Annotated in this window: 52 protein-coding genes (1 of these 52 running past the window's edge); 17 read left to right on the plus strand and 35 right to left on the minus strand. The window is 68.3% G+C overall.

Annotation, left to right across the window (positions count from 1 at the left end; all coding sequences use genetic code 11):
- The 4 genes from A5648_RS16830 to A5648_RS16845 form a co-directional block, all read right to left on the minus strand.
- A partial coding sequence (locus A5648_RS16830; protein ID WP_131810589.1) for a sensor domain-containing protein occupies positions 1-503 on the minus strand: 503 nt, incomplete at its 3' end.
- Positions 503-2,359 carry a translation elongation factor 4 gene (gene lepA, locus A5648_RS16835; RefSeq protein WP_082966548.1) on the minus strand — a complete coding sequence of 619 codons (1,857 nt, stop codon included), beginning with the start codon at positions 2,357-2,359 and terminating at the stop codon, positions 503-505. The genes A5648_RS16830 and lepA, both read right to left, overlap by 1 nt.
- Before the next feature lie 124 nt (positions 2,360-2,483).
- Positions 2,484-3,053 (minus strand): hypothetical protein, encoded by a 570-nt coding sequence (locus A5648_RS16840; RefSeq protein WP_065025644.1) that lies wholly within the window; start codon positions 3,051-3,053, stop codon positions 2,484-2,486.
- 332 nt (positions 3,054-3,385) lie between these two features.
- Positions 3,386-3,940, minus strand: a complete 555-nt coding sequence (locus tag A5648_RS16845; RefSeq protein ID WP_065025645.1) for a hypothetical protein — start codon at positions 3,938-3,940, stop codon at positions 3,386-3,388.
- A 495-nt stretch (positions 3,941-4,435) separates the two neighbouring features.
- Between A5648_RS16845 and A5648_RS16850 the strand changes: the two genes are divergently transcribed.
- Positions 4,436-5,050, plus strand: a complete 615-nt coding sequence (locus A5648_RS16850; protein ID WP_065025646.1) for a type II toxin-antitoxin system PemK/MazF family toxin — start codon at positions 4,436-4,438, stop codon at positions 5,048-5,050.
- Between the two features lie 18 nt (positions 5,051-5,068).
- Here the strand turns inward: A5648_RS16850 and A5648_RS16855 are convergent, their stop codons facing one another.
- Positions 5,069-5,497 (minus strand): CBS domain-containing protein, encoded by a 429-nt coding sequence (locus tag A5648_RS16855; protein ID WP_065025647.1) that lies wholly within the window; start codon positions 5,495-5,497, stop codon positions 5,069-5,071.
- Positions 5,498-5,613: 116 nt separating this feature from the next.
- Between A5648_RS16855 and A5648_RS16860 the strand changes: the two genes are divergently transcribed.
- Both A5648_RS16860 and rpsT read left to right on the plus strand, forming a co-directional pair.
- Complete coding sequence (locus A5648_RS16860; protein ID WP_109470828.1) at positions 5,614-6,471, plus strand: ribonuclease Z; 858 nt, start codon at positions 5,614-5,616, stop codon at positions 6,469-6,471.
- Between the two features lie 120 nt (positions 6,472-6,591).
- Positions 6,592-6,852, plus strand: a complete 261-nt coding sequence (gene rpsT, locus A5648_RS16865; protein ID WP_065025649.1) for a 30S ribosomal protein S20 — start codon at positions 6,592-6,594, stop codon at positions 6,850-6,852.
- A 97-nt stretch (positions 6,853-6,949) separates the two neighbouring features.
- Here the strand turns inward: rpsT and holA are convergent, their stop codons facing one another.
- Genes holA through A5648_RS16880 form a run of 3 tightly spaced genes read right to left on the minus strand, consistent with a single transcriptional unit; the run spans position 6,950 to position 10,329 of the window.
- Entirely contained in the window at positions 6,950-7,912 is a 963-nt protein-coding gene (gene holA, locus A5648_RS16870) for a DNA polymerase III subunit delta (protein WP_065025650.1), read from the minus strand.
- Between the two features lie 12 nt (positions 7,913-7,924).
- Positions 7,925-9,481 carry a ComEC/Rec2 family competence protein gene (locus A5648_RS16875; RefSeq protein ID WP_234787454.1) on the minus strand — a complete coding sequence of 519 codons (1,557 nt, stop codon included), beginning with the start codon at positions 9,479-9,481 and terminating at the stop codon, positions 7,925-7,927.
- A gap of 2 nt (positions 9,482-9,483) precedes the next feature.
- On the minus strand, positions 9,484-10,329 hold the full coding sequence (locus A5648_RS16880; RefSeq protein WP_065025651.1) for a ComEA family DNA-binding protein: 846 nt from the start codon (positions 10,327-10,329) through the stop codon (positions 9,484-9,486).
- 289 nt (positions 10,330-10,618) lie between these two features.
- Here A5648_RS16880 and A5648_RS16885 point away from each other — a divergent pair, with 289 nt between their 5' ends.
- Positions 10,619-11,014 carry a hypothetical protein gene (locus tag A5648_RS16885; protein ID WP_234787455.1) on the plus strand — a complete coding sequence of 132 codons (396 nt, stop codon included), beginning with the start codon at positions 10,619-10,621 and terminating at the stop codon, positions 11,012-11,014.
- Between the two features lie 151 nt (positions 11,015-11,165).
- Here A5648_RS16885 and A5648_RS16890 read toward each other — a convergent pair whose 3' ends face one another.
- Positions 11,166-11,702 carry a DUF4352 domain-containing protein gene (locus A5648_RS16890; protein ID WP_065025653.1) on the minus strand — a complete coding sequence of 179 codons (537 nt, stop codon included), beginning with the start codon at positions 11,700-11,702 and terminating at the stop codon, positions 11,166-11,168.
- 154 nt (positions 11,703-11,856) lie between these two features.
- On the opposite strand from A5648_RS16890, the gene A5648_RS16895 reads away from it, so the two are divergent.
- Entirely contained in the window at positions 11,857-13,017 is a 1,161-nt protein-coding gene (locus A5648_RS16895) for an acyl-CoA dehydrogenase family protein (RefSeq protein WP_065025654.1), read from the plus strand.
- Between the two features lie 14 nt (positions 13,018-13,031).
- The gene (locus tag A5648_RS16900; RefSeq protein WP_065025655.1) at positions 13,032-14,141 is read left to right on the plus strand and encodes an acyl-CoA dehydrogenase family protein; all 1,110 of its coding nucleotides are present in this window, start codon (positions 13,032-13,034) and stop codon (positions 14,139-14,141) included.
- Between the two features lie 5 nt (positions 14,142-14,146).
- Here the strand turns inward: A5648_RS16900 and A5648_RS16905 are convergent, their stop codons facing one another.
- Complete coding sequence (locus tag A5648_RS16905; protein WP_082966549.1) at positions 14,147-15,337, minus strand: enhanced intracellular survival protein Eis; 1,191 nt, start codon at positions 15,335-15,337, stop codon at positions 14,147-14,149.
- Between the two features lie 56 nt (positions 15,338-15,393).
- On the opposite strand from A5648_RS16905, the gene A5648_RS16910 reads away from it, so the two are divergent.
- Positions 15,394-16,437 (plus strand): NAD(P)H-dependent amine dehydrogenase family protein, encoded by a 1,044-nt coding sequence (locus A5648_RS16910; RefSeq protein ID WP_065025657.1) that lies wholly within the window; start codon positions 15,394-15,396, stop codon positions 16,435-16,437.
- Here the strand turns inward: A5648_RS16910 and A5648_RS16915 are convergent, their stop codons facing one another.
- The gene (locus A5648_RS16915) at positions 16,438-17,025 is read right to left on the minus strand and encodes a PepSY domain-containing protein (RefSeq protein WP_065025658.1); all 588 of its coding nucleotides are present in this window, start codon (positions 17,023-17,025) and stop codon (positions 16,438-16,440) included.
- Between the two features lie 223 nt (positions 17,026-17,248).
- On the opposite strand from A5648_RS16915, the gene A5648_RS16920 reads away from it, so the two are divergent.
- Entirely contained in the window at positions 17,249-17,692 is a 444-nt protein-coding gene (locus A5648_RS16920) for an MmpS family transport accessory protein (protein WP_065025659.1), read from the plus strand.
- The gene (locus A5648_RS16925) at positions 17,689-20,604 is read left to right on the plus strand and encodes an RND family transporter (RefSeq protein WP_065025660.1); all 2,916 of its coding nucleotides are present in this window, start codon (positions 17,689-17,691) and stop codon (positions 20,602-20,604) included. The genes A5648_RS16920 and A5648_RS16925 overlap by 4 nt, the downstream gene beginning before the upstream one ends.
- 8 nt (positions 20,605-20,612) lie before the next feature.
- On the opposite strand, the gene A5648_RS16930 is transcribed toward A5648_RS16925, so the two are convergent.
- Genes A5648_RS16930 through nadD form a run of 5 tightly spaced genes read right to left on the minus strand, consistent with a single transcriptional unit; the run spans position 20,613 to position 23,943 of the window.
- Positions 20,613-21,476, minus strand: a complete 864-nt coding sequence (locus tag A5648_RS16930) for a DegV family protein (RefSeq protein ID WP_065025661.1) — start codon at positions 21,474-21,476, stop codon at positions 20,613-20,615.
- On the minus strand, positions 21,473-22,222 hold the full coding sequence (octT, locus tag A5648_RS16935; protein WP_065025662.1) for a diglucosylglycerate octanoyltransferase: 750 nt from the start codon (positions 22,220-22,222) through the stop codon (positions 21,473-21,475). Before octT ends, A5648_RS16930 begins: the two co-directional genes overlap by 4 nt.
- Entirely contained in the window at positions 22,212-22,883 is a 672-nt protein-coding gene (gene gpgP, locus A5648_RS16940) for a glucosyl-3-phosphoglycerate phosphatase (protein WP_065025663.1), read from the minus strand. The genes octT and gpgP overlap by 11 nt, the downstream gene beginning before the upstream one ends.
- The gene (gene rsfS / locus A5648_RS16945) at positions 22,880-23,275 is read right to left on the minus strand and encodes a ribosome silencing factor (protein WP_065025664.1); all 396 of its coding nucleotides are present in this window, start codon (positions 23,273-23,275) and stop codon (positions 22,880-22,882) included. The genes gpgP and rsfS overlap by 4 nt, the downstream gene beginning before the upstream one ends.
- Positions 23,272-23,943 carry a nicotinate-nucleotide adenylyltransferase gene (gene nadD / locus A5648_RS16950; protein ID WP_082966550.1) on the minus strand — a complete coding sequence of 224 codons (672 nt, stop codon included), beginning with the start codon at positions 23,941-23,943 and terminating at the stop codon, positions 23,272-23,274. Before nadD ends, rsfS begins: the two co-directional genes overlap by 4 nt.
- Before the next feature lie 161 nt (positions 23,944-24,104).
- On the opposite strand from nadD, the gene A5648_RS16955 reads away from it, so the two are divergent.
- Both A5648_RS16955 and A5648_RS16960 read left to right on the plus strand, forming a co-directional pair.
- Positions 24,105-25,097, plus strand: a complete 993-nt coding sequence (locus A5648_RS16955; RefSeq protein WP_109470829.1) for a class I SAM-dependent methyltransferase — start codon at positions 24,105-24,107, stop codon at positions 25,095-25,097.
- 148 nt (positions 25,098-25,245) lie between these two features.
- Positions 25,246-27,897 (plus strand): helix-turn-helix transcriptional regulator, encoded by a 2,652-nt coding sequence (locus A5648_RS16960; protein ID WP_234787456.1) that lies wholly within the window; start codon positions 25,246-25,248, stop codon positions 27,895-27,897.
- A gap of 119 nt (positions 27,898-28,016) precedes the next feature.
- Here the strand turns inward: A5648_RS16960 and A5648_RS24940 are convergent, their stop codons facing one another.
- The 6 genes from A5648_RS24940 to A5648_RS16990 all read right to left on the minus strand — a co-directional run bounded on the left by A5648_RS24940 (position 28,017) and on the right by A5648_RS16990 (position 39,824).
- Complete coding sequence (locus tag A5648_RS24940; RefSeq protein ID WP_165607362.1) at positions 28,017-32,483, minus strand: PE family protein; 4,467 nt, start codon at positions 32,481-32,483, stop codon at positions 28,017-28,019.
- Positions 32,484-32,713: 230 nt separating this feature from the next.
- A complete protein-coding gene (locus A5648_RS16970) occupies positions 32,714-34,153 on the minus strand; it encodes a vWA domain-containing protein (RefSeq protein ID WP_065025667.1) in 1,440 nt (479 codons plus the stop codon).
- A gap of 16 nt (positions 34,154-34,169) precedes the next feature.
- Positions 34,170-35,078 carry an AAA family ATPase gene (locus tag A5648_RS16975; RefSeq protein ID WP_065025668.1) on the minus strand — a complete coding sequence of 303 codons (909 nt, stop codon included), beginning with the start codon at positions 35,076-35,078 and terminating at the stop codon, positions 34,170-34,172.
- A gap of 17 nt (positions 35,079-35,095) precedes the next feature.
- Complete coding sequence (locus tag A5648_RS16980) at positions 35,096-36,349, minus strand: glutamate-5-semialdehyde dehydrogenase (RefSeq protein ID WP_065025669.1); 1,254 nt, start codon at positions 36,347-36,349, stop codon at positions 35,096-35,098.
- Entirely contained in the window at positions 36,346-37,758 is a 1,413-nt protein-coding gene (locus A5648_RS16985; protein ID WP_065025670.1) for a mechanosensitive ion channel family protein, read from the minus strand. The genes A5648_RS16980 and A5648_RS16985 overlap by 4 nt, the downstream gene beginning before the upstream one ends.
- Positions 37,755-39,824, minus strand: a complete 2,070-nt coding sequence (locus tag A5648_RS16990; protein WP_234787459.1) for an adenylate/guanylate cyclase domain-containing protein — start codon at positions 39,822-39,824, stop codon at positions 37,755-37,757. Before A5648_RS16990 ends, A5648_RS16985 begins: the two co-directional genes overlap by 4 nt.
- A 175-nt stretch (positions 39,825-39,999) precedes the next feature.
- Here A5648_RS16990 and A5648_RS16995 point away from each other — a divergent pair, with 175 nt between their 5' ends.
- Positions 40,000-40,851, plus strand: coding sequence for a ribokinase (locus A5648_RS16995; protein ID WP_082966552.1), 852 nt, complete (start codon positions 40,000-40,002; stop codon positions 40,849-40,851).
- A gap of 36 nt (positions 40,852-40,887) precedes the next feature.
- Here A5648_RS16995 and A5648_RS17000 read toward each other — a convergent pair whose 3' ends face one another.
- The 3 genes from A5648_RS17000 to A5648_RS17010 are packed head-to-tail and all read right to left on the minus strand — an operon-like array spanning position 40,888 to position 44,118.
- A complete protein-coding gene (locus tag A5648_RS17000; RefSeq protein ID WP_065025672.1) occupies positions 40,888-41,283 on the minus strand; it encodes a tautomerase family protein in 396 nt (131 codons plus the stop codon).
- 21 nt (positions 41,284-41,304) lie between these two features.
- Positions 41,305-42,048 carry a class I SAM-dependent methyltransferase gene (locus A5648_RS17005; RefSeq protein WP_065025673.1) on the minus strand — a complete coding sequence of 248 codons (744 nt, stop codon included), beginning with the start codon at positions 42,046-42,048 and terminating at the stop codon, positions 41,305-41,307.
- 15 nt (positions 42,049-42,063) lie between these two features.
- On the minus strand, positions 42,064-44,118 hold the full coding sequence (locus A5648_RS17010) for an NAD(+) synthase (protein WP_065025674.1): 2,055 nt from the start codon (positions 44,116-44,118) through the stop codon (positions 42,064-42,066).
- Positions 44,119-44,176: 58 nt separating this feature from the next.
- Between A5648_RS17010 and A5648_RS17015 the strand changes: the two genes are divergently transcribed.
- The 4 genes from A5648_RS17015 to A5648_RS17030 all read left to right on the plus strand — a co-directional run bounded on the left by A5648_RS17015 (position 44,177) and on the right by A5648_RS17030 (position 47,607).
- A complete protein-coding gene (locus A5648_RS17015) occupies positions 44,177-44,716 on the plus strand; it encodes a cysteine hydrolase family protein (RefSeq protein ID WP_065025675.1) in 540 nt (179 codons plus the stop codon).
- A 4-nt stretch (positions 44,717-44,720) separates the two neighbouring features.
- Entirely contained in the window at positions 44,721-45,629 is a 909-nt protein-coding gene (locus A5648_RS17020; protein WP_082966553.1) for an NAD-dependent protein deacetylase, read from the plus strand.
- A 41-nt stretch (positions 45,630-45,670) separates the two neighbouring features.
- Positions 45,671-46,927: an MFS transporter gene (locus tag A5648_RS17025; protein ID WP_065025676.1), complete on the plus strand. Its 1,257-nt coding sequence runs from the start codon at positions 45,671-45,673 to the stop codon at positions 46,925-46,927.
- A 68-nt stretch (positions 46,928-46,995) separates the two neighbouring features.
- On the plus strand, positions 46,996-47,607 hold the full coding sequence (locus tag A5648_RS17030) for a hypothetical protein (protein WP_065025677.1): 612 nt from the start codon (positions 46,996-46,998) through the stop codon (positions 47,605-47,607).
- 25 nt (positions 47,608-47,632) lie between these two features.
- On the opposite strand, the gene A5648_RS17035 is transcribed toward A5648_RS17030, so the two are convergent.
- The gene (locus A5648_RS17035) at positions 47,633-48,892 is read right to left on the minus strand and encodes a cytochrome P450 (protein ID WP_065025718.1); all 1,260 of its coding nucleotides are present in this window, start codon (positions 48,890-48,892) and stop codon (positions 47,633-47,635) included.
- A gap of 93 nt (positions 48,893-48,985) precedes the next feature.
- Here A5648_RS17035 and A5648_RS17040 point away from each other — a divergent pair, with 93 nt between their 5' ends.
- Positions 48,986-49,621, plus strand: a complete 636-nt coding sequence (locus A5648_RS17040; protein ID WP_065025678.1) for a TetR/AcrR family transcriptional regulator — start codon at positions 48,986-48,988, stop codon at positions 49,619-49,621.
- On the opposite strand, the gene A5648_RS17045 is transcribed toward A5648_RS17040, so the two are convergent.
- From A5648_RS17045 to folC, 9 genes are all read right to left on the minus strand, one after another.
- Positions 49,615-50,319: a PE-PPE domain-containing protein gene (locus A5648_RS17045; protein ID WP_065025679.1), complete on the minus strand. Its 705-nt coding sequence runs from the start codon at positions 50,317-50,319 to the stop codon at positions 49,615-49,617. The genes A5648_RS17040 and A5648_RS17045 overlap by 7 nt on opposite strands.
- A gap of 11 nt (positions 50,320-50,330) precedes the next feature.
- A complete protein-coding gene (proB, locus tag A5648_RS17050; protein ID WP_065025680.1) occupies positions 50,331-51,437 on the minus strand; it encodes a glutamate 5-kinase in 1,107 nt (368 codons plus the stop codon).
- Entirely contained in the window at positions 51,434-52,879 is a 1,446-nt protein-coding gene (gene obgE / locus A5648_RS17055) for a GTPase ObgE (RefSeq protein ID WP_065025681.1), read from the minus strand. The genes proB and obgE overlap by 4 nt, the downstream gene beginning before the upstream one ends.
- Positions 52,880-52,981: 102 nt before the next feature.
- Entirely contained in the window at positions 52,982-53,248 is a 267-nt protein-coding gene (gene rpmA, locus A5648_RS17060; protein WP_065025682.1) for a 50S ribosomal protein L27, read from the minus strand.
- 14 nt (positions 53,249-53,262) lie between these two features.
- Entirely contained in the window at positions 53,263-53,574 is a 312-nt protein-coding gene (rplU, locus tag A5648_RS17065; protein WP_064856633.1) for a 50S ribosomal protein L21, read from the minus strand.
- 139 nt (positions 53,575-53,713) lie between these two features.
- Complete coding sequence (locus A5648_RS17070; protein WP_428844350.1) at positions 53,714-56,521, minus strand: Rne/Rng family ribonuclease; 2,808 nt, start codon at positions 56,519-56,521, stop codon at positions 53,714-53,716.
- A gap of 296 nt (positions 56,522-56,817) precedes the next feature.
- Positions 56,818-57,264 carry a nucleoside-diphosphate kinase gene (gene ndk / locus A5648_RS17075; RefSeq protein ID WP_065025684.1) on the minus strand — a complete coding sequence of 149 codons (447 nt, stop codon included), beginning with the start codon at positions 57,262-57,264 and terminating at the stop codon, positions 56,818-56,820.
- 28 nt (positions 57,265-57,292) lie between these two features.
- Positions 57,293-57,643: a DUF4233 domain-containing protein gene (locus tag A5648_RS17080; protein ID WP_064856630.1), complete on the minus strand. Its 351-nt coding sequence runs from the start codon at positions 57,641-57,643 to the stop codon at positions 57,293-57,295.
- Positions 57,640-57,671, minus strand: the final stretch of a protein-coding gene (gene folC, locus A5648_RS17085) for a bifunctional tetrahydrofolate synthase/dihydrofolate synthase (protein ID WP_065025685.1). 1,396 nt of this gene lie beyond the right edge of the window; the window shows 32 of its 1,428 coding nt (coding positions 1,397-1,428); its start codon lies beyond the right edge, outside the window; its stop codon occupies positions 57,640-57,642. The genes A5648_RS17080 and folC overlap by 4 nt, the downstream gene beginning before the upstream one ends.

Below are 57,671 nucleotides of genomic sequence, written 5' to 3' on the forward strand. Positions count from 1 at the left end.
TCGCCGTGCCGGATCACCGTGACCCCGTCGCACTGGCCCCACTGCTGGGAGAACTTCTCGAACAGCGCGTCGGCGTCGGCGGCACTGGCCAGTGCGATCACGGCCTCGCCCACCCCGGTCAGCGACGAGTCGCCGGCGGCCGAAGTGCTGTCCCAGAACTCGTGGGCGACGTCTTGGACGCCGGCCGCGCCGTAGACACTTTTCTGGCCGCCCACCGCGGCGCCGACGCAGTCCTCCGGTTCGGCTTCATCCCAGGCGTCGGGCAGCTCGTCGACGCCGCCGAACCGCGGCGGCAGGGAGGGGTCGCTGCGGAAGGGCTGACCGACCAGCTTCGACAGCTCGGCGTCGTCGAGTAACACCTGCCGGACCGCCATTCCGGTGACCGGTGTCGGCGCCAATCCCGGTGCGGGCCTGACCGTTCCGGACACCACCGTGGTGCAACCGCCGGCCAGCAGCACGACCGCCGCCGCGCCGGCTGCGATTGCGCCTGCCCGGGCGGCCACTACTTCTTGGCCTTCTCCCCGGCAGCACCGCCGCTATCGGTGGACAGTGCCGCGACGAACGCCTCCTGCGGCACGTCGACGCGGCCGATGGTCTTCATCCGCTTCTTGCCTTCCTTCTGCTTCTCGAGCAGCTTGCGCTTCCGGCTGATGTCACCGCCGTAGCACTTGGACAGCACGTCCTTGCGGATGGCCCGAATATTTTCGCGGGCAATAATTTTCGACCCGATCGCGGCCTGTACCGGCACCTCGAACTGCTGGCGCGGGATCAGCTCCTTGAGTTTGGTGGTCATCTTGTTGCCGTAGGCCGAGGCCGAATCCTTGTGCACGATCGCACTGAAGGCGTCGACGGCCTCGCCCTGCAGCAGGATGTCGACCTTGACCAGGTCGGCCTCCTGCTCGCCGGCCTCCTCGTAGTCCAGGCTGGCGTAGCCGCGGGTGCGCGATTTCAGCGAGTCGAAGAAGTCGAAGATGATCTCGCCCAGCGGCATCGTGTAGCGCAGCTCGACGCGTTCGGGCGAGAGGTAGTCCATGCCGCCCAGCTCGCCGCGCCGGGACTGGCACAGTTCCATGATGGTTCCGACGAACTCGCTCGGGGCGATGATGGTGGTCTTGACGACGGGCTCGAAGACGTTGCGGATCTTGCCTTCCGGCCAGTCCGAGGGGTTGGTGACGATGATTTCGGTGTTGTCCTCGCGGATCACGCGGTAGACGACGTTGGGCGAGGTGGAGATCAGGTCCAGGTTGAATTCGCGCTCGAGGCGTTCCCGGGTGATCTCCATGTGCAGCAGGCCCAGGAAGCCGCAGCGGAATCCGAAGCCCAGTGCCACCGAGGTTTCCGGCTCGTAGGTCAGGGCGGCGTCGTTGAGCTGCAGCTTGTCCAGGGCGTCGCGCAGGTTCGGGTAGTCCGAGCCGTCCACCGGGTAGAGCCCGGAGTAGACCATCGGCTTGGGTTCGCGGTAGCCGGTGAGCGCCTCGGTGGCGCCGTGTCGGGAGGTGGTGACGGTGTCGCCGACCTTGGATTGACGCACATCCTTCACGCCGGTGATCAGGTAGCCGACCTCGCCGACGCCGAGCCCTTTGGTGGCTTTGGGTTCCGGGGAGACGATGCCGACTTCCAGCAGCTCGTGGGTGGCGCCGGTGGACATCATCGCGATCTTCTCGCGCGGGGTGATCTTGCCGTCGACGACACGGACGTAGGTGACCACGCCGCGGTAGATGTCGTAGACGGAGTCGAAGATCATCGCCCGGGTGGGCGCGTCGGCATCGCCGGTGGGCGGCGGCACCTGCTTGACGACTTCGTCGAGCAGCTCGGCCACGCCTTCGCCGGTCTTGCCGGACACCTTCAGCACATCCTCGGGTTCGCAGCCGATGATGTGGGCCAGTTCGGCGGCGTAGCGCTCCGGATCGGCGGCGGGCAGGTCGATCTTGTTGAGCACCGGGATGATGGTCAGATCGCGATCCAGCGCCAAATACAGGTTGGCCAGGGTCTGGGCTTCGATGCCCTGGGCGGCGTCGACCAGCAGGATGGCGCCCTCACAGGCCTCCAGCGCGCGGGACACCTCGTAGGTGAAGTCGACGTGGCCGGGGGTGTCGATCAGGTGCAGGACGTACTGCTCGTCGTTGGCCGTCCACGGCAGCCGCACATTCTGGGCCTTGATGGTGATGCCGCGTTCGCGCTCGATGTCCATCCGGTCCAGGTACTGGGCCCGCATCGACCGGTCGTCGACGACGCCGGTGAGCTGCAGCATCCGGTCGGCCAGCGTGGATTTGCCGTGGTCGATGTGGGCGATGATGCAGAAGTTCCGTATCTGCGCCGGCGCGGTGAAGGTCTGGTCGGCGAAACTGCTGATGGGAATCTCCTGGTGAGCGGGTGGTGCGGCGGTGCTGCCTACTGTCTACTCAGGGTAGCGAGGCAGCGGCTGCAAAACGAAACCCCCGGAGGCGCCGGGGGCCTCCGGGGGTTTGCGTACTTACGGCGATCTAGACCTCGATCGCGCCCATGCCGAAGTAGCCCAGGAGGTCGTTGAACCCGAGCTCGAAGTAGTCACCGGCCTGAGCCCAGCCGTCGCCGGATGCGACGGCAGCGGTGGCGATGGCCTCCGCGGCATTCCCACCGAACAGCGCACCGCTGTCCCAGTCGAGGTTGTCGCCGTCGTTCATCAGCGCCCACAAGGCGGTGTTGCTGCCGTTGTTGAACTCCATCAGCGCGCCGTTGAGCAGGCTGAAGGAACCCGAGTCGCTTGACGACATCTCGTCTGCCCAGTTCGGGCCGTAGAGCAGCGCGGCGAATGCCTTCTGCTCCAGCAAATCGTCGTGCGAGATGGTCGCGAACGGGTAGGTTTCGGTGGGCGCGACGATGTCGGCCGCCGGGACACCAGTGAGGGTAGCCCCGGTGTTGAAGAGCCAGTTCATCGACGCGTGCTGGCTGTCGACGATGCTGCTCCAGTCAAAGGGGTCGGTGTCCTCGGGCGCGGCGGCCGCCAGCGGCGCGAATGCGAATGCCGCTCCCGCGGCGAAGCTGCCGATGATGCCGATCTTGCGAATGTTCATGGTTTCTATGCCTTTCAGATGTCCCACCGGCGAGCGGGTGGCCCCACCGGATGCTCCCCCAGCACCGTCCGCTGCAAAGCTCCCCAAAGCTAACAGATACCTGTGATCAAGCGCAAGCGAACATTCACTTCACCATCGAGAATGAGATGGTTTGGCGAAGTTTTCCCAGGTGATTGCGGTCCAGAGCAGCATTCCGTCGGTTCTTAGGGGGCCTAAGCCAGCGCGTCACAAACCCTGCGTTGCGTGGCGCCTTCCCGGCCGGAGCACGAAAGGACAGTGCCAAGACGAATCCCCCGGAAGGGACCTCCCAGGGATTCGATTCTCAGCTGTGACTACGAGCCGAAGATACCGAAGTATCCCAACAGGTCACCCCAACCGAAGTTGAAGTAGTTCGCGGCCTCTTCCCATCCACTGGTGGCGTTGTTGGCAATGTCCATCGCGCTGCTCCCACCGAACAGGTCACCGCTATCCCAGTCGAGCACACCGCCGTTGTTCGCCAGCGCGAACAGCAGCGAGTTGATGCCGTCGTCGAATTGGACCATCGAGCCGTTGAACACGTTGTACGCACCGGGGTCGGAGGCGAGCCCGGCCGTTATCGGGTTCAACCCGTAGACCAGGAAATCGAAGGGGGTAGGAGTTACACCGTCACCCTGCACCGTCGCTACGTCCTCCGGCTTGATGAAGTCGAAGCCCTGCGTATTGGTATCGACGTCGCTGGAGGGGACCCCAGCGAGAAAGGTATCGGTCCCGAAGAGGAAGTTCATCGACCCGATCTCACTAGCCACGATGGGGTCCAGCGGGTCGGTTACGGCAGATGCCAAGGGCGCCAATGCGAATGCGGCGCCGGCCGCGAGGCCGCCGACCACGGCGATTTTGCGGATGCTCATAATCAATGCCTTTCAGATGTCTACTGCGACCGGAAACCTACCGCGGATTCCCCTCAGCGCTGCGGCTGAAATCCCAAGGGGCCATGCCGGTTTCACTAGTGCCGTTGCCGGCCGAACTCTGCGTCAAGATGCGTAACCCCATATACCTCTTGATAGCCGTGGCTGGACGGCGGAGGGCGACAGATCGGACGCAGGATGAATAACTAATCCCCTCCCCAAATCACTCCTCGGGGACCGACAACCAGCATCAAATCAACCCGGACGGTGGAAACCCCTCGTCACCACAACATCCCACCGTCCAGAAGCCCCCGTGTTAACGAATATTCTCGAACCGTACGCCGCTACGCTTCACGGGACAACACAAGTGGCACATCAGTTTTCGTACAGGTTCCTGTGCGCTTTGTTTACCCCCGCGTCAAGAAAATTCAGGCCTGGCCGGGCCGCCAACCGTCCGGCACACGGCTGTTCCAACCCTGATTCGCCTATGCTGCGATCATGGCTTCCCCGCGGAAGAGCCCCTGGCAGACGGTGCAGCGTTTCGCGGAAAACCTGGTGTTCAACGAAGCTCCACGGTTCATCCGCCAACTCGAGCAGGCTCCGCTGGTGCAACAGCGCATCCAGCGGGGCATCGAGCAGGGCATCAAGATCGGCCTCGAGGTGCTCAGCGGCGCGGCGTCGGAGCCGTCGCCGGCGATCCCGGCGGGCCGGCCGGTCACCAACAGCAGCGTTCCCAGCGCGCACCGCGCGCGGCGCCTGGTCTACGCGCCTGACCTCAACGGCCGGGCCGACCCGGGCGAAATCGTCTGGACCTGGGTGGCCTACGAGGATGACCCGGACCAAGGCAAGGACCGGCCGGTGCTGGTTGTCGGACGCGACCGCAGCATGTTGCTGGGGCTGATGTTGTCCAGCCAGCCGCGCCACGCCGACGACACCAACTGGCTGGGCATCGGCGCGGGCAGCTGGGATGAGGCCCACCGGCTCAGCTGGGTGCGGCTGGACCGGGTGCTCGACGTGCCTGAGGAGTCGATCCGGCGTGAGGGCGCCATCCTGGAACGCACGGTGTTCGAGGTCGTGGCCGCCCGGCTGCGCAGCGACTACTCCTGGAGCTGACCGGCCTGACGATCGCCGCTAGCCCTGGCTGATGTAGGAGCGCAGCTGCGCGTGCTCGGCCTGCAGCTCCTCCATCCGCGACTTCACCACGTCACCGATGCTGACGATCCCGGCCAGCCGGCCGTCTTCGAGCACCGGTATGTGCCGCGCCCGGTGCTCGGTCATCAGCATGCTGACTTCGTCGGCGGTGTCGGATTTGGTGCAGGTCGCCACCAACTGGGTCATGATCGCCGACACCGGCCGCGCCAGCATGCTCGCGCCGTGGACGTGCAATTGGCGGACCACATCCCGCTCGGAGGCCACCCCCTCCAGGCCGTTGGGTCCGATCACCACCATGGCGCCGATGTTGTGCTCGGCCAGACCCGCCAGCAACTCCATGACGGTGGCATCCGGATGGATGGTCACCACCGCCGCGCCCTTGTTCCGCAATACATCCGCGATCCGCATAAAAGCCTCCCGCCGCAGTGATCTGCTTCACACCAGGCTAGGCCATTTGCCGCGGATGCGGGGCGGTGATGTTGAAACTCCACCGCGGCGTGCGCATCTGTGGCATATGTGGCCTCATGACCATCGAGATCACCCTGCTGGGCACCGGAAGCCCGATCCCCGACCCGAACCGCGCCGGACCGTCGACCCTGATCCGGGCCGGAGGCCAGGCACTGCTGGTGGACTGCGGACGCGGGGTGCTGCAGCGGTTGGCCGCTGCCGGTGCGTCGGCCAACACGCTGTCGGCGTTGCTACTCACCCATCTGCACAGTGACCACATCGCCGACCTCGGCGACCTGCTGATCACCCGGTGGGTCACCACGTTCACCCCCGACCCCGCGCCGTTGCCGATCATCGGCCCGCCGGGAACAGCGGAGGTGGTGGAGGCCACGCTGCACGCCTTCGGACACGACATCGGCTACCGGATCGCCCACCACGACGACCTGACGGGCCCGCCCCCGGTCGAGGTGCACGAACACACCACCGGCCCGGTGTGGGATCGCGACGGGGTGCAGATCACCGTGGCGCCCACCGATCATCGGCCGGTGGCGCCCACGATCGGATTCCGGATCGAATACGCCGACGAATCCGGGACCGCCTCGGTGGTGCTGGCCGGCGACACCGTGCCTTGTGACAGCCTCGATGAGCTGGCCGCCGGAGCCGGCGCGCTGGTCCACACCGTGATCCGCAAGGACCTCATCGACGCGCTCCCCCAGCAGCGGATCCGCGACATCTGCGACTACCACTCGTCGGTGGCCGAAGCCGCCGCGACCGCCCGGCGCGCCGGAGTCGGCACACTGGTGCTGACCCATTACGTGCCTGCCATCGCGCCCGGGCAGGAGGAGCAGTGGCGGAAGCTGGCGGCCGCGGAGTTCGACGGGCCGATCGAGCTCGGCGACGACCTGCACCGGGTCGACGTGCACCCGGGAGGCTGAGCGCAGAGCGCCGTGGTTGAGCCAAGTTGGGGAGTTGACCGGGCAGCTGGTAATCTGAACAGCCGTTGCCCCCACGTCGGGAGGCGAACCCAACGCAAGCTTTTAAGAAGGAACTACTTCGTGGCCAACATCAAGTCGCAGGTGAAGCGCAACCGGACCAACGAGCGCGCCCGGCTGCGCAACCAGTCGGTGAAGTCGGCGGTGCGCACCGCGATCCGCGCCTTCCGTGAGGCCGCCGAGGCCGGCGACAAGGACAAGGCCGGCGAACTGCTGGTGTCGACCAGCCGCAAGCTGGACAAGGCCGCGAGCAAGGGCGTGATCCACAAGAACCAGGCCGCCAACAAGAAGTCGGCGCTGGCGCAAACGCTCAACAAGCTCTGATCCACCCGGGAGCAGTCGCCCGCAAGCGGGAGATGCCCCCAGCCAAGGCCCCCATTCCGGTTGGAATTTGGGGGCTTTTGCGTCTGCTCGGGACCAGTTAGCGCGCGGCCAGCTCGGCGACTTTGCGGACCGCGGCTTCCAGTGCGTAGTCGGCGTCGGCGGCAGCGCCCTTGACGTCGGCGTTGAGGCCGGCCACCAGCCGCACCGCGACAGCCACCGAGTCGCGCGACCAATAGCGGGACTGTTTCTGCGCCTTCTGCACCCGCCACGGCGGCATGCCCAATTCGCCGGCCAGCCGGTAGGGGTCACCGGACTTGGGGCCGACCCTGGCGATGGTGTGGATCGCCTCGGCCAGCGCGTCGGCCAGCACCACGTGCGGTTCACCACGGATCATCGCCCAGCGCAGCGCCTCGGTGGCGCCCTCGACATCGCCGACGACGGCCCGATCGGCGACGTCGAAGCCTTTCACCTCGGCTTTTCCGCTGTGGTAGCGGCGCACCGCGAGGGCGTCGACCTGGCCGCCGGTATCGGCGACGAGCTGCGAGCAGGCCGAGGCCAGCTCACGGATATCGGAGCCCACCGCATCCAGCAGCGCCGTGACGCAGGCGTCGTCGACCCGGACCTTGAGCCGGCGAAACTCGGAGCGAATGAAGTCGGCGCGTTCGGCGGCCTTGGTGATCTTGGCGCACGGGTGCACCTGGGCGCCGAGTTCCCGCAGCTGGCCGGCCAGCGCCTTGGCTCGCCCGGCGCCGGAGTGCACCACCACCAGCACGGTGCCCGCCGGCACATCGGCGGCCGTCGACCCGATCAGGGTCACGGCATCTTTGCCGGCCTCGCCGGCGGCGTCGAGCACCACCACCCGTTCGTCGGCGAACAACGACGGGCTCAGCAGCTCGGCAAGCTCACCCGCCTCGACTTCGCCGGCCCGCAACCGGTCCACCGGGACGTCGGTGCTGCCGGCCTGGGCCCGTACCGCCGCCAGTACCTGCGCGACCGCCCGCTCGACCAGCAGTTCCTCATCACCGAGGAGCAGATGCAGCGGCGAAACCGGTTGGCTCACCCGCCAATCGTGTCACGCAGTCCCGACGCCCGCCCAGCCGGTCAACACCTCCGAGACCGACCAGGCCAGTAGGCCCAGCGCCAGGGCGGCCAGCACCCACCGGCCACCTCGCCAACGCCAGCAGACCACGCCCAGCACCGCGGCGGCGCCCACACCGACCACCCCGGCCATCCCCGCGGGCACCGGCACGGTGGCGGCAGGAACCCCGCCGGCCCAGTGCGCGACGTGGCAGACCCACCACAGTTCGGGCCCGGTGAAGCGGATCAACAGCTCGGCGGCCGCCGGCCACCACCCGCACAGCACCGCCGCCGCGCTGCCCAGCACGGTGATCGGCGCGACCAGCACCGCCACCGCGAGGTTGGCGAGCGGGCTGACCAGGCTGAGCCGCCCGGAGATCCCGGCGATCAGCGGCGCGGTGACCAAGTTGGCGGCCCACGCCACGGCGACCGCAACTGCCACCGGTTTCGGCCAGCCGCGAGCCACCAGCCGCGCCGACCAGACCGGTGCGATCAGCACCAGCGCCGCGGTGGCGACCACCGACAGCGCGAAGCCGACATCGACGGCCAGATGCGGGGCCAGCGCCAGCAGCACCAACACGCTGGCGGCCAGGCTCGGAATCGCCTGGCGCCGGCGCGCTGAGAGCACCCCCAGCAAAGCGATCGCCCCCATCACCGCCGCCCGCAACACACTGGCCGTCGGCTGCACGACGATCACGAACGCCACCAAGGCGAAACCGGCCAATACCGCCGCCGCGCGCGGCCCGACCAGACGCGCCGAAAACAACATCGCGCCGCAGACGATGGTCACATTGGCACCCGAGACCGCCATCAGGTGCGTCAGGCCTGCGGCCCGAAACTCGCGCCCGGTCGCCGCAGTGATCCCCGAGGTGTCGCCGAGGACCAGCGCGGGCAGCATCCGGGCCTGCTCGCCGGGCAGCACCCGCCCGGCGGCCGCCGCAAACCGGGCACGCACCTGATGGGCTGATCGCGCGATGAGTCCGGGCCGGCCCCGGGTGGGTTCGCCCGCGGCGGTCAGCGTCGCGACCGTCAGGTCACGCCGGGCCGGGCGGGCGACTTTGGCGGGGAACGCCATCGACTGGCCGACCATCACCTCGTCGAATTCCATGCCTGAGGCGAAAACCATTACGCGGCCGGAGGATCCGGCGCCGTCAAGTTGCTGCAGCGTGGCCCGGAACATCACCCGGCGGGCACCGGCGGCCATCGGGCTCTCACTCGGGGTGACCGTCACCGCCGCGGTGCGGCCGAACGCCGCGGTGATCGGATGATGGACGACCGAGTCGGTGCGCAGCGCAACGGCGCAGCCGAACCCGGCCCCCACGGTTGCCGCCGCTGCCAGTGCCGCACCGGCCAGCCGCCACCCGGGCCGCCGCGTCTCCGTGCCGTACCAGCACGCTGCCCCGCACAATGCACCGAGCAGGGCGCACAGCAGCGCCAGCGCGGCGCCGATCTGCCACTGGATGCCCGCAGCGGTGACCAGCCAGCCGGTGAGCGCCGCCGGCACCAGCCGAACATCCAGCCGGGCCGCCGGCGCAGCCTCAGGCGGGGTCACGGTCAGACGCGGACCAGGGCACGCAGCTTCTCCAGGCGCGCCGGACCGATGCCGTCGACCTCGCCGAGCTGGTCCACCTGGGCGAATTTGCCGTGGCTTTCGCGCCACGCGACGATGGCGGCGGCAGTCACCGGGCCGACCCCGGGCAGCGCGTCGAGCTGCTCGACGGTCGCGGTGTTGAGGTTGACCGGTTCACCGGATTTGGACTCCGGTTTAGCCGGCGCGGTGCTGGTCCGCGGCGCCTCCGGTGCCCGCGAGGGGGCGCCGACCGAGCTGCCGAGCACCGGCGGACCCGACGGCGGCGCCAGCCCGACCACGATCTGTTCGCCGTCGACCAGGGGCCGCGCCAGGTTCAGCCCGATGGTGTCGGCGCCATCGAGGGCCCCGCCGGCGGCGGTGAGCGCGTCGGCGATCCGCGAGCCGGGCGCCAGCGTCGCCAGCCCCGGCTTGTGCACCAACCCGACCACGCTGACCACCACCTGATCGGCGTCGGATGCCGCCGGCGCCGCAGCGGGTTCGTCGGCACGCGGGCTGGCGGTCGAAACCATCTCTACCGGAGGCAGTTTGGCGCTGCGCACCGGCGCAGGCTGGTCGCGGAGCACGGTGAACACGGTGATGAGCACCGCGACCGCGGCGATCACCGCCAGGGCGACCGTGCCGGCCCGTCCCGGGTCGGCCCGCACCTTGGCGAGCCAACCGGCGTCAGCCGTCCCGTCGGGTAGCCAGCGCGGCAGCAATGAGTTCGGGCCGGCCTCGTCATCGGGCTCGGCTGTGTCGTCGCTGCGGTCGGGTTCGGGCAGCAGGCCGAGGCGACGCTGCAGCCGCTCGCCGGGAAGTTCTGGTGCCATGCGCCGACGGTAGGCCGCGGTTCTGGCAGTGACACTCGCTCGCAACACGATTCGAGCCAGTTCTGTGGATCAATGCCCGGTTGGGGAGAACGCCGGTGGTCGCGGCCGACGATAGGCGGGCCGAACGACCGCGTCCCTAGAATCGACCGTCATCACCGATCACATCTACGTCGACGAGACCAAGCAACGCGACTACCTACTTGTCGCCACTCTGCATACCACCAGCGACCTCGCTGATTTGCGAGCGGTCGTCCGCGGACTGTTGCTGCCAGGTCAGCGTTACCTGCATATGAAGGATGAGAAGAACGGACGCAAACGAACCATCGCGGACACTCTCGTCGCCGCAGGAGTTCAAGCCACCGTCTACCGCGCCGCATCCCCCGCGCACCGCAACGACCGGGAACGTCGGGCCGCATGCCTGTGGTCACTTGTGCGCGATCATGCTGCCAGCAATGACACCCGCGTCATCTTTGACCAAGACGACAGCATGCTCAGTTGGGACAACCAACGGCTTATCGAGTACACGCGCGCGGCTGACTGTCGCCATACCCTCCACTATGAACACAAGCGCTCGCATGCCGACGCATTGCTGGCGGTCCCCGATGCCGTCGCATGGTGCTGGGCTAAGGGTGGGCGCTGGCGACAGCTGATCACGCCGGCCGTCTCGGCTGTTCGCGACGTATGAACCCGTGGAAAACGCGAAGCCCGAGCGCCGCGGTCGTCCGGCCGGGTCTCGGGCTCACTTCCAGAGGCTCAACGCCCCAGGCGACACCCATCCTAAACCACGTCAGGCGTATGACGACAAACCATCAACGCGCGGTTGTGCAGAAACCCAACTACGGGTTCACCCATTCCCCGATGTCACGGGAGATGCCCGAGGACGGTGAGTAGCGGACTTTCGTCGCGGTGACCCCCGCGGGCAGCGCGAACACGACGCAGCCGGTGCTCGAGGAGCCGGCGGCGAGCAGGAACCAGCCGTAGGCGAAGTCCTGGCACTCGGTCACGGTGGCGAAATCGGCCTGGTAGTTCTGGTCGTCGGAGCCGACCACCGAGACGTCGCTGTTGCTGTTGCCGACGACGGTCGTCGTTCCGGCGTTCTCGATACGCAGTTTGGTCGCGATGTAGGTCTTGCCGGCCTCGCCCCAGCCGTTGGGCACGGTGGCGGGGTCGATGACCTCCGTCAACGTCACCGCGATCTTCTGCCCGCCGATCCGCATCAGGTCCAGTGTCTGGCCGAGGTGGGCGGCCGGCCGGGCGGGCGGGGGCTGCTGCGCCGAAGCCGACGACGCGGGCCGCGCCTCCCCGGCCGGCTCCGCCGAACACGACACCGCACAAAAGAGCAGGACACATAGTGCGACGAGCGACCGTCTCATAAATTCATAGCCTACAAAAACGCATACCAGCGCCTGCGTTAACCGGTTCCGATCGGTTTCCAGGTCCGGGACCGCACCTTTGCCGCGCCGCGCGGCGGGTTCCGATTAGGGTGCATACCAACCGTGAGTTCACCCAACCAACCGGGAGGTCGACGTGAGACTGGCACTGACCGCCGAGGAGGCCGCATTCCGCGACGAGATGCGCACCTTCTTCACCACCGAGATCCCCGCGGATATCCGGGAGCGCGGCCGGCTGGGCCAGTCGATATTTCCCGACGACATCGTGGCCACGCAGAAGATCCTCAATGCGAACGGTCTCGCGGTGCCCAACTGGCCGGTCGAGTGGGGCGGCAAGGACTGGACGCTGACCCAGCACCAGATCTGGCTCGACGAAATGCAACTGGCGTCGGTGCCCGAGCCGCTGACCTTCAACGCCAAGATGGTGGGCCCGGTGATCGCCGAATTCGGTTCCCAGGCCATCAAGGAACGCTTCCTGCCGGCCACCGCCAACCTGGATATCTGGTGGTGCCAAGGGTTTTCCGAGCCGGACGCCGGCTCCGACCTGGCGTCGCTGCGCACCACCGCGATACGCGACGGCGACAGCTACATCGTCAACGGGCAGAAGACCTGGACCACACTCGGGCAGTACGCGGACTGGATTTTCTGCCTGGTGCGCACCGACCCGCAGGCCCCCAAAAAGCAGGCCGGCATCTCGTTCCTGCTGTTCGAGGTGAACACGCCGGGCGTCACCATGCGGCCGATCAAGCTGATCGACGGCGGCTACGAGGTCAACGAGGTCTTCTTCTCCGACGTGCGGGTGCCCGCCGATCAGCTGGTCGGCGAGGAGAACCACGGCTGGACCTACGCGAAGTTCCTGCTGGGCAACGAGCGCACCGGGATCGCCGGGGTAACCCGCACCAAGGTGCGGCTCGCCGAGGTCAAGGAGCGCGCCAAGGAGCTCGGCGCACTCGATGACCCGCTGTTCGCGGCACGGCTGGCCGAGGCCGAAAACGACTTGCTGGCACTGGAACTCACCCAGATGCGGGTGTCGAGTGACTCCGCCGACGGCAAGCCCAACCCGGCGTCGTCGGTGCTCAAGCTGCGCGGCAGCCAACTGCAGCAGGCCGTCACCGAACTGTTCGTCGAACTCGCCGGTCCCGACGTGCTGCCGTTCGAGGCGGGCGAGGGCATCGCCACTCCGGAGTGGGCGCAGCACGCCGCCCCGACCTACCTGAACTACCGCAAAACATCGATCTACGGCGGCAGCAACGAGGTGCAACGCACCATCATCGCGTCCACCATTCTGGGCCTGTAGGAGGTACGACGGTCATGGACTTTCAACTCAGCGACGAGCAGGTTCTGCTCCGCGACACCACCCGTTCGATGTTGTCGGGCTACGACACCGAGACCCGCAACACGGTCGTCGACGCCGACCCCGGCTACAACACTCAGGTGTGGAAACAGCTGGCCGACACCGGAATTCTCGGTCTCGGTTTCGAACCGGAGGAGTCCGGACCGCTAGAGATCATGGTGGTGCTCACCGAGATCGGCCGGCGGGTTGCCCCCGAGCCCGTCGTGCACGGAGCACTCGGGCCGGGTGCGCTGATCGCCGAACACGGCGATGCCGAGCAGCGCAAACTGCTCGACGCCGTCGCCGAGGGCGAGCAGATCCTGGCGTTCGCCCACACCGAGCCGAGTATGCGCGGTGGGAACGCCAAAGTGACCACTGCGGCTGCGCAGCATGGTGATTCGTGGCGCCTCAGTGGACGCAAGAACCCGGTGTTGACCGGCGACCGCGCCGACACCCTGGTGGTCAGCGCCGCCCTGCCCGATGGGGGAACCGGACTATTTCTGGTCGACGGAGACGCCGACGGCCTGACCCGGTCGCCCTACCGAACCTTTGACGGCCGGCGCGGCGCCCAGATCGACTTGGACAACACCCCGGGTGCTCCGCTCGGTGAGGCCGCTGACGCCACCGGTGCCATCGAGCACGCGCTCATCCGCATCTCCTCGGCGCTGTGCGCCGAGGCGGTCGGGGCGATGGAAGAGGCACTACGGCTGACCACCGACTACCTCAAGACCCGCAAGCAGTTCGGCGTCACGCTCAACACCTTCCAGACCCTGACTCAGCGCGCCGCCGACATGTACGTCTCGCTGGAGTTGGCCCGCAGCATGAGCATGTACGCGGCCATGTCGATCGCCGACGGCAACCTCGACCCGGTGATCGCGGCACGCGCCAAGCTGCAGATCGGCCGCTCCGGGCGGCACATCGCTCAGGAGGCCATCCAGCTGCACGGCGGGATCGGGATGACCTGGGAGTATCCGGTCGGTCACCTCGCGGCCCGGCTCACCGCGATCGAGCACACCCTGGGCTCTGCGCAGGATCAGGTGCACGTGCTGATGGACAACCTGGACCGCTACGGCCTGGCCAAGCTGTAGCCGCTTTAGAAGAAGAAGCCGAGCTGAGCCGGCACCGCGCTGGCGAACGCCGCATCGAGCCGCTGCGCGAGCCCGCCCTGACAACGCAACCGGTTCGCCGCGGCCAGCGCCGACACCCGGTGAGTTCCCAGGTAAAGGCTGCCTAGCACGTCGAGATCCAGTTCGGCGTCCGCGGGTGCGTCGCAGCGGGTGCACTGCGCCCGGCCGTCGCGGATTTCCAGCGCGAATCGGCCACCGTCGCCGCGGAACCGGTCGGACACCTCCAGGACCACACTCAGGTCTGCGGCGTAGTCGCGGGCCGCCAATGCGGTCGGGATGTCCATCAACCGCAGCCAGCCCTCGTCGGTGCGTGCGGTGGTGCGGGCCAACCGGGTGTCGGTCAACAGATAGGGCAGCGGATCGTCCGGGTAGGTGCCGATGACGACGGTCTGCATCAGATCCATGCCCAGCAGCGCCCGCCACAACGCGGCGTGCGCCTCCGGCGTGACGGCCCGCAGCTCCGCCACCCGCACCGTCTTGGGCTTCGCCCCGTGCACCCGGTACAGGGCGTAACCGTCCGGGTGCAGCAGCGCCATCCAAGCGGTGCCGCCGTCGCGGTCGCCTTCCCGGTCGGCGAGCAGGTCGTCCCAGAGCGGGATCGGGCGTACCAACCCACCGGGGGTGCGCTCGCGGCAACGGTCGTAGATCGCGGCGAACTCGTCGCGGTGGTCACCGGCCCGGACCAGCCGGACCCCGCCGGGGTCGGGTGCGTCGGGGTGGAACACCGCGAACCGCCGGTCGATGGTCAGCTCCTGGTCGACGGTGGCCGGGCCGTAACCGAATCGCCCGTAGATGCCGCCTTCGCTGGCGGTCAGCGCCGCCACCGGATATCCGGAATCGGCGATGCGCCGGTGCAATTCGACGTACATGGCGCGCAGCACGCCGCGCCGGCGGTGGGTGGGCGCAACGACCACGCCGCTGATGCCTGCGGCCGGCAGCACCGCCCCGCCGGGAACCGTGAGCCGCAGGTCGAGGTAGAACGCCACGCCGATCACCTCGCCGCCTTCGCAGGCCACCACCGCGCCGCCGGGCGGGACCAGGGTCCGAATGGCCTCGACCTGGTCCGGGTGGGTGAACGACCCGAAGCCGGCGGCCTCCAACAGCGAGATCGCCGCCCAGTCGTCGTCCTGCGCGGTCCGCACGGTCACATCGGTCACGGACTTCGACGGTGCCACAACCGGCGGCGCGCCGCATCCCAATAAGGTGTGGAGCCATGAGCACACCGCTGCGCGTCATCCAATGGACCACCGGCAACATCGGACAGCGCTCGCTGCACGCCATCATCGGCCGTCCCGACATGGAGTTGGTCGGCGTCTACGCCCACGGCAAGAACAAGGTCGGAGTGGACGCTGCCGAGTTGGCCGGCTGGCCGGAACCGACCGGGATCACCGCCACCGACGACATCGACGCCTTGATCGCGCTGAAGCCCGACGCCTGTTGCTACAACCCGCTGTGGCCGAGCATCGACGAATTGGTCCGGCTGCTGGAAGCCGGCATCAACGTGTGCTCCACGGCCGCCTGGATCACCGGCGGCAAGCAGACCCCGGAAGACCGCACCCGCATCGAGGATGCCTGCCGGGCCGGGAACTCGACGATGTTCGGCAGTGGTGCGCACCCCGGGCTGACCAACATGGTCGGCATGGTGCTGTCGGGGGCGTGTGAGCGGGTCGACGAGATCCGGATCACCGAATCGGTGGACTGCTCGACGTACGAGTCCGCGGCCACCATGGCGGCGATGGGCTTCGGCCAGGACCCCGAGACCCCGGGGCTAGCCGAGAGTGTCCGCCGCGAATGCGAGGTGTTCGCCGAGTCCGCGGCGATGATGGCCGACGCGATCGGCGCGCAGCTGGACAGGATGACTTTCGACGTGCAGTTCACCGCCGCGACCGGTGACAGCGATCTGGGCTTCATGAAGATCCCCGCCGGAACCGTGGGCAGTGTCTTCGGCTACCACCGCGGTTGGGTCGGTGAGCGCAACGTGGTCAGCGTGGGATTCAACTGGATCATGGGCAGCCACGTCACGCCGCCCAAGCCGGTGGCGCACGGCCACGTGATCCAGGTGTTCGGAGTGCCGAACATGCGCACCGTCATCAACTGCCTGCCGCCCAAGGACTGGAGCGAGCCGAACTTCAACGGATTGGGTTCGATCTACACCGCCATGCCGGTGACCAATGCGGTGCCCGCGGTGGTCGCGGCCGCGCCGGGCATCGTCACCCTGGCCGACCTGCCGCCGATCACCGGCCGCGCCGCGAGCTGATCAAACCGGGCGGTTGGTGGTGATCGCCCCCGACGCGGCATCGATGGTGACGTCGTGTTCGACCAGCTCGGTGTCCCACACGTCGGCGTCCCACACCACGGTGCCGTTCATGTCGAGCAGGCTCAACTCGGTCACCGAGCCGTCGGGCACCGCGCTCAGCACCTTCTTCACCGCGGCCCGGTAGTCCAGGTGGGCGCCGTCCAGATTGGCGCGTCGTTTGGCCTTGTCGGCGTCGCTGTCCTCGGTGACGGTCGGGCCGACCAGCACCGACTCACCGTCGGATTCGATCTTGAGCTGCCGTTCGGCGCCGTCGGGGGTGACCACCCGCGCCTTCCAGCTGCCGGAATCGTTGGTTTCGCTCTCGATGAAGATCAGCACGCTGGCCGGCACCTGCGAAACGGCCAGGTCCCCCGCGCGCAGCAGGGTGTGCGGATCAGGCGGCGCATCCGGGCGCGACCAGGACGCCCCGGGCGTGGTCGACTCCGACGATTTCGCGCCTGACCTGCCGTTGCCGCTGCAACCGGCCAGCGCCAGCGCTACCACGATGACCACTGCGCCGACTCGGACGCCATTCACCAGACCGTGCATCAGCGGCCATGCTACTGAAAGGCCGGCGACACTGCCGACCTACCGGGGACTTCTGCAGTCGGCACACCCAGCGTGCGCACCCGTTGCGATCGTTAGCCAAGCGAAGGTTTATGCTGCCCGAGGACGATATTCGTGGCAGCCTTCGACGATTCCGGCGAGGCCGGAACACACCCTGTCCGCTGCCGGCGTTCGACCGCACTATCGACCAGCGGAAGGCGGTGATATGAGGAAGATTCCGATCGCCGCAATAGTCAAAAGGCATTGGATTCCGCTGGTCTTCATCGTGGTCGTCTTCATATCCGCCGTGATCGTCACCCGGCTGCACAAGGTGTTCGCCTCCCAGGACCTCAACCCCCACGCCGGCGCCGGCATCGAGATCGTGCAGTTCAACCCCAAGTACGTCGCCTACGAGGCATTCGGTCCTCCGGGCACCACCGCCGACATCAACTACTGGGACGCCGAGGCCAACGTCCATCAACTCAACAATGTGCCGCTGCCCTGGTCCTACACCGTCGTCACCGTGCTTCCCGCAGTGCAGGCCAACATGATCGTGCAGGGCAACACCGGTGAGATCGGCTGCCGGATCAAGATCGACGACCGGCTGCTCGACGAACGACGCGCCACCGGGCTGAACGCCCAGACCTTCTGCCTGGTGAAGTCCGGATGATCAAACGGATCCGAGCGCGGCTCGACGAGCACCAGGACCCGCACGTCAAACGGCCGTTCTTCGCACACATGCTGCGCATCTTCGCGGTGCCGATCATCATCGTCTGGATCGTGTTCACCGTCCTGGTCAATATCCTTGTGCCCCAGCTGGAAGTGATCTCCGAGGAACACTCGGCCCCGCTGGCGCCGATGGACGCGCCGTCGATGGTCGCCAGTCAGCTGGTCGGCGAGAACTTCCAGGAATACAAATCCAACAGCACCGTGATGATGGTGGTGGTCGGCGAGGACGAACTCGGCGAGGACGCCCACCGCTACTACGACGAAATCGTCAAGAAGTTGGTCGCCGACAAGGACCACGTCGAGCACGCGCAGGACTTCTGGCGTGACCGGTTGACCGCGGCCGGTGTGCAGAGCTCCGACGCCAAAGCGGCCTACATCATGCTCAACCTGGTCGGCAACCAGGGCATGACCGAAGCCAACGACTCGGTGCAAGCGGTCCGCAAGCACATCGACGACACTCCCGCCCCACCCGGCGTGCAGGCCTATGTCGCCGGTCCGGCAGCGCTGACCGCGGATCTGCGCGAGATCGGCGACGCCAGCCTGGTGAAGATCACCCTGTTCACCATCGCCGCGATCGCAATCATGCTGCTGATCGTCTTCCGGTCCATCTCGGCGATGCTGACGCAGCTGTTCCTGACGCTGCTGGAACTGATCTGCGCGCGCGGCGTCGTCGCGGTGCTCGGGTTCAACAACGTGATGGGTCTGACGACGTTCGCGGTCAACATCATGGTGATGCTGGCGATCGCCGCCGGTACCGATTACGGCATCTTCCTGATCGGCCGCTACCGCGAGGCCCGGCTGGCCGGCGAAGAGCGGGTCGACGCCTACTACACCACCGTGCGCAGCGTCACCCCCGTCGTGCTGGGGTCGGGCCTAACCATCGCGGGGGCGTCGGCGGTGTTGTACTTCACCCGGCTGCCCTACTTCCACACCATGGGCATCCCGGTCTCGGTGGGCATGATCGTCGTGGTCGCCGCCGCACTCACCCTGGGACCGGCGTTGCTGGTGGTGGTCACCAGCTTCGGGCTGCTGGAGCCCAAACCAGCCAAGCCGGGTGGGTTCTGGCGCCGCGCCGGGGTCTCGGTCGTGCGCTGGCCGGGTCCGATCGCGGTGGCCAGCCTGGCGGTCATCATGGTCGGACTGGTCGCCCTGCCGGGGTTCAAACCCGGATACGACGACCGGAAGTACCTGCCGAAGGAAACCCCGGTCAACGTCAGTTATGCCGCCGCCGAGAAGCACTTCTCGGCCGCCCGGATGGCCCCCGACATCACCATGGTGACCTCCGACCACGACATGCGGAACCCGGCCGACATGCTGGTGCTGGACCGGGTCGCCAAGAACATCATGCGGGTGCACGGCATCGCCATGATCCAGGACATCACCCGGCCGTTGGGAATCCCGTTGCAGCACAGCTCGGTTCCCTTCCAGCTCAGTGCGTCCAATCAGTTGATGATCCAGAACATGAAGACGCTCAAGGACCGGATCAAAGACATCGACACGATCTCCCAGCAGCTCGACAAGGACATCGAGTTGCTGATCCAGATGTACGGCTACCTGCAGGAGGTCGACCGGACCTTCGATGACACCGCCGAGGTCACCGAGCGCACCGTGGAGGTCTCCGACCGGATCCGCGACCATCTGGCCGACTTCGACGACCAGTTCCGGCCGCTGCGCAGCTACTTCTACTGGGAGCCGCACTGCTTCGACATCCCGATGTGCTGGGCGCTGCGGAGCACCTTCGACACCACCGACGGTGTCGACCAGCTCACCGAGCAATTGCACCACCTGTCAGCCGACATCACCAAGACGGCCCGCTTGCTGCCACAGGCGGTGGAGTTGCTGCCCGCCGTCGTCGACACCATGAGGATCATGCGCGGCCTGGTGCTGACCGTGCATTCCACCTTCTCGGCGTTCGTCAACCAGATGGAGGATCTGAGCAACACCCAGATCATGATGGGGCAGAGTTTCGACGACTCGAAGAACGACGACTTCTTCTACCTACCCGCGGAAGCATTCGATAACAAGGACTTCCAGACGGGGCTGCGCCTGTTCATGTCGCCGGACGGCAAGTCGGCGCGCTTCTTCGTCACCCACCAGACCTACCCGGCCACCGCGGAGGGCATTGCCCGCGTGGAGCCGGAGCGCATCGCCGCGCAGGAGGCACTCAAGCAGTCCTCGCTGTCGGACGCCAAGGTCTACGTCGGCGGGATGGCCGCCCTCTACGAAGACATGAGCAACGGCGCCAAGTACGACCTGATGATCGCGGTGGTCGCGTCGCTGACCCTGATCTTCTTGATCATGATGATGATCACCCGCAGCATGGTGGCCGCGCTGGTGATCCTGGGTACCGCTTCCAGTTCGATCGCGGCGTCCTTCGGCATCTCGGTGCTGATCTGGCAACACATCTTCGGCCAGCACATCTACTGGGTGACCCTGGTTTTGGCGGTGATCGTGCTACTGGCGGTGGGTTCGGACTACAACCTGCTGCTGGTCTCGCGGTTCGAAGAGGAGATCCACGCCGGGCTGAAGACCGGCTATATCCGGGCGATGGCCGGCAGCGGTGGCGTGGTGACCTCGGCGGGCATGGTGTTCGCCGCGACCATGGGCATCATGTTCTTCAGCGATCTCAAGGCGATCGGCATGTACGGCACAACCGTGGCCATCGGGTTGCTGCTGGACACCTTCGTGGTCCGGGCGTTCTTCATGCCGTCGATCGCGACGATGCTGGGCAAGTGGTTCTGGTGGCCTCAGGTGGTCCGCCCGTGGGGCCCCAACAAGAACATCCGTGGGATCGCGGCCCACACGCCCCACACCGATCCGGCCGCAGACACCGACAGGTTCGCCACGCAGTAGACGGCGGGTCAGACGCCGGCCGGAGCCTCTCCCGGATTCAGGTCCACGCACACCGCGACCGCGCCGGCCCCGACATGCAGGGCCAACGTCGGTCCCAGGTCGGTGATGATGGCCGGCTCGCAGGACGGCAACCGCTCCGCCAGCGCACCGGCCACCTCTTGTGCCCCGTGCGGATTGGCGACATGTTGCACGGCCAGCCCGGCGGGACGATCACCGACCGCATCGCAGACCCGATCGATCATCGATGCGACGGCCTTGTTGACGGTGCGGATCCGCTGGGCCAGTACGAGTTTCCCATCGTCCACCGCCAACAGCGGCTTGAGCGACAGTGCGGTTCCCAGCCAGGCCGCCGCACTGCCGATCCGGCCGCTGCGCCGCAGATTGTCCAGCCGCTGTACCACCAGGTAGGCGCGGCTGCGCTGCACGGCTGCCTCGGCGGCGGCCGCCACCCCGTCCAGATCGGCGCCGCCGGCGGCAGCGCGGGCGGCGGCGAGCGCCACGAATCCGGTGCCCATCGCCGCAGACCTCGAGTCGATAACCCGGACACCGGGGCCGATTTCGGCGGCGACGTGCTCGGCGGTGCCGAACGTGCCGGACAGTGCCGAGGAGATGTGGATCGCCACCACGCCGGCGCCGCCGCTGTCGGCCAACCCGTTCCGATAGGCCTCGGTCAGCTCCTCGGGGTTGCTTCCGGCCGTGCTTACGCCGTCCCGGGCGTAGATCTCCTCGGGCACATCATCGATGCCGTCGCGCAGGTCGGCGCCGTCGAGCAGAATGTGCAGCGGCACCACGCGGATGTCCCACCGATCACGCAGTTCCGTGGGTAGGCACGCCGACGAGTCGGTGACCACGACGACGGAGGGGCCGGTCATTCCGCCTGTCCGGGCACGCCGGCCTCGGCCAGCGCTTTGAGCATCAGTTCGGCGACACCCCGGTGCGCTTCGAAGTTCCAGTGGATGCCGTCCGGGTTGGCCCGCCCGCTCATGACCTCGTCGGCCACGCCCAACTTCAGATCGACCAGCCCGACGTCGTGCCGCTGCGCCCATTGCGTGATCGCCCGCACCGTCGGCTCTCGCCCATGGTGGGCGCGGCCATAGGTATCGGCGATGTGAACCGACGGCAGGCAGGCCACGATCGGGATCCCCGGCCGGTTGAAATCGATTGCACCACGGGTCATTTCAAGGTAATCGGCGGTCAGCCGCGGCGGCAGTGCCGCCCGGGCCAGCGGCGAGAGCCGGGGCTGCAGCCAACCGTAACCGTCGCGCACCCAGCGTCGCAGCCAGGGCGGCCGCACATACCGGATCAACTCGCGCAGCGCGGTCGGCCACACCGAGGGCAGCGAATCCATCCCGCTGGTGGCGATGATGACGGCCCCGGCCCGGGGCAGGGCGGCCCAGGCGCGCGGATCCTGGGTGGCCGCCCACCAAACGTCCCGACTGGTCCAGCCGATCCGTCCGATCAACTCGACATCCCAGCCCAGCTGCGCCCCAACGATGTTCGGCCAGATCCGCGGGTCGTCGGCCGGCAGCCCGCCGGTGGGCCCGTAGTACGACAGCGAATCGGCGAAGATCAACAGCGTCGGACGGGATGGCGAGGACATCGTCGGTTCAGAGGACATCGCCGGCTACCTGTGCTGACGCGTTCCAGACATCCAGGCGCCATCGGACGTCGGCCGGATCGGTCACTCCGGCCTCCGAGTACCCGCTGAGCTGGGTCCAGCTGGCGTTGGCCATTCCACCCAGCACCGGCCAGTTCTCGACCGGAAGACGCAGCAACGCCGCGGTCAGGGCGGCGATCAGGCCACCGTGGGCCACCAGCACCACCGGCCGGTCAGCGTCACCGCTCCCCCAGTCCGGCTCGCCGGCCACCAACTCGGCGACCAGCGGTTCACTGCGCGCGGCCACATCCACTCTGCTCTCGCCGCCGTGCGGAGCCCATCGGGCGTCGTCACGCCAGGCCAGCCGGGCACCCGGCGCCACGGCGTCAACCTCCTCATGGGTCAGGCCCTGCCAGTCGCCCAGGTGTGTTTCGCGCAGGCGGGTATCCACCCGGACCTGCAACCCGTTGTGCTCGGCCAGCACCGTGGCGGTGTCGTAGGCGCGCCACAGATCCGACGACACGATCAGCAGCGGATGGCGCTTGCGCAGCACCTCGGCGGCCGCCTCCGCTTGCGCGCGACCCAGATCGCTCAGGACGGTGTCCAATTGACCCTGCATCCTGCTGCCGGCATTGAACTCGGTCTGGCCGTGCCGCAACAGGATCAGTCGGCGGACCCTCACGTCGCATCCCCCGGCGCCGACTCGGCGGCCGAGCCCGCTAAGTCCACCGGTACCAGTGGGCAGTCCTTCCACAGCCGGTCCAGCGCGTAGAAGTCCCGCTCGTCCTGGTGCTGGATGTGCACCACGATGTCGACGTAGTCCAGCAGCGTCCAGCGCCCCTCCCGGGTGCCTTCGCGGCGCGCCGGCTTGTACCCGGCCAGCCGCATCTTCTCCTCCACCTCGTCGACGATGGCGTTGACCTGACGTTCGTTGGACGCCGAGGCGATCACGAAGCAGTCGGTGATGACCAAGTGGGCGGATACGTCGATGACGACGACGTCGGTGGCGAGCTTGGACGCGGCGGCCACCGCGGCCACCGTCGCCATATCGATCGCTTCGCTGGTCGCCGTCATGCGTTATTCCCGGCGGCCAGGCTGGTGGATCGGCCGACGGCCTTGCTGGCGTCCGGATCACTGCGGTAGAGCCGGCGCTTGGACACGTACTGCACGACGCCGTCGGGCATCAGGTACCACAGCGGCCGGCGCTGCTCGGCGCGTTGGCGGCAATCGGTCGACGAGATTGCCAACGCCGGGATCTCCACCAAGGTCAACGCGCTCTCCTCCAGTTCGCCCAGCACACCGGTGATGTGGTCATGCCGCAGCTCGAATCCGGGCCGGCTGACCCCGACGAAACGCGCCAAGTCGAACAGCTCCTCCCACCCCTGCCAGGACAATATCGACGCCAACGCGTCGGCGCCGGTGATGAAATAGAGCTCGGATTGCGGGTTCAGCGCGTGCAGGTCCCGCAACGTGTCGCGGGTGTAGGTGGGACCGGTGCGGTCGATGTCCACCCGGCTCACCGAAAAGCGCGGATTGGACGCCGTGGCGATCACCGTCATCAGGTACCGGTCCTCGGCCGCCGAGACGTGCCGTTCCTTTTGCCAGGGCTGACCGCTGGGTACGAACACGACCTCGTCCAGCGCGAACTTGTGGGCTACCTCGCTGGCTGCGACCAGGTGGCCGTAGTGGATGGGATCAAACGTCCCGCCCATCACCCCCAGCCTGCGCAGCCCGTCATGCATGGTTCGCCAGCTTACTGGACCAGCGGAAACGGCTGTCGCCAGACGGCCGCGGACAGCTCAGCGCGATTGCCGAGGCAAAGCGATCCACGATCGTGTAGAAGAGGGCTGTGGAGAATTCGCCGTCGTCATCGGTTGATCGAGCGCAGGCCGCCAAGGACGCCATGTTGCGGCGTTTCTATACGCGCGCGCGGATCAGTGGCCAGGTCGTACTGCCGGCCGTCCCGAGCATGCTCGACGAATACGTGTCGATGTGCGACACGGTGTTCGCCGGCCTGGGCAAGCGTTTCAACGACGCCGAACTCGCCCATCTGCGCGAGGTGTTGGAGGGCCAACTAACCGCCGCCTACACGGCATCGCCGCGCTCGAACATCGTCATCTCCTACGAGGCCCCGATCGGTCTCACCCTGAACTACACGGTCCGCGCCGAATGGACCTCGATCGCCGAGGCGTACGAGCGCTGGCTGGCGACGCGGGAGCCGCCGCTGTTCGGCACCGAGCCCGATGCCCGGGTCTGGCAACTCGCTTCCGAAGCCGATGATCCTGCCGCGCATCGCGTGCTCGAGATCGGCGCCGGCACCGGGCGCAATGCCCTGGCGCTGGCACGACGCGGGCATCCGGTCGACGTCGTGGAGATGACCCCGAAGTTCGCCGAGATACTCACGCATGAGGCGAACCGGGAATTGTTGGACGTGCGCGTCATCGTGCGTGACGTATTCGTCGACGCCGACGACCTGCGCGACGACTACCAGCTGATCGTGCTCTCGGAGGTGTTGACCGATTTCCGGTCGACGCAACAGGTGCGCAGCCTCTTCGAACTCGCCGCTCGCTGTCTGGCGCCCGGCGGCCGGCTGGTATTCAACGCGTTCCTGGCCGGTGCGGGCTACGAGCCCGACGATGCCGCCCGCGAATTCTGCCAGCAGGTGTACTCGAGCCTGTTCACTCGCGATGAAATCTCAGCCGCGGCAGCCGGCTTGCCGCTGGGGCTGGTTGCCGACGACTCCGTCTACGAGTACGAGAAGGCTCATTTGCCCGATGGCGCCTGGCCGCCCACCAGCTGGTACGTCGACTGGGTAAGCGGGCTGGATGCGTTCCGCACGTCGAGGGAGAACAGCCCGATCGAGTTGCGCTGGCTGGTTTTCGAGCGCACCCACTGAGCGATCGGCGAGGTAGCCGCGCTGGTGAGCGGCACTTTTTGACGCGTTCGTCAACGTTTGTTTTTCGGCTGCGGAAATATGTACACCCCCGATACCCGCGGCGTAGTTTTGCGCCAAACGCAGTTGGCCCCGGGGGAGGTCGGATCCTTTGCGCAGCAAGGCTGAAGCTGTTTCGGCGTGGCCGATCGTCGGCCGCGACGATGAGCTGCGCGAGGCCTTGGCGACTCTCGAACCGGATTCGGAGTTTCAGGGCGTCGCTCTGGTCGGCGACAGCGGTGTCGGCAAGTCGACGCTGGCTCGTGCGCTCGGAGCCCGTCTCAATGCGGCCGGGCGCACAGTCCGGTTTGTGCTGGGCACCCAGACCGGCCGCGATGTGCCGTTGGGGGCGTTCTCCCGGTCGGTGACCGTCGATGCATCGTGCGAGCCGGCAGCGATGTTGGCGATCGCGCACAAGAACCTCGAGGCCGCCGAGAACCCGGTGATCGTGGTCGATGACGCTCAACTGCTCGATCCGTTGTCGGCCACCCTGGTCTACCAGCTGGCCGCCGAAGGCACGGCGCAGGTGATCGTGGTGATCCGGGCCGGCGAAACGCTTCTCGATGCGGTCACCGCACTGCTCAAAGAACAGTTGCTGTTGAACATGCGCATCAATCCGTTCACCCGCGAACAGACCGGCGAACTCGCCCGCCGGGTACTCGGTGGTGTCGTGAGCCCCCAGGCAATCAACCGGTTGCACGACCGAAGCGGCGGAAGTCCGCTGTATCTGCGCGGACTGCTGCGGGCCGGCCGCGATGACGGCGTCCTGGTGCAAGACGAGTACGGCTGGCAGCTCAAAGGTTCCCTGCACGCCGACCAGGAACTGTCTGTCCTACTCGGCTTCCGGCTCCAGGCGCTCACCCCTGAAGAGCTCGAGGCACTTGAGATCCTGGCGACCGCCGAGTTGCTGGACTGGGAGGTCTTCCGCGAGCTCTGTTCTCCCGAAGCCGTTTCCGGGCTGGAGCGTCACCGGTTGATTCATCTGACTTCCGATGCCGGGGGAACCCTGGTCCAGGTGACTCACCCCATCATCTGTGAAGCGGTGCTTGAGCGTGTCGGGGTGGTGCGCGCCCGCCGACTCAACGGTGTGCTGTTCAACGCCTTCGACAAGTACCTTCTTGGTGGCGGGCGGCGCTTGCGGTTGCCCGACGTGCGCGGCAAGATCCGGATGGCCCAATTCATGATCTGCAGCGACTTGGATCCCGACTTCAAGCTGATCATCGGCGCGGCGGTGCGGGCGGCGGCGATGTCCAACCTCGGCCATGCAGAAGAGTTGGCCCGCTTCGCCTTTGACCGCGACGGTGGCCTACCGGCGGCCCTCGTTCTCGGAGACGCACTGTTGTGGCAAGGCCGAGGCGACGACGCCGAGTCGGTGTTGACCGATGTCAGCCTCGACGGCGCCGACGACGCGTTAATAGTTCAATGGGGTTGTCTTCGCGCGTCGAACCTATTCTGGAACTGCGGTGAGATCGATTCCGCATGGGCGGTTCTCGCCGAGGTGCAAGGTCGCGCCCACTCGGAGGTGAGCGCCGCTCTGTGCCGCGCCCTCGAGGTTGCTTTCACGTTCTTCACCGGCAACCTCGCAAAAACGGTTCGTTCCGGACCGCCGTTCTGCGCGGCGGACGTCTGGCCGGCCGCGACCGCCTTGGCTGCGTTGCCCACTGCGCACGCATTGACCGCAGCGGGGCGCTTCGGCGAGGTCTACGGAATCGCTGACCTGGGACTGCGGGCGGCTGCGCACAGTCGCTCCGGGATGATCCGATTCGGGCTCGGTATCGCCGAGGTCATGGCACTGGTCACCGCCGGGGATTTGGCCGCGACCGAAATGGTCGCCGAACGCTATGCCACCATGGCTGCCGGCGTCCCGGAACCCGATTCGATGGTCGGGGTGCTGTTCGGCCTGGTACAACTGGCACGCGGTCAACTGACCTTGGCATGTTCGTCGTTTCAGGACTCGATGCCGGTGTTGTCGGGCGCTTCCCTATCGCTGTGGCCGATGCTGGCCAACGCGTGGGCCACCCAAGCCGAAGCGGCGCGAGGCAACGCTGCGTCGGCCTCCGCCGCATTGCGGCATTGCGAAGAAGCCTATGGAGCGCAAATCGCCGCGTTCTCACCGGAACTCGAGATGGCCCGGGCCTGGGAGCGGGCAGCGCACGGTCAGATCTCCGATGCGCGCGCCCACGCACTGCGGGCGGCGCAGAGCGCCCGCCGATCCGGGATGCACGCGGTCGAGATGCGGGCGCTGCACACCGCGGTCAGATTCGGCGACCGCTCGCATGCCGACCGGCTGGCAGAGCTCGCCGAGACACTGGACGCCCCGTTGCCCAATGCGGTTGCGGCGCATGCTCGCGGTCTGGCTGACCACAACGCCGACCTGTTGAGCATCGCGTCGGACAAGTTCGCGACCCTGGGCGCGTTCGCACTCGCCGCGGATGCGGCGGCCCAGGCATCCGCCGAATACGCGCGCAGCGGTCAACGCGGCAAGCAATTGGAGTCGTCGACGCGGACACAGTGGTTGGCCCGTCAAGGTGACATCCACACTCCGGCAGTCGCGGCGGTGACTCAGCCGCTGCCGATCACCGACCGGGAGCGCGAGATCGCGATGCTCGTCGCCGCCGGTCTGCCCAACCGTCAGATCGCCGACCGGCTCTCGGTGTCGGTACGCACCGTCGACGGGCATCTCTACCGGATGTTCGCCAAACTCGGCATCGAGCGGCGCGACCAGTTGGTCCGGTTGTTTGCCGAGGGCCGGCCCCGCGCCTGAGGCCCGAGCGTCAGAAAGGCCCGCGGTAGCGGGCCTTTCGTGGTTCTCCCGGCGACAACCGCACAACAACGAAGAGACCCGCCGAAGCGGGCCTCTCCGTTGTCGGGCTTGGCGACTCCCTACGTTCCGGGTGCTCCGATGCCCGGGGCGCCGCCGCTGCCACCCGAGCCGCCGGCCCCGCCGGCACCCGGGCCGGCGTGGCCGGGCTGACCGGGCTGACCAGGCGTCGGGCCGCCGGTGACGCCGAGCCCGGGAGCCACCCCGCCGGGGGTCCCGGCGCCGTTGGCGCCGCCGTTGCCGCCGATACCGCCGTCTTGGCCGTCGCCCCCGCCGCCGGTGGTGCCACCGGGAAGGCCAGCACTGCCGCCGCTGCCACCGGTGCCGCCGGACTGGCCGGCCGTGCCGTCGCCGCCCTTGCCGGCGCCGCCCGCCGTTCCGGCGCCGTTACCGCCGACCGCCGGTTGACCAGCCCCACCGGCCCCGCCGTTGCCACCGGCGCCACCGACGCCGGCGGTTCCGCCGTCGCCGCCCTGACCGCCGGTTCCGGTGGTGACAGAACCGCCGAGGCCGCCCTGTCCGCCGGCCACGGTCGTGCCGCCATTACCGCCGGGCCCGCCGGTGCCGCCGTCGCCGCCGCCGACCGCAGTGCTAGCCGCGCCGCCCGCGCCGCCGGTGCCCCCGTGACCGCCCGCGCTGGCGTTACCGCCGGCCCCGCCGGCCCCGCCGGTGCCGCCGGTGGCGTTGCCGCCGTCGCCGCCGCTGGCGGCCGCGCCCGGGGTGCTGGCATTGACGTTCCCGCCGGCGCCACCCTGACCGCCCTGGCCGCCGTTGGCTCCCGCGGCGTCGGCCTGGCCGCCGGCCCCGCCGGTGCCGCCGTTGCCGGCCGTACCTGTGTTTCCGGCGTTACCGCCGTCGCCCCCGGAGGCGCCGACGGCGCTGGTGCCGCCGCCATCGCCGCCGGCGCCTCCCGCCCCCGCGTTGCCGCCGGCGCCACCCTGGCCGCCTTGGCCGCCTGCCACCGCACCGGCCGCGTTGCCGCCGGTGCCGCCGGTGCCGCCGTCGGTGCCGTTGCCGCCGTTGCCGCCGACGCCTCCCGCGCCGCCGTTGCCGGCGGACCCGACGCCATGGCCGGTGGGGTTGTTGGTTTCGTTGCTGCCAGCGGCGCCGCCGCGACCGCCGCTGCCACCGGCGCCGCCCTGGCCGCCCTGAGCGCCCGCGCCGCTGGCGTTACCGCCGGCGGCACCATTGGTGACCGCGTTGCCGCCGGCCCCGCCATTACCGGCGTCGCCGCCGACGGTGCCGAAGCCGCCGTAACCACCCTGGGCGCCGTCGCCGCCGGTGCCACCGGAACCGCCGGTGCCGGCGGTGCCGTTCACCGAGTTGCCGCCCGCGCCGGCCGTCGCCCCGGCGTCGCCGCCGGCGCCGCCATTGCCGGCGTTGCCGCCGGCGCCGGCCGGTGCGGTGCCCGTGGCGTTCAGGCCGCCGTTCCCGCCGTTGCCGCCGTAGTTGCCGTCGCCGCCGGTTCCGGCGTTGCCACCGGTACCGCCGGTGCCGGTGGCCAGCGCGTTGCCGCCTGCCGCGCCGTTGCCGCCGACACCACCCTGGCCGCCGTCGGTACCGTCGCCGCCGGAACCGGTGCCCGCGCCGTGGCCGCCGTCGCCGCCGTAGCCGGCTTGACCGCCGGTGCCGCCGTTACCGGCGTTGCCGCCGTTCGCCGGGCCACCCACGTTCGTCGGGTCGTTGGCGTTGCTACCGGCCCCGGCGTTGCCGCCGGCGCCACCGTTCCCGGCCACGCCGCCGTCGCCGCCGTTGCCGGTCGCACCGGCGCCGGTTGCCAGCGCATTGCCGCCGTTGCCGGCGTGGCCGCCGGCGCCGCCCGTGCCGCCGCTACCGCCGTTGTGGCCCACAGAGGCGGACCCGACGGTGTTGCCGGTGTTCTGGAAGCCGGCTGTGCCGTTGCCTGCGGCACCGCCGTCGGCGCCGTTACCGCCGAGCCCGCCGTTGCCGCCGAATGCGCCGCTGTCGCCGCCGTTACCGCCATAGCCGCCGACGCCGCCGTTGCCGCCGGTGAAGCCGTCGACAGCGTTGACGCCATCGGGGGTGAAGCCGTCGCTACCCTTGCCGCCTTCAGCGCCGTTACCGCCGTTGCCGCCGTTTCCGGTGCCCAGGCCGGCCGGCCCGCCGCTACCGCCATTGCCGCCATAGCCGCCGGTGCCGCCGGTCATGCCTTCGCCGGTCATGACGTTGTAGCCGATGGCATTACCGCCGATCGCGCCGTTACCGCCGTCACCGCCGGAGCCGCCGTCCCCGGTGACACCCGCGTGGCCGGTGGCGCCACCGGCCAGGCCGCCAGCACCGGCTGCGCCCGCGGTGCCGCCGTTGCCGCCGTAGCCGCCGTCGCCGCCGTTGAGCCCGACCGTGTTCCCCACCAGGTCACCTTGGGTCGGGTTGTAGCCCTTACCGCCGTCACCGCCGTTGCCGCCGGTACCCGCCGAGCCCCCGTCACCGCCGTTGCCGTCGGTGCCCGCCGCGCCGTTGGTGGCGGTGCCCGCGACGCCGCCCTTGCCGCCGCTTCCGCCGCTGCCGGCCGAGCCTCCGTTACCGCCGTGCCCGCCGTTGGGGGCGTTGGCCGCCAGTCCATCGGCGCCGTTACCGCCGTTGCCGCCGCTGCCGGCGGTGCCGCCGGTGCCGCCCTGACCGCCGTTGCCGGCGTTGCCGCTGACCGTGCCCCCGGCGCCGCCGTTACCGCCCTGGCCGCCGCTGCCGCCGCTGCCACCGGTGAGGCCGTCGGTGCCGTTGCCGTCGGCGCCAGTGCCGCCGTTGGCGCCGGTGATGCCCTGGCCGCCCTGGCCGCCCTGGCCGCCGTCACCACCGTTGCCGGTGGTGCCGCCGGCGCCACCGTTGCCGGCCGTGCCGCCGGTACCGGCGGTCAGGTGGCCGACGGTGGCGTCGGCACCCGCACCGCCGTTACCACCGGTACCACCGGTGCCGCCGGGGCTGGCGACCCCGCCGTCGCCGCCGTGACCGCCCATGCCACCGTTGTGCGCCCAGTCGCCCGCGGCGCCCACGCCACCGTCTCCTGCCTGACCGATGGCACCCACGCTGCCGTCGGTACCGGCTTGACCGTTGCCTGCTCCGCCGGTCCCGGCCGTTCCGGCGTGACCGACCTCGGTGCCGCCGGCGCCACCGGCGCCACCGACCCCGCCCGAACCGTCGCCGTACTCTCCGTTCACGCCCCACTGCCCGGCCGCACCAGTACCGCCCTGGCCGCCGTCACCGGCGTCACCGCCGTTACCGGCATTGCCGCCATGGCCCTCCGACCCGCCGTTGCCGCCGTTGCCGCCGTCGCCGCCGGCCGCACCGGTGCCGCCGGCCTCACCGGTGTTACCGGTCTTGCCCGCAGCACCGTTGCCGCCGTTCCCGCCGTTACCCCCGTTACCGGTGGCGGTACCGGCGTTGCCGCCGTTGCCGCCGGTACCGCCAGCCGTGCCTGGGATAAGCGGGGTGAAGCCGTCCGCACCGTTACCGCCGTTGCCGCCGCCGGTGCCATCCGGCCCAGCAACGCCGGCCTTGCCACCACCGGCGCCCGCCGCACCACCGGCCCCGCCGTTGCCTTCGGCGCCGCCGTTACCACCGTTACCGCCGTTGAGGTGGGTGGCGTCGGCCGCTGCGCCGTTGCCGCCGTTGCCGGCCATGCCGCCGGCGCCGCCGTCACCGCCATTACCGCCGTGGCCGCCGAACAACGCGTTGAGGAAGCCGGTCCCGGCACCACCGGCACCACCGGCACCACCGTCAGCGCCGTTTCCGCCGTCCTGGCCGGCGCCGTCGGCGCCGCCGCTGCCGATCACGCCCCACACGCCGTTGGCGCCGTTGACGCCGTCCGCGCCGTCGTCGCCGTCACCGCCATTCCCGCCGTTGCCGAACCAGCTGCCACCGGCGCCACCGTCACCACCGGCAATGCCATCGTTGTTCGGGTCGAGGGCCGCGTCGCCACCGGCGCCGCCGCTGCCCCAGAGGTTCGCGTCACCACCGCTGCCGACGATCCAGTCGCCGTTCGCGTCCAGACCCGAGAAACCGGCACCACCGTTGCCGAAGAAGAGCCCGCCGTCTTGACCATTGGGATTGGCCGCGGTGCCGGCGGCGCCGTCACACCACAAACCACAGGAGTTGGCAAACGACCAGGCGCTGCCGGGCACCGAGCCGGCCGCGTCACCGGCCTGGCCGGAGCCGGTGAACCAGCTGTTGACCGTAGCCATGAGTGAGTTCCAGGTCGCATCCCAACCGACCTGGTCCGCGGTCGCGCTGCCCGCAGTCGCCGCGTCGAATGCCGAGGAGTCGAACAGGGCCGACCAGGCCGCCGGGTCGACAAAAGAATTCCAGTCGATGCCGTCGTAGGGCAGCGCCCACGCCGACGGGTCGAACAGATCACCCAAGTCGAAGTCATCGGCTTGGGCAGACGGCATGTGCGCCAATGGCCCCATCCCGAACGCCAAGAACGCACTTACCGCCGCGCCGGCACCGGCGACATGACGCGCCTTGCCTTTGGGCGTGGAATTCCGCTTCCCACTGCGGTTCCTGTCAGACATCACACAACCTCCCCATGAACACCGAGATGCTTAAAGCTCGCTAAGACGCCTTAGGTTATTTCGGTATTCGGCGGGGATCATAGAGTAATCAACTACCCTAGTTTTTTCGAGAAAGACCTCTTGCTTACTCGCCCCGGCGAGGGTGACTACCTGAAACACCCACTGCGGTGTGTCCGCGACACACCCGCTCGCCGGGAAAGGCCAGCTCAGAAGGTCCTCGCCGGGAAGGCTCAGACCGGCAGGAGCTGGTCGATTACCGCCGCCAATTGCTTGGCCGAGCGGCACTCATGCATGGCGATGACGTCCTCGTACCGCGGAACCGCGGAATCCCCGCTGCCCCAAAGGTGTCTGGGCTCGGGGTTGAGCCAGTGCGCGTGACGGCTCGCGGTCACCAAATGCGACAGCACGTCGGTGCCCGGGTCCCGGTAATTGGTGCGCCCGTCGCCGAGCACCAGCAGCGCGCTGCGCGGTGACACCACACTCGGGTACTTCTCCACGAACGAGACGAAGGCGTGGCCATAGTCGGAGTGACCGTCACGGGTGTACACCCCCGACTCTCGGGTGATCCGCTGAATGGCCACCGCCAGGTCGGCCTCCGGCCCGAACAGATGCGTCACCTCATCGGTGGTGTCGATGAACGCAAAGACGCGAACCCGCGAGAACTGTTGCCGCAGTGCGTGTACCAGCAGCAGGGTGAAGTGACTGAACCCGGCGACCGACCCCGAGACGTCACAGAGCACCACCAGCTCGGGCCGGGCCGGACGCGGTTTGCGCAGTACCACGTCGATCGGCACGCCGCCGGTGGACATCGAGCGGCGCAACGTCTTTCGCAGGTCGATGGTGCCGGCGCGGGAACGCCGCCGGCGGGCGGCAAGCCGGGTGGCCAGGGTGCGGGCCAACGGCGCCACCACCCGGCGCATCTGGCGCAACTGTTCGCCGGAGGCACGCAGGAACTCGACGTTCTCCGACAGTTGCGGGATGCCGTACATCTGGACGTGCTCGCGGCCCAGCTGTTCGGCGGTGCGCCGCTTGGTCTCGGCGTCGACGAGCTTGCGCAACTGTGCGATCCGCTGCGCCGCGACGGCCTTGGCGATCTGCTCCTGCGTCGGACTGGGCTCATCCCCGTACGGGGTGAGTAGCCCGGCCAGCAGTCTGCCTTCGAGTTCGTCGAGCGCGAGCGCCTTGAGCGCCTGGTAGGCCGAGTAGGACGGGCCGCGGCTGGAACGGTACTGCCCGTAGGCCCCGACGATCGCGGCGATCATCGCCGACAACCGTGCGTCGGTATCGGCCAGATCGGGATTGGCGGTCAACAGGTCGACCAGCATGGCCCGCATGTCCTCGACGTCCTCGGGCAGCGGTGCGTCGTCGGCCGACTGCGGATCGTCGGAGACGATCACGGTGCGCCCACCCAGCGCGGCGGGGAACCACAGGTCGAACATGGCGTCGTAGGTGTCGCGATGATCGGGCCGGCGCAGCACCGCGCAGGCCAGCCCCTCGCGCAACACCTCCCGATCGCCCAGCCCGAGCGCGGCCAGCACCCGCCCGGCGTCGACGGTCTCCGAAGGCCCCACCGAAATCCCTTGTCCCCGTAGCGCTTCGACGAACTCCACCAGGTGCCCCGGGATACCGTGCGGGGCCAACGGCTGCGGCGGACGGGTTTTAGATCTCATCAGGGGACCAGGGCCATCAGTTGAGCCGGAGTTCCCCGGATGCGCGCACCTGATCGGACTGGTGCTTGAGAACCACCCCGAGGGTGGCGGCCACGGTGGCGTCATCGATGGTGTCCAGGCCCAGCGCCAGCAGCGTGCGGCCCCAGTCGATGGTCTCGGCCACCGAGGGCAGCTTCTTGAGCTGCATGCCGCGCAGCACGCCGATGATGCGCACCAGTTCGGCAGCAAGGTGTTCGGGCAGCTCCGGTACCCGAGACAGCAGGATGCGCCGTTCCAGGTCCGGGTCGGGGAAGTCGATGTGCAGGAACAGGCAGCGGCGCTTGAGCGCCTCGGACAGCTCGCGGGTGGCGTTGGAGGTCAGCACCGTGAACGGTGTGCGGGTCGCGGTGATGGTGCCCAGTTCCGGCACGGTGACCGCGAAGTCGGAGAGCACCTCCAGCAGCAGACCCTCGATCTCGATGTCGGCCTTGTCGGTCTCGTCGACCAGCAGCACGGTGGGATCGGTGCGCCGGATCGCGGTCAGCAGTGGACGCGACAGCAAGAACTCCTCGGAGAACACGTCCATCTTGGTGGCGTCCCAGTCACCGCCCGGACCGGCGGTGTTGCCGGACTGAATACGGAGTATCTGCTTGGCGTGATTCCACTCATACAGCGCTCGGGCCTCGTCGACGCCCTCGTAGCACTGCAGCCGCACCAGCCCGGCACCGGTGGCGGCGGCCACCGCGCGGGCCAGTTCGGTCTTGCCGACGCCGGCCGGTCCCTCCACCAGCAGCGGTTTGCCCAGCCGATCGGCCAGGAAGATCGCGGTGGTGGTGGCGGTGTCGGCCAGGTAGCCGGTCTCAGCCAGCCGCCGGGCGACGTCGTCGATGTCGGTGAACAGCGCGGCGTGCTGCGCGGGGGTGGCGGGAATGGCGGGCTTTTCCATGCGGGGGTATGGCTCCTTTAGACGGGACGAGTGTGGCCGTCACCCCACACGATCCATTTGGTCGAGGTCAGCTCCGGCAGGCCCATCGGTCCGCGCGCATGCAGTTTCTGGGTGGAGATGCCGATCTCGGCGCCGAAGCCGAACTGCTCGCCGTCGGTGAACGCCGTCGAGGCGTTGACCATGACAGCGGCGGCATCGACCTGCTCGCTGAACCGCTGGGCGGCGGCCATGTTGGTGGTGACGATGGCCTCGGTATGACCGGTGCCGTACTCGTTGATGTGGTCGATGGCGTCCTCGAGCCCGTCGACCACCGACAAGGCGATGTCCATCGCCAGGTACTCGCGGCGCAGATCGTCCTCGGCGGCGGCGTCATCGGCGTCGCCGTGCACGGTGACGCCGGCGGCGGTCAACGCATCGACCAGCCGCGGCAGCGCGGAGGCGGCGATGGCCCGGTCGATGAGCAGAGTCTCGGCAGCGTTGCAGACGCTGGGCCGCCGGGTCTTGGAGTTCAGCAGGACCTCTTCGGCGACGGCGAGGTCGGCGCCCTCATGGACGTAGACGTGGCAGTTGCCGACGCCGGTCTCGATGGTCGGCACCAGCGCATCGCGCACCACGGCCTCGATCAGCCCGGCACCCCCGCGCGGAATCACCACGTCGACCAGTCCGCGGGCCTGGATCAAATGGGTGACAGTGGAGCGGTCGACCGCCGAGAGCAGCTGCACGGCGTCGGCAGGCAGATCCTCACCGGTCAGCGCGCCCCGCAGGACGTCGACCAGAGCCTGGTTGGAGTGTGCCGCCGATGAGCTGCCGCGCAGCAGTGCGGCGTTGCCGGACTTCAGCGTCAGCCCGAAGGCGTCCACGGTGACGTTGGGCCGGCCCTCATAGACCATGCCCACCACGCCGAGCGGCACCCGCTGCTGACGCAGCTGCAACCCGTTGGGCAGGGTGTAGCCGCGCAGCACCTCACCGACCGGATCGGGCAGCCCGGCCACCTGGCGCAGTCCTGCGGCGATGCCCTCGACCCGGTGGGGGTTCAGCGCCAGCCGGTCCAGCATGGCCTCCGGGGTGCCGGCGGCCCGGGCGGCGGCCAGGTCTTCGGCGTTGGCCGCCAGGATGTCGTCGGAGTGGGCCAGCAGCGCGTCGGCGGCGGCGTTCAGGGCACTGTTCTTGGCCACGGTCGACAACGCCGTCAGCACGCGGGAGGCGATCCGGGCTCGGCGGGCGGCGTCGTGGACCTCTTGGCGCAGGTCGGGAAGCACGGGGACGCTCATCGTCCCAGCGTATCGGCGAACGCGGGATCCGGCGAAACGGCCCCGCTCTGGTGCCGACGGCGGCGCTGATCGATGATCCGGCCCAACTCCTGAAGCAACAGCGGCTTGGCCATCACCAGTTCTTCGATATGGTCGCGCTCGATCACCACCGCGGTCACTTCCTCCAGGGCATAGGCGTCGAACTGACTGGCTTGCCGGGTCAGCGTGGTGACGCCGAGGAAGGCGCCGTGCCGCAGCGTGGTGTCCGATACGGCCGGATCCGCGCCGGTGAGGCGGACGCTGCCTTCGGTCAGGAACGTCATCGCGGTCGGTACCTGACCGGCCTGTTCGAGTGCTTCGCCGGTGCCGTAGCGGACCACGGTGGTGTAGGGCGCCAGAGCCTGCCGGTCGGCGTCGGTGAGCCGCAGCGCGGGTGCCACCACCGTCCGCAACGCCTCGGCCACCCGCTGCGGCGTGGAGAACTCGTCGTCGGCGTCATCGAGGTGCAGGCCTTCGCGGCGGGCCGCATACCAGAGCCACTGGTTGAAGGTGGCCTGCGCCGCGCCGTCGTCGCCCGGGGAGTCCAGCGCGATGGTGGTCCGGTATTGGCCCCCGCCTAGAGCCACCGATTCGGGCGCCTCCCCGGTGGTGCGCAGCGGCAGTGCCGCGGCGACCCGCGACAGCAATGCGCAGACCCGGTCGGGTGGGTCGGCAACCGCGAACGTGGTCGTGACCGACACCCGGTGCAGCCCGCCGGATCGGCTGATGTTGGTGAACGAGGTGCCCGCCAGCACCGAGTTCGGCGTGACCTGCAGCCCCTCGGAGGTGCTGATGTGCACCGCGCGCCAGTTCACTTCGACGACCTGACCGCGCGCCGAGGGGGTGGACAGCCAGTCGCCGATCCGGAACGGCTGCTCGAACAGCATGAACAGACCCGAGACGATCTGTCCGACCGAATTCTGCAGCATCAGGCCGATGACCACCGACGTGACGCCCAGCGCGGTGAACAGCCCGCCGATCCGGGCGCCCCACACGTGCGACAGGATCAGCGCCAGGCCCAGTCCGATCAGCAGGAATCGGGCGACGTCGATGAAGATGGTCGGAATCCGGCCGCGCCACGAGCCCTTCGGGGCGCTCTGGAAGAAGGTGACGTTGAATCCGGACAGCACCAACACCAGCAGCATGAACCCGAACACGGTGAAGATCACCCGCACCGTCGGGTCTTGAGCCGGTACCCCGGCCACCGGCACCAGCAGCGCCAGCAACGCGCCCAGCGGCAACAGGTAATTGCGGATCAGCGCCACCGGTCGGGCCAGATAGCTGCCGCGGCGCACTAGGGCCACATGCCATTCGGTGAACAGGGTCAGGCCGGCGGGCAGTCCGACGGCGACGCCGAGCGCCCAGTAGAACCACGGCCCGAAGACGTTCACGGTTTCTCCGACAATCGCCAGGTCTGCTCTTCGACGTCCCCGATCAGCACGGTGCCGGCGGGGACGAATTCCTGGCTGTCGCCGAGCATGTCGCGCACCGCCTCGGTGGCATAGATGCCGGGTTCTGAGGTGGCCCTGCGCAACTGGTAGGTGAGATTGACCGCCGAGCCCCACAGGTCGTAGGTGACACCGGACCTGCCCACCAGACCGCTGACGACCTCCCCGGTGTTGACTCCGGCCCACAGGCTCAGCCGATGACCGGTCTTGACGTCGAACCGATCCACGATGCGCTGCATCTCGCACGCGAACTCGACGATACGGTGCACGCCGTCGAGCCGCGGGGTGGTCAAGCCGCAACCCGCGAGGTAGCCGTTGTACATGGTGCGGATTCGTTCGACGCCAACGACTTCGGCCGCCGCATCGAACTGCCTCACCAGCTCGTCGACCATCGTCACCAGTTCGTTCGCGGAGACGGCGGCAGACAGCTCATCGATGCCATGCAGTTCGGCGTAGACCACGCTGACGTTGTGATGCTCCTCGGCGATGGCCTGTTCGCCCCCGCGGTAACGCTGCACCACCGATTCGGGCATCAGTGACAACAGCAGCTCGTCGTTCTGCTTGCGCTGCTCGTTGAGCAACTCCTCCTTGATTCGCAGGCTGCGGCTCATGTCGTTGAATGCCCTGGTGAGATCGCCGATCTCATCGGCGGCCCGGGTCGCCACCGCAGCGCTGTAGTCGCCGGCGCTGATCCGCTGGGCGGCACTCTGTAACCGCCGGATCGGTCGCAGGAACAACCGGGCGAGCACCATCGCCAGTACGCAGATGGTGAAGATGACCGCGGTGGTGGCCAGCACCACCCTCCTGCTGAACGACGTGACCCCGGCGTAGGCGTCGGAGTAGTCCCGGGTCGCCAGGATCGACCACTGCAGGTCGGAATTGGGAATGGTCAGCGGCGCGTAGGCCACCAGCTCGCGGTTGCCCAGATAGTCGTATCCGGTGTTCAGCGTGCCGGTCTGGCCGCGCTGGGCGGCATGAAGTCCAGGTGCACCCACCGGCTGAACCAGGGTCGTGGTGCCCAGCTGCAGGGCCCTTTCCGCCGTCGCCACCGCGGTGCCTGCCGCCACCGCTTCGCGACGATAGGCCTCGGGGTCCTCCAGGAACAGTCGCGAATCGGAGCGCATCAGTTCGTCCGGACCGGCGAGATAGGTCTCGGTGGTGTGGCCCAGCCCCGCCTCTTTCCACTGCCGGTTGGCGGTCATGATCCGGTTGACCTTCGCGCTGGGCAGCGGCAGCGCCATCACACCCTCGACGGTGCCCTGGTTGCCCACCGGCGACACCAGCCAGGCGGTGGGCGTGTCCAGGTTGGGCTGATAGGGCTGGTAGTCGGTGATCCAGACGAAGTTGACGGCGTTGGACGCCAACGCTTTGCGGTAAGCGTCGCGCAGACTGGATTCGCGGTAGGGACCGGTCAGCACATTGGTGCCTAGGTCCACACCCTTGTTCACGCTGTAGACCACATTGCCGCGGGTGTCCAGCAACAATGCGTCGAGGTACTCGTTGCGATTGACGATCTCGGTGAAGAAGCTGTCGAACTGGGCGTTGGCCGCCGCCCAGACACCGGGGTCACCGGCATCGTCGGGTTTCTTGGGATCTCCGGCGAAACCGGCGGTGTACTGGGCTTGCAGGTAGCGCTGGGCGGTCGACGTCGGCAGCAGCGCGGCGATGTCAGCGTGTTCGCCGGTCCGTTTGGCCAGCTCGTTGACGAAGCGGTCACGGTAGTAACCCGTTATCGCCCGCTGCTGTTCGGGAGTGACTGCGGCGTGGGCAAGTTCGTCGAACCCCGCGGTGAATGCCTTGAGCGCGTTGGCCGCAGTCGCTCCCCCGCTGAAAACGACCAGCGAGTTCGTCATCTCGGCGAACAAGGTGCTCACCGCACGGCGCTGCGCCTCGCGGGCCTGCACCAGCTTGCTGGTCGCCGCACGCTGCAATTCGGCTGCGCCGTACTGGAACTCGACGAACCCGACCACCGCGACCGAGGCAATGCTGGTCAACAGCAAGATGAGCATCAGCTTGGTCTGAATGCTGATCCGGGATGGCAACCGCCGGCGCCGACGTTCATCGCTCTCGGTGCTGATCGTCGACGGTGCCGAGCCCACTCGGCCGCTCCCTTCGGTTAGGCGGACGATTTCCCAGCGTAGGGGATCTGGCGCATTCCGCGTTCGTGAATGGGAAGCTGGCAGCATGGCGACGCGAGTGTGCGTGGTGGGCAGCGTGAACCTGGATAGCGTGTTCACGGTGGCCGCGCTGCCGGCCCCGGGCGAGACGGTGCTCGGCTCGGCACCGAGCGCTCACCCCGGCGGCAAGGGCGCCAACCAGGCGGTCGCGGCCGCTCGGGCCGGTGCGGATGTCTCGTTCGTCGGCGCGGTCGGCGACGACGACGCGGGCGAACGGTTGCGCCGGCACCTGCAGGCCAACGGGGTCGGCACCGAAGGATTGACGACGGTGCCCGGGCCCAGCGGATCGGCGGTCATCACTGTGGACCCGGCCGGGGAGAACACCATCGTGGTGGCGCCGGGCGCGAACGCCTCGCTGACGGTCGATGCCGGCCTCGAGCTCATCACAGGATCCGACGTACTGCTGCTGCAGCTGGAGATCCCGCTCGCCACCGCGACCGCCGCCGCCCGAGCCGCTCACCAGGCGGGCGCGACCGTGATCGTCAACGTCTCCCCGATCCGCGGCGATGTGACCGAGCTGGCCGGGCTGATGGACGTCGCGGTGGTCAACGAGACCGAATCCGCACAGTTCGACCACCCGGTACCGCACCGGGTGGTCACGCTCGGCGCGCGCGGAGCGCGCTACACCGGTGACGGCGGCTCGGTTGTCGTATCTTCACCGAGGGTCGAGCCGGTGGACACCTCGGGCGCCGGAGACGTGTTCGCCGGCGTGCTGGCCGCCGGTTGGGCCGAGGGCATCGAATCCGCGCTGCGCCGCGCCTGTGTCGCCGGGGCGCTGGCGACGCTGGTGTCCGGAGCCGGCGAATGCGCTCCGGGTGGTGCGGAGATCGACGCAGCGGTCGCCGCGATGCGGCGCTGAGCAAGAACTATCAGCACCCGGCGGTGCTGTATCGGCTCACACCCGCACGTCGAAGCCCAGGTCGACGTCGGAGGTGGCCTGTCCGCCGCGGATTCCCCAGTTCTCCCGATCCACCTCGTGCAATGTGATCATCACATGGTCGCGCGGAATGCCCAGTGCGGCAAGGCGTTCGACGATTCCGGCGTAGAGCGCCCGCTTGGCGTCCAGGGACCGGCCGGTGAAGCAGTCGATGGAGACCAGGGTGCGGTACTCCGGTTGGCTCAACTCCTGCGAGACCGCGAACCGGTGCGGTTCGTGGGCGATCAACCGGACGTTCTTGTCCTTGGCCGGGATCTGGAAGGCCGCTACCAGCGCACCGTGCACGGCGTCGATGATCGCGACTTCCTCGGCTTGGGTGTAGCGGCGGCGAACCTCGATCAGGACGGTGGGCATGGCTTCTAGCGTGGCAGACGGTCAGGCCCGCTTGCCCCGCACCCACTGGATGGTGCCGACGTTCTTGACCCGCACGCTGGTGAAACCCTGGCTTTCCAAGGTGTCGGCGATCTCGTCGTCGCCGAACACCCGCGCACCGGCTTTGGGCAGCAGCCGCCACAGCCGGGCGGCCGAGCCGGCGGTGGGCACCATCAGCGCGATCCGCCCACCGGGTTTGAGCACCCGCGCCATCTCGCCCAGCGCCGCGGCCGGGTCCGGGATCAGCTGCAGCACCGCGATCGAGGTGATGGCGTCAACGGTGTTGTCGCGCAGCGGGAGCCGCTGGGCATCGGCGCGCAGGAATCCCGCCTGGGAGCCGGCCTGCACCCGTACCGCACGGGCCAGCATCGGCTCGGAGACGTCGACACCCAACGCCAACCCGTCGGCGCCGACGGCGCGGGCCAGCGAGGCGGTGATGCTGCCCGGACCGCAGCCGACGTCCAGCGCCACCCCGCCGACCGGGATGTCCAGCCAGTCGATCGGATGCTGCCAGGCCTCAAGGAGTCCGCGGGCCACGGCCTGGGCGTTGTCGTAGAACATCGACCCGAACGGCGAGGCCCACAGCTTCTGGATGGCACCGGTGTTCTGCTGCGCGGCGACGTCTCCTGGCCCGCCGAGCAGGTCGAGATAACCTCGGTCCACCTGCGGGTCCGACGGCGGATCGCTGAGCAACGTCATGGCCCGCTGCAACGCCGGTGACAACGGAAACCTGCGCACCTCGTTCATCGTCGGTGCTCCTTTCTAGCCGTGCGGAATCTCCCGTTCGATCTCGTCGAGCCAGACCCGCGCCGACATGTCCGCGGGGGCCCGCCACTCCCCCCGCGGCGACAGTGAGCCGCCGTGGGACACCTTCGGCCCGTTCGGCAATGCCGAGCGCTTGAATTGGCTGAACGAATAGAACCGCTGGGCAAAGACTTTCAGCCAGTGCCGGATGTCGGCCAGCGAATAGGCCTGCCGCTTGTCCGCCGGATACCCGGGCGGCCAGGACCCCGCTTCCACGTCGTGCCAGGCGTGCCAGGCCAAGAACGCGGTCTTGGCCGGCGTGAACCCGTGGCGCAGCGCTTGAAACAGCGCGAAGTCCTGCAGCGAGTACGGGCCCACCTTGTCCTCACTGCGCTGAATGTCCGCACCCTCGCTCGCCGGGACCAGCTCCGGGCTGATTTCAGTGTTGAGTACCGAGGCCAGCACCGCGCACACGTCGGTGTCGAACTCGCCGGAGTTGATCACCCACCGGATCAGGTGCTGGATCAGCGTTTTGGGCACTCCGCCGTTGACGTTGTAGTGCGACATCTGATCGCCCACCCCGTAGGTGGACCAACCCAGCGCCAGCTCCGACAGATCGCCGGTGCCCAGCACGATGCCGCCGCGCTGGTTGGCGATCCGGAACAGGTAGTCGGTGCGCAGGCCGGCCTGCACGTTCTCGAAGGTGACGTCGTAGACGGCTTCGCCGCGGGCGAACGGATGCTCCAGCTCGGTCAGCATCAGCTTCGCGCTGTCGCGGATGTCGATCTCGGTGAAGGTCACCCCCAGGGCCTTGCTCAGCGCGCCCGCGTTGGCCTTGGTGCGTTCGCCGGTGGCGAAGCCGGGCAGGGTGAACGCCAGAATGTCACTGCGCGGCCGGTTTTCACGGTCCATGGCTCGCGCGGCGACGATCAGGGCGTGGGTCGAGTCCAGCCCGCCCGACACCCCCAGCACCACCTTGGGATAGTTCAGCGCCCGCAGTCGCTGCTCCAGACCCGATACCTGGATGTTGTATGCCTCGTAGCAATCCTGTTGCAGCCGCTGCGGGTTCGACGGCACGAACGGGAACCGCTCGATCGCCCGGCGCAGCCCGATGTCCCCCGCCGGCGGATCCAGAACGAACTCCACCCACCTGAACGCCTGCACCGCATCCCGGTGCTGGCGGCGGTTGTCGTCGAAGGTGCCCATCCGCACCCGCTCCGAACGCAGCAGCCCGAGGTCGACGTCGGCGACCGACCGGCGAGAGCCGCTGGGGAACCGTTCGCTGTCATCGAGCAGCTTGCCGTTCTCCCAGATCATGGTCTGGCCGTCCCAGGCGAGGTCGGTGGTCGATTCGCCCTCCCCGGCGGCGGCATAGACGTAGGCCGCCAGACACCGCGCCGAGGCTGAGCGGGCCAGCAGGCAGCGGTCCTCGGCGCGCCCGACGGTGATGGGGCTGCCGGACAGGTTGGCCAGCACGGTCGCGCCGGCCAGGGCGGCCTGGGCGCTGGGCGGCACCGGCACGAACATGTCCTCGCACACCTCGGCGTGCAGCACGAACCCGGGCAGGTCGGTCGCGGTGAACAGCAGATCCGGGCCGAACGGGACCTCGGCATCACCCAGCCGGATCACGCCCCGCTCGCCGGCGCCGGCGGCCAGCTGGCGGCCCTCGTAGAACTCCCGGTAGGTGGGCAGATAGGACTTGGGCGCCACCCCCAGGATGCGCCCGCGGTGGATGACGACGGCGGTGTTGTAGATGCGATGCGCATAGCGCAGCGGCGCCCCGACCACCAGCACCGGCAACAGCTCCGCCGATGCCGCGACCACGTCGAGCAGCGCCGCCTCGACGGCCCGAAGCAGGCTGTCCTGCTGCACGATGTCGTCGATGGAGTATCCCGACAGTGTGAGCTCGGGAAAAACGGCGAGCGCGACGCCGTCGTCGTGGCACTCGCGCGCCAACCGCAGCACCGACTCGGCGTTGGCGGCCGGGTCGGCGAGCGTCGTGCGGTGCGTGCAGGCGGCGACCCGCGCGAATCCGTGCCGGTAGGCGTTGTAGAAGTCTCCAGAGCGGTCCATCGCTCCTCATTGTTGCCCGGCCCGTGTCAATACGCAGCTTTCGGGTATCACCAGGATCATGACCGAAACCGCGGTGGTCGTCGTCGACATGCTCAACGCCTACCGGCACGACGACGCAGAAGACTTGGCCGGCAACGTCGCGAACATCGTCGAACCGCTGGCCGACCTGGTCGAACGCAGCCGGGCCGATGACGACGTCGACCTGATCTACGTCAACGACAACTACGGCGACTTCACCGCGGGATTCGCCGAGATCGTCGACTCGGCGCTGCACGGTGCGCGCCCCGAACTGGTTCGACCCGTCGTCCCGGTGGCCGGCGATCGCCGGGTGACCAAGGTGCGCCACAGCGCCTTCTACGCCACTCCGCTGGAGTACATGCTCGGCCGGCTCGGCACCCGGCGTTTGATTCTGACCGGGCAGGTCACCGAGCAGTGCATTCTCTACACCGCCCTGGACGCCTACGTACGCCATATTCCGGTAGTGATCCCCGTCGATGCCGTCGCCCACATCGACGCCGAAATGGGCGCCGCGGCGCTGGAGATGATGTGCCGCAACATGGGAGCCGAGCGGTCGGCCGCCGGCAAGTGCCTACGCTAGGCCGATGGGCGACTCCGAGCCGACGGTCTGCGATCTGCTGGAGCTGATGGCGGGCCGGCGGGTCGCGGCGCTCACCGGTGCCGGCATCTCCACCGATTCGGGCATTCCGGACTATCGCGGCCCGGACTCGCCGCCGAGCAACCCGATGACGATCACACAGTTCACCGGCGATCCGGTCTTTCGGCAGCGGTACTGGGCCCGCAACCACGTCGGCTGGCGCCACATGGCCGACACCTCCCCCAACCTCGGGCACCTGGCGCTTTCAGCACTGGAAGCCGCCGGGGTGGTGACCGCGGTGATCACCCAGAACGTCGACCTGCTGCACACCAAAGCCGGCAGTCGTCGCGTCATCGATTTGCACGGCAACTATGCGACGGTGGTCTGCCTGAGCTGCGGGAACTCGTTGAGCCGCGCGGCGCTGGCCGAGCAGTTGGAGGAACTCAACCCCGGGTTTCTCGAACGGGCGGGCACACTCGGCGGCATCGCCGTGGCCCCCGACGCGGACGCCGTCGTCACCGACACCGCGTCATTCCGCTTTGCCGATTGCCACCACTGCGGCGGGATCCTCAAGCCCGACATCGTCTACTTCGGCGAAAGCGTCCCCAAAGACCGCGTCGCCCAGGCCTATTCGGTGCTCGATGAAGCCGACGCCCTGCTGGTGGCGGGCTCGTCGCTGACGGTGTTCTCCGGCTACCGCTTCGTCCGGCACGCCGCGGCCCGCGGTATCCCGGTCGCGATCGTCAACCGCGGTCCCACCCGCGGCGATGCGCTGGCGGCCGTCAAGATCGACGGCGGGTGTTCTGCGGTCCTGGCGCTGCTGGCTTCGGAGCTGACCCCGGCGGTTCAGCGAGGCTCGACGGAGGAGAGGCGAAGCTGGGACCGCCGCATGAACCCTGCGATTTCGGCGCGGTAATCCTCGCCGAGGCCACACGTAGGAGCGCCGAGTCCGGCACGATGTCTCTGGTGAAACAGCGCCTGGACGCCGATCAGCGCAACGCGTTTTTGGCCGCCTTCCTGGGCTGGTCGATGGACGCCTTCGACTACTTCATCGTGGTGTTCGTCTACGCCGATATCGCCAAGACCTTCGGCCACACCAAGACCGAGGTCGCGTTCTTGACCACCGCCACCCTGGTGATGCGTCCTGTGGGGGCGCTGTTGTTCGGCCTGTGGGCCGACCGGGTCGGCCGGCGACTGCCGCTGATGGTGGACGTGATCTTCTACTCGACGGTGGGGTTCTTGTGCGCGTTCGCGCCCAACTTCACGGTGCTGGTAATCCTGCGCCTGCTGTACGGGATCGGGATGGGAGGCGAATGGGGACTGGGCGCCGCGCTGGCCATGGAGAAGATCCCGCCCGAGCGACGCGGATTCTTCTCCGGGCTGCTGCAGGAGGGCTACCTGTTCGGTTATCTGGCGGCCACCCTGGCGTCCTTGCTGGTGACCGACTGGCTGGGACTGTCCTGGCGCTGGCTGTTCGGGCTGTCCATCCTGCCCGCCTTGATCAGCTTGCTCGTCCGCTACCGGGTGTCCGAATCCGAGGTGTGGCAGGCCACCCAGAATCGGATGCGGCTGACCCGCACCAGGATTCGTGATGTGTTCACCGACGCCAAGGTGATCCGCCGGTTCTGCTACCTGGTGTTGCTGATGACCGCGTTCAATTGGATGAGCCACGGCACCCAGGACATCTATCCGACGTTCTTGACGTCACCCGAGGGAGCCGGTCTGCCGCCGGTGACGGCCAAATGGATCGCGGTGATCTACAACATCGGCGGCATCATCGGCGGCCTGATCTTCGGTGCCCTGTCGCAACGATTGGGGCGTCGCTACGCGATCATCTGGTGCGCGGTGATGGGACTGCCGATCGTGCCGCTGTTCGCGCTGTCGCAGAGCGCGGCGATGCTGTGCCTGGGTTCGTTTCTCATCCAGTTCTGCGTGCAGGGCGCCTGGGGCGTGATCCCGGCGCACCTGACCGAGATGTCCCCCGACGCGATCCGCGGCTTCTATCCGGGCGTGACCTACCAGTTGGGCAACCTGCTGGCCGCGTTCAATCTGCCGATTCAGGAGCGCCTCGCCGCTTCGCACGGTTACCCGTTCGCGCTGGCTGTCACGTTGTTCCCGGTGCTGATCGCCGTCACGGTGCTGACCGCGGTCGGCAAGGACGCCACCGGCCGGCACTTCGGGCCTACCCGAACGGAAGCCAACGAGCTTGCTTGACAGGGGCTTTTGACCTGCCGTAAATTTCTAAAAATCTGCCGTGTTATAAACAATTGGACAGGTTAATAATGCATCGCCATCGGATCACTGCCATTCTCGGAGCCAGCCTGGGAGTCGCGCTCGGTACCGCGTTGTCCGCCAGCCCGCTCGCCGCCGCAGACGCCGTCGACGATGCCTGGCCATATCTCATACCGTCGTCACCGGTGTTCCCGTACTACTACGCGGCAGGACTTCCGACCGCTGACCCCGGGTCTGGTACGTGGTACACAGTCGACCACACATATTCCAGCGTCCCGTACCTGTACAACTACTTTCACGACGTGGTCACCGCCAACCTCGACGGCCCAGAGTATCCCCACGTCGGAACCGTTTCAGATGCCCTAATTCTGTTGCCGATCATCCCCGCGGTTGGGGGACTCGCAGGCGCTCCGGTGTTCACGAATTATTCGCTGGACGATCCAGTTCTCGGGTCCGCTGACGCCTTCACCGTGCTGAACGTATTGACCAACACCTACCTAAGTGACGCAGCGGGCGTGAAGGACGTGCTCAGCATTTATGGCCTGCCGCCTGTGACCCTGTTCGAATTCCCCACCGTCGATGCCGGCGGGGCGGCATCGGAATCGGGTGACGGGTTCGCGCAGCTGCTGGCAGAACTCGCAGGCATCACTCCGAGCGGGTGAAGATCAGAAGAACCCGGCGCCCCGATCAGAACGTGCAAGGCATGGCGCGGATGCCGTGAATGAAGTTGCCGGCCAGATACTCCGGCTCGCCGGCCGCAATCTCGGGCAGCTGCCGCAGCAACTCGCCGAAGATCGCGCGCAGCTGGGCCCGTGCCACATGGGTGCCGAGGCAGTAATGCTGACCGCCGCCGCCGAACCCGACGTGCGGGTTGGGGTCGCGGCTCAGGTCGAATCGATCAGCCTGATCGAACACCGATTCATCGCGGTTGCCCGACGAGTAGAACATCGCCACCTTGTCACCCGCCCGGATGGTCTGGCCGCCAAGCTCGTAATCGGCTGCCGCGGTGCGCCGGAAAGTCATCACCGGGGTGGCGTAGCGAATGAATTCTTCGACGGCCATCCCGATACGACTGTCGAAATCCTCTAGCAGCCAAGCACGTTGGTCGCCGAAGTCGCTGAGCGCCTTGATCGCGTGACTGGTGGCCTGGCGGGTGGTGTCGTTGCCGGCCACCGCCAGCAGCACGAAGAACGCGGCCACATCGTCGTCGGTGAGCCGGTCACCGTCGACCTCGGCGTTCACCAGCGAACTGAACAAGTCGTCGCCGGGCTTCTCCCGCCGTTCGGCGGCGAGGCGGCCGGCGACCTGATGCAAATACATGGTGTTGGTGAACATGACCTCCAGCGGGTTGCGGCCGTCGAGGTAGGTCGGGTCGTTGGTCGACACCAGCGCGTCCGCGGCGTGTGCGACCTGCTCGCGCTCGGATTCGGGAATGCCCATCATGTCCGCGAGCGTGCGAAGCGGCAGTTCCTTGGCGCAGTGCTCCACGAAGTCGCAGCCACTACCGGCGGCCGTGAGTCCTGCGACGATGTCCTTCGCACTGGCCTTGATCGAGTCCTCAATGCGGCGGACCTGTCTCGGGGTGAACGCAGCGGTGGCCAGCTTGCGCAGCCGGGTGTGCTTGGGCGGGTCCATCGCCAGAAACGACATCGTCGTCTCGAGGACTTCCTCGGGGAAGTTCTCGAACATGACGCCCTTGCCGGACAGGAACACGTCGTTGGCGCGGCTCACCGTGACGATGTCGGCATGCCGGGTGACCGCCCAATAACCGGGGTCATCGGGATCGTTGAGCATCGAGTCTTCGACCGGAGGGTGCCAGCTCACCGGGCGTTCGGCGCGCAGCACGGCGAACGATCTTTCCCGCTCGGCGGCGGTGGTCGACCAAAACGCCTGCGAGGACAGGTCGATCGGGTCGTAGCTACGGGCGGAAGCGGACGTCGCGGTCATGGTGGCCCCTTTGCGGTCTGTGACTTCGCCCACAAACCGTAATTTAGACACTACGTCTAGTCAATATGTCGATTGCCGTTTACCCTGGATCGCATGCCCTCCGTCACCCGGAAACCGCAAGCGGCCCGGCAGGCACGTCGGGAGCAGATCGAGCGCCGCCTGCTCGACGCCACCGAGCGGCTGATGAGCGCCGGCGCCAGCTTCACCGAACTGAGCGTGGACCGCCTCGCGACCGAGGCCGGCATCTCGCGCGCCAGCTTCTACATCTACTTCGAGGACAAGGGCCATCTGCTGCGCCGGCTCGCCGGCCAGGTGTTCAGCGATCTCGCATCGGGCGCCGAGCGCTGGTGGAATGTGGCCCATCGCCGTGATCCCGACGATGTGCGCGCCGCGATGGCCGCGATCATCGCCAGCTATCGGCGGCACCAACCGCTGCTGATCGCGCTGAGCGAGATGGCCGGCTACGACCCGCAGGTGGCAACCACCTACCGGGAGTTGCTGGCCGGCATCTCGGACCGGGTGGCCCACATCATCGAGGACGGCCAGGCCGGCGGCTCCATTCGCCGCGCGTTACCGGCCACGGCCACGGCCAGTGCACTGACCTGGATGGTGGAGCGGGCCTGTCAGCAGAACCTGCCGGCCCGGGATGCGGATTACGATCCCGAGCTCGCCACCGCGCTGACTGAAATCGTTTGGGGCGCGCTCTATCTCAAACCCACCGATCAGTAACCCCAGGCCGAGCGATCATAACTGCGCTCGATCCGCAGACGCCTCTTACGCCGGGTGGGACAGAAGACGTAGGTGAGGTTGCCGCGCCGAACCCAGATGTTGTCGGGGCTCTCAAGGTTGACCCGAAAGTAGTTGTTGTGCACGGTCACCAGGCCCAACAGCGCGTTTCGGACAGCCAACGAGTCGACGTGTGCGGCACGCAGATTGGGGAAATCGGCCATGCCGTCGTACTGGCGACACAGGTCCGTCACCGCGAAGGGCGTGTTCTGCGGCACACCGACGCCGCCGTAGTCGGGCAGCTTCATGAACCAGACCAGTTTGGGGTCGGCCCGGTAGATGCCGTGGAAGGGCTGTTCCGGGTTGGCCAGCAGCAGAAATGACACTTTGCCGGTGGGGACCGAGGAGGCCGCCCCGTAGTCGCGCAGCCATTTGCAGGCCACCTGCGACCCCATGCTCACCGCGTAGACCAGCACGTCGTCGGCATCGGGGTTCCCGTTGAAGTGGGCGACCAACATGTCGTCGAGGGCTTTGGCGCCGCGTTCCACCGCTTTGACCGCGGGCACATAGCGCAGGCCGTCAAAGTAGGTGTTGGGGTACTTGACGCTTCGGATGGTCTTGCCCTTGGTGACAGCGCCCCGGCACATGAACCGCAGAAACCCGCTCCAACCCGCCCCGTCGATGGTGAATACCGTGCTCACGCAGGCAGGTCCTACACCGCGACCAAATCGTCGGCATGCACCACCGGGCGGCGGGCATCCGATGACAACTCGGCGGAGGAATGGCCGATCATCCCGGCCAGCTCCACCGCGTCGTAACCCACGACGCCGCGCGCCACCACCGAGCCGTCCGGGCCGCACAAGTCGACCACGTCGCCGCCGTGGAACCGTCCTGATGCGCCGGTGACCCCCGCGGCCAGCAGCGAGCCACGCCGGCTCAGCACCGCCTCGACGGCCCCGGCGTCCAGCGTCAGCCTCCCCGCCGCGTCGGCGGCATGGCGCACCCAGAACTTGCGCGCCGACAACCGCTGCGCCCGCGGCGCAAAGACGGTGCCCACCGAAGCGTCACCCAGGGCCGCGCCGGCTGCACTGGCGGCGGCCAACAGCACCGGAACGCCCGCGTCGGCGGCCAGCAGCGCCGAGGACAGTTTCGACACCATGCCGCCGGTGCCCAGGTGACTGCCCTCGCTGGCCACCACGTCGGCGAGATCCTCCGGTCCGGACACCTCGGGGACCAGCCGGGCCGGGCCCTTGCGCGGATCGGAGTCGTAGAGGCCGTCGATGTCGGAAAGCAGCACCAGCGCATCGGCGCCCACCAGGTGGGCCACCAGCGCCGAGAGCCGGTCGTTGTCGCCGAACCGGATCTCGCTGGTGGCCACCGTGTCGTTCTCGTTGACGATCGCGACCGCGTGCAGGGCCCGCAACCGGTCCAGGGTACGAGCGGCATTGGTGTGCGATACCCGCATCGACACGTCCTGCGCGGTGAGCAGCACCTGCCCGACGGTTCGACCGAACCGGCCGAAGGCGGCACTCCAGGCATTGACCAACGCCACCTGGCCCACGCTGGCGGCAGCCTGTTTGGTGGCCAGATCGGTGGGCCGCTTGGTCAACCCGAGCGGCTCCAGGCCGGCGGCGATGGCCCCGGACGACACGATCACCACATCCGACCCGGACTTCATCCGGGCTTCGATCGCCTCGGCGAGACCGGCCAGCCGGGCCGCGTCGAACATACCGTTCTCGGCGGTCAGTGCGGTGGTGCCGATCTTGACCACGACGCGGCGCGCGTGCCGAATCGCTTCGCGCGCACCGCCGCCCGTCACGGCTCCTCCGAGTGCTCTCGGCGCTGTTTGCGCGCGACCTTGCGTTCGGCGGCCCCGACCCGATCAGTGCGCTCCAGCCTGCTGTCGGTGCCTCGACCGGACAGCGTCATATCGACTCCGGCCGGTGTGGTCGGCTCCCAGTCGAAGGTCATCTCCCCGATCGTCACCGCGCAGCCCGGCGTGGCGCCCAGCCGCAGCAGCTCATCTTCGACGCCCAGGCGCGCCAGTCGGTCACCCAGGTAGCCGACCGCCTCGTCGTTGTCGAAGTTGGTCTGGTGCACCCAGCGCTCAGGCTGGGTCCCGCGCACGATAAACCCGCCGTCACCGTCGGTTTCCACGGTGAACCCAGTCTCTCCTGCGGGTATCGGCCGGATCACCGGCCGGCGCGCCACCGGCTCAGGCTGCGCCGCACGATAGGCCGATACCATGTCGGCCAGCGCGAACGTCAACGGGCGCAAGCCTTCCCGGCTCACCGTCGACACTTCGAACACCGGCCAGCCGCGCTCGGCCGCGATGTCGTCGCGGACGAATTCGGCCATCTCTCGCGCTTCGGGTACGTCGATCTTGTTGAGCACCACCGCGCGCGGCCGGTCCACCAGGTCGCCCAGCGCTGAGTCCCCTTGCATGGTGGGCGTATAGGCGGCCAGCTCGGCTTCGATGGCCTCGATGTCGGAGATCGGGTCGCGGCCCGGTTCCGCAGTCGCACAGTCGATGACGTGCACCAGCACCGCGCAACGCTCGATGTGGCGCAGGAAGTCCAAACCCAGCCCGCGCCCGGCCGACGCACCCGGGATCAGACCCGGTACGTCGGCGGCGGTGAAAGTGTTGTCCCCGGCGGAGACCACCCCCAGGTTCGGCGCCAGCGTGGTGAACGGGTAGTCGGCGATCTTGGGTTTGGCCGCCGAGATCACTGACACCAGTGCGGATTTGCCCGCCGACGGGAATCCGATCAGCCCGATGTCGGCGACCGTCTTGAGTTCCAGGGTGAGATCGCGGGCTTCGCCCTTCTCCCCCAGCAGCGCGAACCCCGGCGCCTTGCGGGCCCGCGACACCAGTGCGGCGTTGCCCAGTCCGCCGCGGCCACCCGCGGCGGCTTCGAAGCGGGCGCCGGAGCCCACCAGGTCGGCCAGCAGCCGCCCGTGTTCGTCGAGCACGACGGTGCCGTCCGGCACCTTGATCTCCAGGTCGGACCCGGCGGCGCCGTCCTTGTTGCTGCCCTGCCCCTGTTTTCCGGACGCGGCGTTGATGTGCGGCCGGAAGTGGAAGTCCAACAGGGTGTGCACTTGCGGGTCGACAACCAGCACGACGCTGCCGCCGCGACCACCGTTGCCCCCGTCCGGACCGCCAAGCGGCTTGAACTTCTCCCGGTGAATCGACGCGCAGCCGTTACCCCCGTCGCCCGCGCGCACATGGATGACGACGCGGTCGACGAACCGGGACATCGGGCTTCCTCTCACCCGTCCCACGCGTCGAGCGTGTAACCACTGCGAGTTTCGTCGCTCTTCTTCGCAGTCAGTGCACGCTCGCGACGCAGGGCCGGTTGGTTAACTCTCCGCGCGGGCGACCGGCACGATGTTGACGGTCTTGCGGCCGCGCTTCTGGCCGAACTCGACCGAACCCGGTGCCGTGGCGAACAGCGTGTCGTCGCCGCCGCGCCCGACGTTGATGCCCGGGTGGAAGTGGGTACCGCGCTGGCGGACCAGGATCTCGCCGGCCTTGACGACCTGGCCGCCGAACCGCTTGACGCCGAGTCGCTGCGCGTTTGAATCGCGCCCGTTCCGTGAGCTGGAAGCGCCCTTCTTGTGTGCCATCTCGTTCGCTCCCCTTACTTGATTCCGGTGACCTTGAGCACGGTCAACTGCTGACGGTGACCCTGCCGCTTGTGGTAGCCGGTCTTGTTCTTGAACTTGTGGATGCGGATCTTGGGGCCCTTGGTGTGCTCGAGCACCTCGCCGGTGACCGCGACCTTCGCCAGCTTGGCGGCGTCGGTGGTGACCGTGGTGCCGTCCACCACCAGCGCGACCGGCAGCGATACCGATGCACCCGGCTCGGACTCGAGCTTTTCCACCTTGAGCACGTCGCCGACGGCAACCTTGTACTGCTTGCCGCCGGTTTTGACGATTGCGTACGTCGCCATCGTTGGTGTCTTCCTCTTCTTTCGGAGCGCGCGCTATCGAGGCTCGCGTACAGCTGGGGTTTGTCGGCCGAGTCCACCGGCCTGGTGACAACTGGTCTAGGGTACTTGACCAGCGACTAAGGGGTCAAACCGGCCCTTCTCAGCTGGGTGGCCCGGCCGGGCGGGCCGCCGCCCGCCGCCGCCGGGGACGTTCGTAGGGCGCCGCGGCGGCCAGAGTGTCCTGGTCGGACTCGTCGGCCTCATCCGAATCGTCCGACTCGTCGATGACATCCAGGTCGTCGTCGTAGTCGTCGTCATCGTCATCCAGATCGACCTCGACGTCATCCTCATCGGAGTCGTCGTCGGAGTCCTCGGTGTCCTCGTCGGCGTCCTCGTCGGAGTCCTCGGTGTCCTCATCGGCGACGTCGTCAGCCGCCTCCTCGACGGCCTCCACCGGCAGCTGCTCCTCGGTCTCGACGTCGGGCTGCTCGTCGGTGTCGGTCGCGTCCTGCGGCTCTTCCGCCTCGTCGTCGTGGCGGTCGCTGGCCGCGGCCATCGCCTTGAACATCGGATGGTCACCGGGGGTGTGCACCGGAACCTTGGCCACCACCGGTTCGTCGACCTTGGGCTTCTTCGACCGCTTGCTGCGACGGCTGGTCGGCTCGGACTTGCGCCCCGGCGCGGCCGAGTCGACCGGGTCGGCGTGCACCAAGATGCCGCGCCCGGCGCAGTGCTGACACGACGTCGAGAACGCCTCGATCAGCCCGGTGCCCAGCCGCTTGCGGGTCAGCTGGATCAACCCGAGCGATGTCACCTCCGAGACCTGGTGGCGGGTGCGGTCCCGTCCCAGCGCCTCGGTCAGCCGGCGCAACACCAGGTCCCGGTTGGACTCCAGCACCATGTCGATGAAGTCGATGACGATGATGCCGCCGATGTCGCGAAGGCGCAGTTGCCGCACGATCTCCTCGGCGGCCTCCAGGTTGTTCTTGGTCACCGTCTCCTCGAGGTTGCCCCCGGACCCGGTGAACTTGCCGGTGTTGACGTCGACGACGGTCATCGCCTCGGTCCGGTCGATGACCAGCGTCCCACCCGAGGGCAGCCAGACCTTGCGGTCCATCGCCTTGGCCAGTTGCTCGTCGATGCGGTGCACGGCGAAAACGTCCGGCCCGGCCTGCCCCTCCGGTCCCTCCGGTGCCTGGTAGCGGGTCAGCTTCGCCATCAGCTCCGGCGCCACCGACCCCACGTACTCGTTGATCGTCGCCCAGGCGTCGTCACCGGAGACCACCAGCTCGGAGAAGTCCTCGTTGAACAGGTCGCGGATCACCTTGACCAGGACATCGGGCTCTTCGTAGAGCGCCACCGCCGCACCGGCGGCTTTGGCCTTGGTCTCGGCCGCGGTCGCCTCGATCTGGTTCCAGCGTTCCTGCAGGCGTTCCACGTCGGCGCGGATGTCCTCTTCTTTGACACCCTCCGACGCGGTGCGGATGATCACGCCTGCATCGGCGGGCACCACCTCGCGCAGGATCTCCTTGAGCCGCTGGCGCTCGGTGTCGGGCAGCTTGCGGCTGATCCCGGTCGACGACGCTCCCGGCACGTACACCAGGTAGCGGCCGGCCAGCGACACCTGTGTGGTCAGCCGGGCCCCCTTGTGCCCGATCGGATCCTTGCTGACCTGGACGACGACGTAGTCACCCGGCTTGAGGGCCTGCTCGATCTTGCGGTTGGCGCCGCCCAGGCCGGCCGCCTCCCAGTTCACCTCACCGGCGTAGAGCACGCCGTTGCGGCCGCGACCGATGTCGACGAACGCGGCCTCCATCGAGGGCAGCACGTTCTGCACGATGCCCAGGTAGACGTTGCCGACCAACGACGTGGAGGCAGCCGACGTCACGAAGTGTTCGACCATCACGCCGTCTTCGAGCACGGCGATCTGGGTGTAGCGGGCGCCGATGTGCGGCGGTTCGGTGCGGACGCGGTCCCGGACCACCATCCGGCGTTCGACGGCCTCGCGGCGGGCCAGGAACTCGGCCTCGCTCAGGATCGGCGGACGGCGGCGCCCGGCGTCGCGGCCGTCGCGGCGACGCTGACGTTTGGCCTCCAGTCGCGTCGAGCCGGTGATGCCCTGGATCCCGTCGTCCGAGGAGCTCTTCTCGTTCTTGGCGTTCCTGGCGGTCTTGGCGCGCGGCGTCCGTTCGTGCACGACGGTGTTGGGCGGGTCATCGGCGGACCCGGTGTCGTCGTCATCACCGTTACCGGTCTTGCGGCGACGGCGGCGGCGCCGGCGCCGGCTGCCCGTCTCGTCGGCGGAATCGGTCTCGTCGTCGCCGCTCTCGTCGGTATCGGTGGTCTCGTCGGATTCCGCGGCCGAATCGTCGTCCTCGGTGTCATCGTCGGAGTCGGCGGTGTCGGCCGTGTCGTCTGGGGCGCCCCCCTCGGAGCCGCGGCCCCGACCGCGTCCGCGCCGGCCGCGACGGCGGCGACGGCTGGCGGGACGGTCCCCGTTCTCGTCGTCGGCGTCGGCGTCGGCGTCGGGGCCGAGGTCGTCGTCATCGTCGGACCCGTCGTCGCTGTCGTCGGACGCCGGGGGCTCGAAGGTGACCGGCTGCGGCGCCACGAACAGCGGCATGTAGTCGACGACCCGGGCGCTGGCGGCCTCCGGGGCGGTCTCCAGCAGCAGCCGGGACTCGGGCTCCTCGGCAACCTCACCGGTCTCCTCGGCCACCTCGGCGGTCGGCTTCTCGATCGAATCCAGCAGGTCACGCACGCGGACCGCCTCGACGCGGTCCACGCTGGAGTGGGCGCTGCGCGCCCGGCCATCCAGCTCGATGAGGGCATCCAGCACCCGCTTGCTGGTGGTTCCCAGTACCCGGGCCAGGGAGTGGACCCTCAGCCGGTCGGGCAACTCCTCCTGCTCGGCCGGCACCGCCGGTGCGTCTGAAAAAGGGCCCTTAAAAAGAGAGGGGTCTGCCACGTACGTCTCCTCAAGCCCCCGGGCGCGTAACTACGACGCGGCCACGCGAGGGCTTCTCGTTATTCGCCCGGCTCACTTCCCCCGGGCTTGTGGTGGTCTCGCTCCGAGGGGCTCGGGTGGAACCGACTCGGTGCCTGGCTGAATGAGGACCCGCGATCGGCGCCGCATCACATATCGCGACCGTCGCACTCGCTAAGTCTTCATTCGGGTGTCCGACACCGGTCCGGTGACGTTCACCCGTTCGTCAGTATCCCACACAACCGGAGCAACCCGGGCCAAAGGCATTAACTGCGACGTCAGGCCAGTGTCATGGGTGAGGTCGGCGCCGACGGCTTCAGGTCGGGGAACCACAGCGCGATCTCGCGTTCGGCCGACTCCGGCGAGTCGGAGCCGTGCACCAGGTTGTACTGGGTCTCCAGTCCGAAGTCACCCCGGATGGTGCCGGGGGTGGCCTTGGCCACCGGGTCGGTACCGCCGGCGAGCTGCCGGAACGCCTCGATGGCCCGCGGTCCCTCCACCACGGCGGCGACCACCGGGCCGGAGGTGATGAAGTCCAGCAAGGAGGCGAAGAACGCCTTGCCCTCGTGTTCGCCGTAGTGCTGCCGGGCGACCGCCTGCTGCACCGGCCGCAGTTCCAGCGCCGCCAGCGTCAGGCCCTTCTTCTCGATCCGGCTGATGATCTCGCCCACCAGCCGACGGTTCACGCCGTCCGGCTTGATCAGCACCAAAGTCCGCTCAGTCACCGCGTCAGCGTACCGAATAGCCGCCCCGCTACGACCGGCGCAACACCTCGGCCCGGAAGTAGGCGATCAGCGCCCACACGCCGGTGAACACCAGGCCCATCACTCCGACGCCCGGATAGACCGCGAACCCGGCGACCAACACCAGTTGCACCGCCAGGTTGGCCCAGATCGCCCAGGACCGGCCCTGGATTCCGGTGAACAGCACCAACACCAGCGCCAGACCGAGCAGGTAGGCCAGCGACGCCGGCGTCAGCCCGCCTCCGACCACGTGGACCACCGGCAGCGCCAACAGCACCACGATCGCCTCGAGGATCAGAGTCGCCGCCATCACGCCGCGGAAACCGCGCCACGGATCGGGCGCCGCGGTGTGGTCGGTCATGCCGGTTCCTTTCCGAACAAGGTGCGGG

Source organism: Mycolicibacter sinensis (genome assembly GCF_001673565.1).
Classification (GTDB): Bacteria; Actinomycetota; Actinomycetes; order Mycobacteriales; family Mycobacteriaceae; genus Mycobacterium; species Mycobacterium sinense_C.

Bases quoted from the DNA above. Each gene is read 5' to 3' on its own strand.
- A5648_RS16840 (WP_065025644.1), bottom strand. From the start codon at position 3,053: ATGAACATTCGCAAGATCGGCATCATCGGCAGCTTCGCCGCGGGAGCG.
- A5648_RS16845 (WP_065025645.1), bottom strand. From the start codon at position 3,940: ATGAGCATCCGCAAAATCGCCGTGGTCGGCGGCCTCGCGGCCGGCGCC.
- A5648_RS16850 (WP_065025646.1), top strand. From the start codon at position 4,436: ATGGCTTCCCCGCGGAAGAGCCCCTGGCAGACGGTGCAGCGTTTCGCG.
- A5648_RS16855 (WP_065025647.1), bottom strand. From the start codon at position 5,497: ATGCGGATCGCGGATGTATTGCGGAACAAGGGCGCGGCGGTGGTGACC.
- A5648_RS16860 (WP_109470828.1), top strand. From the start codon at position 5,614: ATGACCATCGAGATCACCCTGCTGGGCACCGGAAGCCCGATCCCCGAC.
- A5648_RS16880 (WP_065025651.1), bottom strand. From the start codon at position 10,329: ATGGCACCAGAACTTCCCGGCGAGCGGCTGCAGCGTCGCCTCGGCCTG.
- A5648_RS16885 (WP_234787455.1), top strand. From the start codon at position 10,619: ATGAAGGATGAGAAGAACGGACGCAAACGAACCATCGCGGACACTCTC.
- A5648_RS16890 (WP_065025653.1), bottom strand. From the start codon at position 11,702: ATGAGACGGTCGCTCGTCGCACTATGTGTCCTGCTCTTTTGTGCGGTG.
- A5648_RS16900 (WP_065025655.1), top strand. From the start codon at position 13,032: ATGGACTTTCAACTCAGCGACGAGCAGGTTCTGCTCCGCGACACCACC.
- A5648_RS16910 (WP_065025657.1), top strand. From the start codon at position 15,394: ATGAGCACACCGCTGCGCGTCATCCAATGGACCACCGGCAACATCGGA.
- A5648_RS16915 (WP_065025658.1), bottom strand. From the start codon at position 17,025: ATGCACGGTCTGGTGAATGGCGTCCGAGTCGGCGCAGTGGTCATCGTG.
- A5648_RS16920 (WP_065025659.1), top strand. From the start codon at position 17,249: ATGAGGAAGATTCCGATCGCCGCAATAGTCAAAAGGCATTGGATTCCG.
- A5648_RS16925 (WP_065025660.1), top strand. From the start codon at position 17,689: ATGATCAAACGGATCCGAGCGCGGCTCGACGAGCACCAGGACCCGCAC.
- A5648_RS16930 (WP_065025661.1), bottom strand. From the start codon at position 21,476: ATGACCGGCCCCTCCGTCGTCGTGGTCACCGACTCGTCGGCGTGCCTA.
- octT (WP_065025662.1), bottom strand. From the start codon at position 22,222: ATGTCCTCTGAACCGACGATGTCCTCGCCATCCCGTCCGACGCTGTTG.
- rsfS (WP_065025664.1), bottom strand. From the start codon at position 23,275: ATGACGGCGACCAGCGAAGCGATCGATATGGCGACGGTGGCCGCGGTG.
- nadD (WP_082966550.1), bottom strand. From the start codon at position 23,943: ATGCATGACGGGCTGCGCAGGCTGGGGGTGATGGGCGGGACGTTTGAT.
- A5648_RS16955 (WP_109470829.1), top strand. From the start codon at position 24,105: ATGTTGCGGCGTTTCTATACGCGCGCGCGGATCAGTGGCCAGGTCGTA.
- A5648_RS24940 (WP_165607362.1), bottom strand. From the start codon at position 32,483: ATGTCTGACAGGAACCGCAGTGGGAAGCGGAATTCCACGCCCAAAGGC.
- A5648_RS16970 (WP_065025667.1), bottom strand. From the start codon at position 34,153: ATGAGATCTAAAACCCGTCCGCCGCAGCCGTTGGCCCCGCACGGTATC.
- A5648_RS16975 (WP_065025668.1), bottom strand. From the start codon at position 35,078: ATGGAAAAGCCCGCCATTCCCGCCACCCCCGCGCAGCACGCCGCGCTG.
- A5648_RS16980 (WP_065025669.1), bottom strand. From the start codon at position 36,349: ATGAGCGTCCCCGTGCTTCCCGACCTGCGCCAAGAGGTCCACGACGCC.
- A5648_RS16990 (WP_234787459.1), bottom strand. From the start codon at position 39,824: ATGCTCATCTTGCTGTTGACCAGCATTGCCTCGGTCGCGGTGGTCGGG.
- A5648_RS16995 (WP_082966552.1), top strand. From the start codon at position 40,000: ATGGCGACGCGAGTGTGCGTGGTGGGCAGCGTGAACCTGGATAGCGTG.
- A5648_RS17000 (WP_065025672.1), bottom strand. From the start codon at position 41,283: ATGCCCACCGTCCTGATCGAGGTTCGCCGCCGCTACACCCAAGCCGAG.
- A5648_RS17005 (WP_065025673.1), bottom strand. From the start codon at position 42,048: ATGAACGAGGTGCGCAGGTTTCCGTTGTCACCGGCGTTGCAGCGGGCC.
- A5648_RS17010 (WP_065025674.1), bottom strand. From the start codon at position 44,118: ATGGACCGCTCTGGAGACTTCTACAACGCCTACCGGCACGGATTCGCG.
- A5648_RS17015 (WP_065025675.1), top strand. From the start codon at position 44,177: ATGACCGAAACCGCGGTGGTCGTCGTCGACATGCTCAACGCCTACCGG.
- A5648_RS17020 (WP_082966553.1), top strand. From the start codon at position 44,721: ATGGGCGACTCCGAGCCGACGGTCTGCGATCTGCTGGAGCTGATGGCG.
- A5648_RS17025 (WP_065025676.1), top strand. From the start codon at position 45,671: ATGTCTCTGGTGAAACAGCGCCTGGACGCCGATCAGCGCAACGCGTTT.
- A5648_RS17030 (WP_065025677.1), top strand. From the start codon at position 46,996: ATGCATCGCCATCGGATCACTGCCATTCTCGGAGCCAGCCTGGGAGTC.
- A5648_RS17035 (WP_065025718.1), bottom strand. From the start codon at position 48,892: ATGACCGCGACGTCCGCTTCCGCCCGTAGCTACGACCCGATCGACCTG.
- A5648_RS17040 (WP_065025678.1), top strand. From the start codon at position 48,986: ATGCCCTCCGTCACCCGGAAACCGCAAGCGGCCCGGCAGGCACGTCGG.
- obgE (WP_065025681.1), bottom strand. From the start codon at position 52,879: ATGTCCCGGTTCGTCGACCGCGTCGTCATCCATGTGCGCGCGGGCGAC.
- rpmA (WP_065025682.1), bottom strand. From the start codon at position 53,248: ATGGCACACAAGAAGGGCGCTTCCAGCTCACGGAACGGGCGCGATTCA.
- rplU (WP_064856633.1), bottom strand. From the start codon at position 53,574: ATGGCGACGTACGCAATCGTCAAAACCGGCGGCAAGCAGTACAAGGTT.
- A5648_RS17080 (WP_064856630.1), bottom strand. From the start codon at position 57,643: ATGACCGACCACACCGCGGCGCCCGATCCGTGGCGCGGTTTCCGCGGC.